Annotated in this window: 49 protein-coding genes and 1 tRNA gene (1 of these 50 running past the window's edge); 30 read left to right on the top strand and 20 right to left on the bottom strand. The window is 35.0% G+C overall.

What is annotated here, in order from left to right; translation table 11 throughout:
• From fusA to A9G10_RS11335, 4 genes are all read left to right on the top strand, one after another.
• Positions 1-735: the final stretch of an elongation factor G gene (fusA, locus tag A9G10_RS11350; RefSeq protein WP_065559622.1), read on the top strand. 1,371 nt of this gene lie to the left of the window's left edge; the window shows 735 of its 2,106 coding nt (coding positions 1,372-2,106); its start codon lies off the left edge, out of view; the stop codon is at positions 733-735.
• Between the two features lie 68 nt (positions 736-803).
• The gene (gene tuf / locus A9G10_RS11345) at positions 804-1,988 is read left to right on the top strand and encodes an elongation factor Tu (RefSeq protein ID WP_065558713.1); all 1,185 of its coding nucleotides are present in this window, start codon (positions 804-806) and stop codon (positions 1,986-1,988) included.
• Positions 1,989-2,371: 383 nt separating this feature from the next.
• Positions 2,372-4,414, top strand: coding sequence for an ATP-binding protein (locus tag A9G10_RS11340; RefSeq protein WP_065558004.1), 2,043 nt, complete (start codon positions 2,372-2,374; stop codon positions 4,412-4,414).
• A gap of 1 nt (position 4,415) precedes the next feature.
• Positions 4,416-5,624, top strand: coding sequence for a modification methylase (locus tag A9G10_RS11335; RefSeq protein ID WP_065558005.1), 1,209 nt, complete (start codon positions 4,416-4,418; stop codon positions 5,622-5,624).
• 5 nt (positions 5,625-5,629) lie between these two features.
• On the opposite strand, the gene A9G10_RS11330 is transcribed toward A9G10_RS11335, so the two are convergent.
• Positions 5,630-6,307 carry a JAB domain-containing protein gene (locus A9G10_RS11330; protein ID WP_065558006.1) on the bottom strand — a complete coding sequence of 226 codons (678 nt, stop codon included), beginning with the start codon at positions 6,305-6,307 and terminating at the stop codon, positions 5,630-5,632.
• A 634-nt stretch (positions 6,308-6,941) separates the two neighbouring features.
• Between A9G10_RS11330 and hsdR the strand changes: the two genes are divergently transcribed.
• The 4 genes from hsdR (at position 6,942) to A9G10_RS11310 (ending at position 14,368) form a co-directional block, all read left to right on the top strand.
• Positions 6,942-10,463, top strand: a complete 3,522-nt coding sequence (gene hsdR / locus A9G10_RS11325; RefSeq protein WP_065558007.1) for a type I restriction-modification system endonuclease — start codon at positions 6,942-6,944, stop codon at positions 10,461-10,463.
• A gap of 111 nt (positions 10,464-10,574) precedes the next feature.
• Positions 10,575-12,176: a class I SAM-dependent DNA methyltransferase gene (locus tag A9G10_RS11320; protein WP_065558008.1), complete on the top strand. Its 1,602-nt coding sequence runs from the start codon at positions 10,575-10,577 to the stop codon at positions 12,174-12,176.
• Positions 12,176-13,507, top strand: a complete 1,332-nt coding sequence (locus tag A9G10_RS11315) for a restriction endonuclease subunit S (RefSeq protein WP_065558009.1) — start codon at positions 12,176-12,178, stop codon at positions 13,505-13,507. The genes A9G10_RS11320 and A9G10_RS11315 overlap by 1 nt, the downstream gene beginning before the upstream one ends.
• Positions 13,508-13,510: 3 nt before the next feature.
• A complete protein-coding gene (locus tag A9G10_RS11310) occupies positions 13,511-14,368 on the top strand; it encodes a hypothetical protein (protein ID WP_065558010.1) in 858 nt (285 codons plus the stop codon).
• Here A9G10_RS11310 and rtcR read toward each other — a convergent pair.
• Positions 14,355-15,968 carry an RNA repair transcriptional activator RtcR gene (gene rtcR / locus A9G10_RS11305; RefSeq protein ID WP_065558011.1) on the bottom strand — a complete coding sequence of 538 codons (1,614 nt, stop codon included), beginning with the start codon at positions 15,966-15,968 and terminating at the stop codon, positions 14,355-14,357. The genes A9G10_RS11310 and rtcR overlap by 14 nt on opposite strands.
• Positions 15,969-16,286: 318 nt before the next feature.
• Between rtcR and A9G10_RS11300 the strand changes: the two genes are divergently transcribed.
• The 5 genes from A9G10_RS11300 to A9G10_RS11280 all read left to right on the top strand — a co-directional run bounded on the left by A9G10_RS11300 (position 16,287) and on the right by A9G10_RS11280 (position 21,154).
• Positions 16,287-16,359, top strand: a tRNA-Pro gene (locus A9G10_RS11300).
• A 720-nt stretch (positions 16,360-17,079) separates the two neighbouring features.
• Complete coding sequence (locus tag A9G10_RS11295) at positions 17,080-18,222, top strand: slipin family protein (RefSeq protein WP_442903214.1); 1,143 nt, start codon at positions 17,080-17,082, stop codon at positions 18,220-18,222.
• Between the two features lie 58 nt (positions 18,223-18,280).
• Positions 18,281-19,501 carry an RtcB family protein gene (locus A9G10_RS11290; RefSeq protein WP_065558012.1) on the top strand — a complete coding sequence of 407 codons (1,221 nt, stop codon included), beginning with the start codon at positions 18,281-18,283 and terminating at the stop codon, positions 19,499-19,501.
• Between the two features lie 44 nt (positions 19,502-19,545).
• Complete coding sequence (locus A9G10_RS11285; RefSeq protein WP_065558013.1) at positions 19,546-20,004, top strand: hypothetical protein; 459 nt, start codon at positions 19,546-19,548, stop codon at positions 20,002-20,004.
• Between the two features lie 142 nt (positions 20,005-20,146).
• Positions 20,147-21,154 carry a hypothetical protein gene (locus A9G10_RS11280; RefSeq protein ID WP_065558014.1) on the top strand — a complete coding sequence of 336 codons (1,008 nt, stop codon included), beginning with the start codon at positions 20,147-20,149 and terminating at the stop codon, positions 21,152-21,154.
• A 148-nt stretch (positions 21,155-21,302) separates the two neighbouring features.
• On the opposite strand, the gene A9G10_RS11275 is transcribed toward A9G10_RS11280, so the two are convergent.
• From A9G10_RS11275 to A9G10_RS11250, 6 genes are all read right to left on the bottom strand, one after another.
• Positions 21,303-23,084: a DUF2326 domain-containing protein gene (locus A9G10_RS11275; protein WP_065558015.1), complete on the bottom strand. Its 1,782-nt coding sequence runs from the start codon at positions 23,082-23,084 to the stop codon at positions 21,303-21,305.
• Complete coding sequence (locus A9G10_RS11270; protein WP_065558016.1) at positions 23,071-23,319, bottom strand: ABC-three component system middle component 8; 249 nt, start codon at positions 23,317-23,319, stop codon at positions 23,071-23,073. The genes A9G10_RS11275 and A9G10_RS11270 overlap by 14 nt, the downstream gene beginning before the upstream one ends.
• Entirely contained in the window at positions 23,303-24,277 is a 975-nt protein-coding gene (locus A9G10_RS11265) for an ABC-three component system protein (RefSeq protein ID WP_065558017.1), read from the bottom strand. Before A9G10_RS11265 ends, A9G10_RS11270 begins: the two co-directional genes overlap by 17 nt.
• Positions 24,278-24,386: 109 nt before the next feature.
• On the bottom strand, positions 24,387-25,106 hold the full coding sequence (locus A9G10_RS11260) for a JAB domain-containing protein (protein WP_065558018.1): 720 nt from the start codon (positions 25,104-25,106) through the stop codon (positions 24,387-24,389).
• Positions 25,107-25,396: 290 nt separating this feature from the next.
• A complete protein-coding gene (locus A9G10_RS11255; protein ID WP_065558019.1) occupies positions 25,397-25,840 on the bottom strand; it encodes a hypothetical protein in 444 nt (147 codons plus the stop codon).
• The gene (locus A9G10_RS11250; protein WP_065558020.1) at positions 25,827-26,180 is read right to left on the bottom strand and encodes a hypothetical protein; all 354 of its coding nucleotides are present in this window, start codon (positions 26,178-26,180) and stop codon (positions 25,827-25,829) included. Before A9G10_RS11250 ends, A9G10_RS11255 begins: the two co-directional genes overlap by 14 nt.
• A gap of 186 nt (positions 26,181-26,366) precedes the next feature.
• On the opposite strand from A9G10_RS11250, the gene A9G10_RS11245 reads away from it, so the two are divergent.
• Both A9G10_RS11245 and A9G10_RS11240 read left to right on the top strand, forming a co-directional pair.
• Positions 26,367-27,122: a nucleotidyltransferase domain-containing protein gene (locus tag A9G10_RS11245; protein WP_065558021.1), complete on the top strand. Its 756-nt coding sequence runs from the start codon at positions 26,367-26,369 to the stop codon at positions 27,120-27,122.
• Between the two features lie 15 nt (positions 27,123-27,137).
• The gene (locus A9G10_RS11240) at positions 27,138-28,199 is read left to right on the top strand and encodes a nucleotidyltransferase domain-containing protein (protein WP_065558022.1); all 1,062 of its coding nucleotides are present in this window, start codon (positions 27,138-27,140) and stop codon (positions 28,197-28,199) included.
• Positions 28,200-28,521: 322 nt separating this feature from the next.
• Here the strand turns inward: A9G10_RS11240 and A9G10_RS11235 are convergent, their stop codons facing one another.
• The 4 genes from A9G10_RS11235 to treR form a co-directional block, all read right to left on the bottom strand.
• Positions 28,522-29,073: a hypothetical protein gene (locus A9G10_RS11235; RefSeq protein WP_065558023.1), complete on the bottom strand. Its 552-nt coding sequence runs from the start codon at positions 29,071-29,073 to the stop codon at positions 28,522-28,524.
• A 567-nt stretch (positions 29,074-29,640) separates the two neighbouring features.
• Complete coding sequence (gene treC / locus A9G10_RS11230; RefSeq protein ID WP_065558024.1) at positions 29,641-31,314, bottom strand: alpha,alpha-phosphotrehalase; 1,674 nt, start codon at positions 31,312-31,314, stop codon at positions 29,641-29,643.
• 75 nt (positions 31,315-31,389) lie between these two features.
• Positions 31,390-32,817, bottom strand: a complete 1,428-nt coding sequence (treB, locus tag A9G10_RS11225; protein ID WP_065558025.1) for a PTS trehalose transporter subunit IIBC — start codon at positions 32,815-32,817, stop codon at positions 31,390-31,392.
• Positions 32,818-32,990: 173 nt separating this feature from the next.
• Entirely contained in the window at positions 32,991-33,959 is a 969-nt protein-coding gene (gene treR, locus A9G10_RS11220; protein WP_065558026.1) for a trehalose operon repressor TreR, read from the bottom strand.
• A 206-nt stretch (positions 33,960-34,165) separates the two neighbouring features.
• Between treR and A9G10_RS11215 the strand changes: the two genes are divergently transcribed.
• The gene (locus A9G10_RS11215) at positions 34,166-34,714 is read left to right on the top strand and encodes a hypothetical protein (protein WP_065558027.1); all 549 of its coding nucleotides are present in this window, start codon (positions 34,166-34,168) and stop codon (positions 34,712-34,714) included.
• A 176-nt stretch (positions 34,715-34,890) separates the two neighbouring features.
• Here A9G10_RS11215 and A9G10_RS11210 read toward each other — a convergent pair whose 3' ends face one another.
• From A9G10_RS11210 to A9G10_RS11200, 3 genes are all read right to left on the bottom strand, one after another.
• A complete protein-coding gene (locus tag A9G10_RS11210; RefSeq protein ID WP_081298967.1) occupies positions 34,891-35,982 on the bottom strand; it encodes a 5-methylcytosine restriction system specificity protein McrC in 1,092 nt (363 codons plus the stop codon).
• A 5-nt stretch (positions 35,983-35,987) separates the two neighbouring features.
• Positions 35,988-38,408 carry an McrB family protein gene (locus tag A9G10_RS11205; RefSeq protein ID WP_143425950.1) on the bottom strand — a complete coding sequence of 807 codons (2,421 nt, stop codon included), beginning with the start codon at positions 38,406-38,408 and terminating at the stop codon, positions 35,988-35,990.
• 198 nt (positions 38,409-38,606) lie between these two features.
• Positions 38,607-38,942 carry a winged helix-turn-helix transcriptional regulator gene (locus A9G10_RS11200; RefSeq protein WP_065558029.1) on the bottom strand — a complete coding sequence of 112 codons (336 nt, stop codon included), beginning with the start codon at positions 38,940-38,942 and terminating at the stop codon, positions 38,607-38,609.
• A gap of 187 nt (positions 38,943-39,129) precedes the next feature.
• Between A9G10_RS11200 and A9G10_RS11195 the strand changes: the two genes are divergently transcribed.
• Complete coding sequence (locus A9G10_RS11195; protein WP_065558030.1) at positions 39,130-39,765, top strand: NAD(P)-dependent oxidoreductase; 636 nt, start codon at positions 39,130-39,132, stop codon at positions 39,763-39,765.
• Between the two features lie 107 nt (positions 39,766-39,872).
• On the opposite strand, the gene flhA is transcribed toward A9G10_RS11195, so the two are convergent.
• The 5 genes from flhA to flgA form a co-directional block, all read right to left on the bottom strand.
• Positions 39,873-41,960, bottom strand: coding sequence for a flagellar biosynthesis protein FlhA (flhA, locus tag A9G10_RS11190; protein WP_065558031.1), 2,088 nt, complete (start codon positions 41,958-41,960; stop codon positions 39,873-39,875).
• Positions 41,961-41,968: 8 nt separating this feature from the next.
• Positions 41,969-43,108, bottom strand: a complete 1,140-nt coding sequence (gene flhB, locus A9G10_RS11185) for a flagellar biosynthesis protein FlhB (RefSeq protein ID WP_065558032.1) — start codon at positions 43,106-43,108, stop codon at positions 41,969-41,971.
• Between the two features lie 142 nt (positions 43,109-43,250).
• Positions 43,251-43,685, bottom strand: coding sequence for a flagella synthesis protein FlgN (locus tag A9G10_RS11180; RefSeq protein ID WP_065558033.1), 435 nt, complete (start codon positions 43,683-43,685; stop codon positions 43,251-43,253).
• 26 nt (positions 43,686-43,711) lie between these two features.
• The gene (gene flgM / locus A9G10_RS11175; RefSeq protein WP_065558034.1) at positions 43,712-44,008 is read right to left on the bottom strand and encodes a flagellar biosynthesis anti-sigma factor FlgM; all 297 of its coding nucleotides are present in this window, start codon (positions 44,006-44,008) and stop codon (positions 43,712-43,714) included.
• Between the two features lie 72 nt (positions 44,009-44,080).
• Positions 44,081-44,740, bottom strand: coding sequence for a flagellar basal body P-ring formation chaperone FlgA (gene flgA / locus A9G10_RS11170; RefSeq protein WP_081298968.1), 660 nt, complete (start codon positions 44,738-44,740; stop codon positions 44,081-44,083).
• A 153-nt stretch (positions 44,741-44,893) separates the two neighbouring features.
• Here flgA and flgB point away from each other — a divergent pair, with 153 nt between their 5' ends.
• The 13 genes from flgB to A9G10_RS11100 form a co-directional block, all read left to right on the top strand.
• Positions 44,894-45,304, top strand: a complete 411-nt coding sequence (gene flgB / locus A9G10_RS11165; RefSeq protein ID WP_065558036.1) for a flagellar basal body rod protein FlgB — start codon at positions 44,894-44,896, stop codon at positions 45,302-45,304.
• 5 nt (positions 45,305-45,309) lie between these two features.
• Positions 45,310-45,714 (top strand): flagellar basal body rod protein FlgC, encoded by a 405-nt coding sequence (flgC, locus tag A9G10_RS11160; RefSeq protein WP_065558037.1) that lies wholly within the window; start codon positions 45,310-45,312, stop codon positions 45,712-45,714.
• 13 nt (positions 45,715-45,727) lie between these two features.
• Positions 45,728-46,447, top strand: a complete 720-nt coding sequence (locus A9G10_RS11155) for a flagellar hook assembly protein FlgD (RefSeq protein ID WP_065558038.1) — start codon at positions 45,728-45,730, stop codon at positions 46,445-46,447.
• Between the two features lie 17 nt (positions 46,448-46,464).
• Positions 46,465-47,676, top strand: a complete 1,212-nt coding sequence (flgE, locus tag A9G10_RS11150) for a flagellar hook protein FlgE (RefSeq protein WP_065558039.1) — start codon at positions 46,465-46,467, stop codon at positions 47,674-47,676.
• Between the two features lie 14 nt (positions 47,677-47,690).
• On the top strand, positions 47,691-48,446 hold the full coding sequence (locus tag A9G10_RS11145) for a flagellar basal body rod protein FlgF (protein WP_065558040.1): 756 nt from the start codon (positions 47,691-47,693) through the stop codon (positions 48,444-48,446).
• A 15-nt stretch (positions 48,447-48,461) separates the two neighbouring features.
• The gene (gene flgG, locus A9G10_RS11140; protein WP_065558041.1) at positions 48,462-49,244 is read left to right on the top strand and encodes a flagellar basal-body rod protein FlgG; all 783 of its coding nucleotides are present in this window, start codon (positions 48,462-48,464) and stop codon (positions 49,242-49,244) included.
• 9 nt (positions 49,245-49,253) lie between these two features.
• Positions 49,254-49,946, top strand: coding sequence for a flagellar basal body L-ring protein FlgH (locus A9G10_RS11135; protein ID WP_065558042.1), 693 nt, complete (start codon positions 49,254-49,256; stop codon positions 49,944-49,946).
• A gap of 11 nt (positions 49,947-49,957) precedes the next feature.
• Positions 49,958-51,067, top strand: a complete 1,110-nt coding sequence (locus A9G10_RS11130) for a flagellar basal body P-ring protein FlgI (RefSeq protein WP_065558043.1) — start codon at positions 49,958-49,960, stop codon at positions 51,065-51,067.
• A 16-nt stretch (positions 51,068-51,083) separates the two neighbouring features.
• Positions 51,084-52,127, top strand: a complete 1,044-nt coding sequence (gene flgJ, locus A9G10_RS11125) for a flagellar assembly peptidoglycan hydrolase FlgJ (protein ID WP_065558044.1) — start codon at positions 51,084-51,086, stop codon at positions 52,125-52,127.
• A 678-nt stretch (positions 52,128-52,805) separates the two neighbouring features.
• The gene (locus A9G10_RS11115) at positions 52,806-55,376 is read left to right on the top strand and encodes a T6SS effector phospholipase Tle3 domain-containing protein (RefSeq protein ID WP_065558046.1); all 2,571 of its coding nucleotides are present in this window, start codon (positions 52,806-52,808) and stop codon (positions 55,374-55,376) included.
• Positions 55,373-56,128 (top strand): T6SS immunity protein Tli3 family protein, encoded by a 756-nt coding sequence (locus A9G10_RS11110; RefSeq protein WP_065558047.1) that lies wholly within the window; start codon positions 55,373-55,375, stop codon positions 56,126-56,128. The genes A9G10_RS11115 and A9G10_RS11110 overlap by 4 nt, the downstream gene beginning before the upstream one ends.
• Positions 56,125-56,994, top strand: coding sequence for a T6SS immunity protein Tli3 family protein (locus A9G10_RS11105; RefSeq protein WP_065558373.1), 870 nt, complete (start codon positions 56,125-56,127; stop codon positions 56,992-56,994). Before A9G10_RS11110 ends, A9G10_RS11105 begins: the two co-directional genes overlap by 4 nt.
• A 251-nt stretch (positions 56,995-57,245) precedes the next feature.
• On the top strand, positions 57,246-57,671 hold a 426-nt coding region (locus tag A9G10_RS11100; protein ID WP_218837352.1), incomplete at its 3' end, for a T6SS immunity protein Tli3 family protein.

Here is a 57,671-nt window from a genome sequence, read left to right as displayed (position 1 = left end):
GGTATGGGTGAATTACATCTTGAAATCATCGTAGACCGTATGAAACGTGAATTTAACGTTGAAGCGAATGTCGGTAAACCTCAAGTTGCTTACCGTGAAACAATTCGTACAACAGTTAAAGACATCGAAGGAAAACATGCAAAACAATCTGGTGGTCGTGGTCAATACGGTCATGTTGTTATCGACATGTATCCATTAGAAGCGGGTGGTGCTGGTTACGAATTTGTTAACGAAATCAAAGGTGGGGTAATTCCTGGTGAATTTATTCCTGCAGTAGATAAAGGTATCCAAGAGCAATTAAAATCAGGTCCTTTAGCTGGCTATCCTGTTGTGGATCTCGGTGTGCGTTTACATTTTGGTTCTTACCATGATGTCGACTCATCCGAAATTGCCTTTAAACTTGCCGCATCAATGGCATTTAAAGAAGGCTTCATGAAAGCTAAACCTGTGCTTTTAGAACCAATTATGAAAGTAGAAGTTGAAACCCCTGAAGATTATATGGGTGACGTTATCGGTGACTTAAACCGTCGTCGTGGTATGATCGAAGGCATGGATGATACTGCAACAGGTAAAACTGTTCGTGCGCAAGTACCTCTTTCAGAAATGTTTGGCTATGCGACAGACCTTCGTTCACAAACACAAGGTCGTGCTTCTTACTCTATGGAGTTCTTGAAGTATAACGAAGCACCTTCAAACATCGTAACAGCAATTATTGAAGCTCGTAAAGCGAAATAATTATTTATATAAATAAAGTAACACTTCCCTACAAAATGAGGGAAGTGATTTAATAAAGGAACATTAAGATGTCTAAAGAAAAATTTGAACGTACAAAACCCCACGTTAACGTTGGTACAATCGGTCACGTTGACCATGGTAAAACAACTTTAACTGCTGCAATTACTTCTGTTCTTGCTAAAAAATACGGCGGACAAGCTCGTGCATTCGATCAAATCGATAACGCACCAGAAGAAAAAGCTCGTGGTATTACCATCAATACTTCACACGTTGAATACGATACACCAACTCGTCACTACGCACACGTAGACTGCCCAGGCCATGCTGACTATGTTAAAAACATGATTACCGGTGCAGCACAAATGGACGGTGCTATCTTAGTAGTAGCAGCAACTGATGGTCCTATGCCACAAACTCGTGAGCACATCCTTTTAGGTCGTCAAGTAGGTGTTCCTTACATCATCGTATTCTTAAACAAATGTGATATGGTTGATGATGAAGAGTTATTAGAATTAGTTGAAATGGAAGTACGTGAACTTCTATCTCAATACGACTTCCCGGGTGATGATACACCAGTTATTCGTGGTTCAGCGTTAAAAGCGTTAGAAGGCGATGCTGCATGGGAAGACAAAATTGTTGAATTAGCGGAAGCGTTAGACACTTATATCCCAGAGCCACAACGTGATATCGACAAACCATTCCTATTACCAATTGAAGACGTGTTCTCAATTTCAGGTCGTGGTACAGTGGTAACAGGTCGTGTAGAAAGCGGTATTATCAAAGTTGGTGAAGATGTTGAAATCGTTGGTATCAAACCAACAGCAAAAACAACTTGTACTGGTGTTGAAATGTTCCGTAAATTACTAGACGAAGGTCGTGCTGGTGAAAACGTAGGTGTATTACTTCGTGGTACTAAACGTGAAGAAATCGAACGCGGTCAAGTATTAGCAAAACCAGGTTCAATCACGCCACATACAGATTTCGAATCAGAAGTGTATATCTTAAGTAAAGATGAAGGTGGTCGTCACACTCCATTCTTCAAAGGTTACCGTCCACAGTTCTACTTCCGTACAACTGACGTGACTGGTACAATCGAATTACCGGAAGGCGTAGAAATGGTAATGCCAGGCGATAACATCAAAATGTCAGTATCATTAATTCACCCAATCGCGATGGCAGAAGGTTTACGTTTTGCGATTCGTGAAGGTGGTCGTACTGTTGGTGCAGGTGTTGTTGCTAAGGTTATTAAATAATTTAAAACCTTCTATCGCATCACCGATGCAAACAAGTAAGAAAGGCGTACATTGTGCGCCTTTTTTATTGTGCTTTTTAAGCAACGTTAAAACAAATCTTGGTTTTAAATCAATTATATTCTTTTTATCCTTTCAATTAACCTAAAAACACATAGATTGATAGTTTACTTAAAAATTCATATATTCCCTCCAAATTCTTCGATTAACCATAATCAGTGCCGTATTTACTCATTTATATATTGATTGACATTAACAAATTATATTTAAAATAAAGATAAAAAAACATATTAAATACAGACTATTACTTTATTTTCAGAAAGATTTTATATATCATTTAAATTATCTTTACTAGATCTTTTCGCATAAAATAATGAGGAAAATGTATGAAACCAATTGGAATGAAAGTAGATGGTAATATAATTAGTGAACTTTCAGATAAAATACCTACCCATATAGTTGCTTTAAATGAACTTATCAAAAATGCCTATGATGCCTTTGCAACTGAAGTTATTATCACCCTTGATACAATTAATAAAAAACTGGTTATTAAAGATAATGGCTTAGGAATGGATGATAGAGGTATTAAGAAGCTTTTCCATATTTCCAATAGCGACAAAAAGTTTGGAAAACTTATCCGTAATAAGGAAAGCAAATTAAAAAGATATACACAGGGTTCCAAAGGATTAGGTTTTTTATCTGTTTTTAAATTTGGCGCTAATGTTATATGGGTAACAAATAAAAATAAAAAAAAGATAACATTTTCAGTCAATAAAGATGAATTAATTTCACTAAAAAATCTAGCTACCTATCGTGTAGAAACAAAGGAAGAAATATCTACTGAAATAGGTACGACTATTACAATTGATCTCTATCAAGACGATAATGATGATTTAGAGAAATATTTTTCACAAGACAAAAATATTAAAAAATTAGTTAATGCCTTTTATGATGATCAATTTAAAATAGTTTTAAAGACAAATCATGGTCAATATGAAAATGAAAGTCATGCTAATTTTGTAGATATAGATAAAGAAGATCAGCTTTTTTATATTACATATTCATCCGAAAAATCAAAAATTGAGTTTTTTTATAAAGGTGGAAAATATGATGAAATAAAGTATGACATTAATACTAATGATTACAAATTAGATATAGAGTTAATTGCATATTCTTTCAAATCAGGCGGTACGAAAAAAGTTTCACAATTATATTATCGAGAACATGATGATGCACTAATTCCATTAATTTATGTCAATAATAATTTATTTCATAATTATACTTTATTCGACCCAAGTATATTCAGAAAAAAGAGATCTGGGAATGTATTACCACAACTAATTGGTCATATTAAAATCATAAGTTCTCATCCTTTAATGGAGTTTAATTCTGATAGAACTAATTTTGTACAAAACAAATTAACATCTAACATCAAGGAAAAGTTAAAGGAATTAAACCAAAAGATTCAGGAGGATGGCTCTTTTTTTAGGAATAAAATTAAAGAAAAATTTGGAAATGTCGAAACTGGAGCTGCATATCCTTATGATATAAACAAATCTACATCAACAAATGGTAAAGAAAGAAATCTTTTACCTCAACCTGCTCAAATAACTTTACGACAAAAACTAAAAAGAATAACTATCCCTTCAGGACAAATAAATCTTTTAAAAGAAATTACGTTTGCTTGTAATAGTAGCGGGGAGCAGATAGATCTTGTTCAAGATATACAAATAGAAATTGATGGAGAAAAAGCTACCAAATTTATTTTACAAAGTCAGGATTCACCATGTGAAAAATCAATTAAATATATTTACAATGATTCAATAACTGGAAAGGTAGTTGAAAACTTAAAACTAATATTTGAATTACCGGAAGCTATGATCACAGCTAACAGTAAAAAAAGCTTATTTAATCTTCCTTTAACTAAAGACTATTCAATCAAGATTCCATATGTTTCGAAATTAATAGTTCAACTTGAAAAAATTTATAAACAAAAAGGAGAATATAATGAAACCATTGCTTGCGCATTGAGAAGTATCTTTGAGTTATGTAGTGATTATTTAAAAAATAAAGATCCTAATATTTTCCCAATTTCCTTAACTATAAATGAATTAGAATCTAGAGTTAAATATATTATTGAATTCATAGCATTAAATAATAAACTGAAGACTGAATTGAGTAAAACTATAGCTATAGATTATAAGTCTTTCAATAAGTTATTAGATAAAGAAGAATTTTTAAATATGGTGAAAAAAGCTCATTTAGGAGCTCATAAATCAATGCTTTATTTATCAGATTCAGAAATAAATGATATAGCAAAAAAAGCTGGGTTATTTGCTGTTCTTTCTGATGCCTTGTTATATAATGTTTCTGATAATATTATTTCTGAATGTAAAAAACCAGAACCACTAAACAGTAAAGGGAAATAAAATGTTAGGTGATATATCATTCCGTAATTATAAAAAAAATGATATACATGGTTTAGCGCTTTATCCTGCAACTATGATAGCGCCAGTTCAAAATCTTATTCTTCAAGAACTTTTAAAATCGGAAAATATTGAATCTGTTTTTGATCCTTTTTTTGGCTCAGGTACAGCACTTTACGAAGCATTGGAATTATGTCCTGATATTGAACTAGTTGGTTGTGATATCAATCCTCTAGCCCATTTAATAACAAAAGTGAAATTACAAGGAATAACAAAAAGTATAAAAATTGATATAGAAAAATTAAAAAATTATTTAAATAATGTTGAAATAGATGATTTTTCATTTCCGAATATGAATAAATGGTTTCGTTCAGATATTATTATTAGTCTAAAAAAAATTCGCCAATCTATTATTTTGATAAAAAGTAAAAGGAATAGACTCTATTTTTGGTCAATTTTAAGTACATTTATTCGCAAATATAGTAATACACGTAGTTCAACATATAAATTACACGTTAAAGACATTGAATGTATTCAACGTATGAAGAATAATTTAATAGATGATTTTCTTACTAGCGTTGAACAAAATATTTCAAAATTCACTATTTCATCGTCTAATTTGAAGTTATATAAAAACGATTCTTTAAAACAATTGGCTAAATTCAAAAAAAATTCAATAGATTTATCTATATCATCACCACCCTATGGGGATAATGCAACAACAGTACCCTATGGACAGTTTTCATCATTAGCACTCCATTGGATTGATAAAAAAGATTTGGCTTTTGATGGTTGGGAATTAGATAATTATTCAGCAATAGATCGAAAGAGTTTAGGTGGATTTTATAAAGGTCCAATTGAAAACGAGACAGGGAATTTATTATTACAACCGTATTTAGACGATATATCACTTTCAAAACAAAAAAAAGTAATTAGCTTTTTTAAAGATTATTTCTTATTTCTTGATGAACTATGCAGAGTTACCAAAAAATATATTGTGTTGACTTTGGGAAATCGTACTGTTGATGGAGTTAATATCAACCTAACATCAATCACTCAAGAATACTTAGAACATAAAAATTTCAGAAATATCTATGAATGCAACCGAGAGATTCCTAATAAACGAATACCAAAATTAACATCGAAAGTGAACAATAATTCTGTTTTTTCGATGAGTAAAGAGTTTGTTATTATTCATAGAAAAACTATCTAAGAGGGTTATTTTTTCACAACCCTCTCCACCGCCTTCACCGTTATCCCCAGAATTTTAGCAATATCCTCAACCGAAACACCTTTTTTCAACAATGCATTAATCAGTATTTTCTTTTCAGACTCTGCTTTTTCTCGACGTGCTTTTTCTATTTTTGTTTTATCCCTTTCAACCGCCAACTTCTCTTTAGCAATCAACTTTTCTTCCTTACGAATACGTTCAACCACTTGATAAGTTGGGACGTATTTTAGGCTTTGTTCTAACTCGTCCATAAGTTTAGTACTGCGGAAGCTGATATAGGATTTTGGGGTGATGATTAGGTGGTCGATTAGGTCGATATTTAAAATTCGTCCGACTTGGATTAGGCGATCGGTGATATCTTTATCTGCTTCGGACGGCGTCAGTGATCCTGACGGGTGGTTATGTACTAATATCACGCGTGAGGCGTTTTTCATTACCGCAACACGAAATACATTCATCGGTTCAACGTCGACCGATTTATAACTGCCAAGTGCAATCAGTTCGATATACAGGATATAACCAGCTTGATTCATCCCAATCATCCAAAGATGCTCTTTTTCTTGGTCGATTTGGTTATCACGCAATAACACACGTTGCATAATGCTGTAGACATCGTCTGTGCCTTCAATATAGCGTTTGTCATGCTTGGTTAGTTTTATATCCATTTTATCACCTTGTAAAATCAATTAAAAAATAATATAGCATATTTTTCTTAGACTTAGCAGTAGTTAATTAATCTTGGTCATACCTGTGATGATTATTTTATGCTTGCCTGATAGGTTCATCGTAAACTGCAATAAAAATCATTTAGCATTTTAGTTTGGATTCTAATTTTACTAATTTTTATTAGGAAACACCTAAAATAACAGCAGATAATTCAATATCAACAATCCAATCTAATGAGTTCAACAGTTTAAAATAGTTGGGCGTTTTTTTGACTAGTTCGGACAAATGATTATTGCTTCAAAGCAAGCTTACTTGATATTTTTTGTATCCCACCAATAAAATAATGACAGCATAATAATATTGCCGGGTAGATTATAAAATTGAGGGTTATCATTGATGTGATACCTAACATCCCCATAATAAAATCTAGATTAAAAATCGATTTATAATCATCTCCCATAATTAATATGAAGAAAATTGGTGACATTAAGGTAATGATAAAACCAATTGGCACTCCGCTTAAATAGCCTACCGAAGAAATGCTTTGAAAATAAAAAAATAGCTATAAAATTATACAAAATTTGAGATAATAAAAAAGGATAAAGGATATAACTTTAATGGAGATAGTGCTTAATGATAATAATTAAAGAGCAATCAAATTTTGGTTTTCTAGTTGAACACGATCCACTGTTTGTCGAATTAGCATGTACAGCCGAGCGAGCATTTAGCAGTGATCCTAATACCACATTAATAAAATTACGGCAATTAGCTGAAGCAATGGCACAACATATTGCTGCCAAGGCTGGTATTGAATTTAATGAACGCACTTCTCAGTCTGATTTGTTGTATAAGATTAGTAATGAACTCAAATTAGAACCCATTATCCGAAATCTTTTTCATACATTACGTATTGAAGGAAATAAAGCTACTCATCAATTTAAAACCAAGCACAAAGAAGCAAAAGATGGACTTTTAGTTGCTTACAAATTAGCAATATGGTTTCACCAATCTTTTAGTCAAGCTGGTGTGCTATTTAAACCAGGACCTTTTAAACCACTTGTTGACCCCAGCGAGCATTTGCGCAGTTTACAGTCAGAAATCAGTAAACTTAAAATAGAACTAGAACAAGCCAATATTGAACTCAATTCAAGTCAACAATTTAATGAATTACTCGCTAAAGAAAAGACTGAATTTGAAACCTTAGCTTTAAAAATGGATGAAGAGGCGCGATCCCTATCTCAACAGGCCCAAGAAAATGAGGCAATGTTACTCAAACAACAGAAAGAATATGAAATAAAGATTAAGGATTTACAACAAGCACTTGCTCTACAAGACGTAAAAGCTCAAAAAGTATCTCGTAATACAATAAGTAAGAAAGCTAAGAAAGCAAGTCAACAAATAGAATTAAGCGAAGAACTCACACGAATTTTAATTGATATGCAGCTTATTGAAGCGGGTTGGCAAGCTGACACCGAACAGTTAAATTATAAAAAGGGTACTCGCCCAGAAAAAAATAAATATTTAGCCATTGCCGAATGGCCGACAGAACATAAAGGCGAAAAAGGATGGGCTGATTATGTTTTATTTGCGGGATTAACACCAATTGCAGTTGTTGAAGCTAAGAAAAAGAATAAAAATGTTTCCGGAAAAATCGGTCAAGCTGAACGTTATAGTAAAGGCTTCCAAGTATTACCACCATTGATTGGTGCATGGGAACTTGAAAAAAGAACGATTGCTTGGCCTGATGAATCAGATTGCCACTACAAAATTCCTTTTGTTTATTCTTGTAATGGTCGTCCATACATTAAGCAATTAGCTGAACAGTCAGGAACATGGTTTCGTGATGTTCGTGATGGCGCCAATTTAAAGCGTCCTTTATTATCCTTTCATTCACCACAAGGACTCTTAGATCTACTTAATCGTAGTCGAGAAAACGCTGAACAACAACTAAAACAAGAACCATTTGCCTATTTGCAATTAAGGGATTATCAAGAGAAAGCAATTGTTGCGACAGAAAATACCCTTTCCAAAGGGATACGAACAGTTTTAATTGCGATGGCAACAGGAACAGGTAAAACTCGAACAATTATAGGTTTGATGTACCGCTTTTTAAAAACTGAACGATTTAAACGAATTCTATTTTTAGTTGATCGTACCGCTTTAGGAGAACAGGCAATAGATTCTTTTAATGAAGCCACGTTAGAACAAAATCTCACTTTATCTAAAATCTATAACTTAGCCGAGCTTGGTTCTATGGTGACTGAAGCTGAAACACGAATACAAGTGGCAACCGTGCAAGCAATGGTCAAACGCATTTTTAAGAGCGATAATCCACCCTTAATCGATCAGTTTGATTGCATCATAATTGACGAGGCGCATCGTGGTTATACATTAGATCAAGAAATGACAGAAGGTGAGATGGCAATACGTGACGCCACGCAATATTTATCAAGTTATCGTCGAGTATTAGATTATTTTGATGCGGTAAAAATTGCGCTAACGGCAACACCCGCAAAACATACTAGCGATATTTTTGGTAAGCCTGTTTATATTTATTCATATCGAGAAGCTGTTGCCGATGACTGGTTAATTGATCATGAACCGCCAATACGTTATCAAACTTTATTAACACAAAATGGTATTACGTTTACCAAAGGTGAAAAAGTAAGCTCCATCAATACGCAAACCGGTGAAATTGAAACTGCTGAATTAGAAGATGAGCTTAATTTTGAAGTAGATGCATTTAATCGTCGGGTAATAAATGAAAACTTTAACCGAGTAATTTGCGAACAATTGGTAAATGAACTCGATCCGTTTGGTGAAGAAAAAACATTAATTTTCTGTGCTACCGATCTGCATGCAGATATGGTTAAACGCTTATTAGATGATGCATTTAAGAATCTCTATAATGGTGAATATAATCAAGCTGCTGTCGCTAAGATTACCGGGCAGAGTGATAAAGTTGATCAATTAATCAAACAATATAAAAATGAACGCTATCCAAATATAGCTATCACTGTTGATTTATTAACAACCGGTATTGATGTGCCAAAAATTTGTAATTTAGTCTTTATGCGCCGAGTCAAATCCCGTATCTTATATGAACAAATGATTGGTCGTGCAACAAGACGATGTGATAACATAGGTAAAACGGTATTTCGAATATATGATCCGGTTGATATTTATGTCGCATTAAAAGACGTCAACACTATGCAACCGTTAGTTAAAGATCCTAATATCACCCTTGAGCAATTAATTGATGAACTAAGTGATCCTAAATTATTAACTAAAGCATTACAAACATCAGGTGATATGGCAGGTGAAACTTATGCTGATGTAATTTTAAATCAATTAAATCAAAAATTAATGCGAATCTTGCGTAAGGCTGAGCAAAAAGCGGAAAATAAGCCTGAATTAAGACAAAAGTTAGATGAATTACAAACTTTATGGGATGTTGAACCGAAAAAACTACATAATTATTTACATAAAATTGGTCCTGAATCTGCTGCGAATTTTATCAAACAACATCATGGGTTAATTAATCAATTAAATGAAGTCAATCGATTGCTAGGTAGTGAACGTTTACCACTCATTTCTCAACATGAAGATCATCTTCGTGAACGCTCGCAAAGTTATGGTTCTCACCAAAGACCCGAGGATTATTTAGACAGTTTTAATCATTTCATTCATAATCAATTAAATGAAAGTGCTGCGTTGTCTGTGGTTGTTAACCGCCCACGTGATTTAACCCGTGCGCAATTGAAAGAAGTTAAACTGTTATTGGATGGTGCAGGTTATTCCGAAGCTAATTTACGCACTGCCTTACGCAATCAAACTAATCAAGATATTGCAGCGAGTATTATTGGTTATATCCGACGTGCTGCTTTGGGCGAACCATTAATTCCTTTTGAACAACGCGTTAATCAAGCCATGCAACGAATCTACCAAAATCATAATTGGACACCGGCTCAACGCAATTGGTTAGATCGTTTAGCCAAACAAATTATCTTTGAGATCGTTATTGATAAAGAATTTATTAATCATCGCTTTACTGATAGTGGTGGCGCTAAGCAGCTTGATAAAATATTGGGCAATCAACTTGATACGGTATTAGATGAATTAAGCGAGGCTATTTGGCCAGCACTTACCGCATAATATAGCAAAGTCACTTGAAGTTACTAAAATATACATTTACTCTAATTCATAATGGCGATGAAAATACTAGTCTCGCCTATTAAGTATACGAGTATAAACTTGGGATAAAAAATGACTAATAACAATATAGTACAAAAACTATGGAATTTATGTGATGTATTGCGTGATGATGGTATTAACTATTCAGATTATGTAACTGAATTAGTACTTTTATTATTTATTAAAATGGTACACGAAAATACCGAAGCAGGGATTTTGCAAAAACATCCTTTACCTGTTGGTTGTCGTTGGACTAATCTCAATGATAAATCAGGTATTACCCTATTAAATGATTATAAAGCCATGTTATTAGCCTTATCAACAGGTAAGCGTCAAGAAATCGATCCTAAAAATCCAGAACAATACATTGAAGTGACAGTACATAATGACCCATTAATAAGCGCCATTTATGCCGATGCACAAACTCGATTACGAGAACCGCGCCACTTAGCAAAACTGATCAAAACATTAGATCAAATTGATTGGTTTAGTATTCAAAAGGATGGGTTGGGCGATCTTTATGAAGGATTATTAGAAAAAAATGCCAATGAAACAAAATCCGGTGCCGGTCAGTATTTTACGCCAAGACCACTAATTAATTGCATGGTGCGATGTATTAAACCACAAATAAAAAACATCATCCAAGATCCTGCTGCCGGAACGGCAGGATTTCTTGTCGCAGCAGATCAGTATTTACGGCAACAAACCAACGATTATTATGATCTTGATGCTAAAGAAGCTGATTTTCAAAAAAACGAAGCGTTTATTGGTGTTGAATTAGTGCCAAATACTCGTCGACTTGCCTTAATGAATTGTCTATTACACGGTATAGAGGGCGGTAATGACGGTGCAATTTTATTAGGTAATTCACTTGGTCAAGTTGGGCAAGACCTAAAACCTGCGGATATTATTCTCGCTAATCCACCATTTGGTACCAGTAAAGGTGGCGATGCCAGTATTACTCGTAAAGACTTAACTTATGAAACCACCAACAAGCAATTAGCTTTTTTACAACATATTTACCGTAATTTAAAACCCGGTGGTCGAGCTGCCGTGGTATTGCCTGATAATGTATTGTTTGAAGCGGGTAAAGGGACTGATATTCGTCGCGATTTAATGAATAAATGTAATTTACATACAATACTACGCTTACCGACCGGGATATTTTATGCCCAAGGTGTAAAAACCAATGTGCTATTTTTCACTAAGGGCTCAGTAACAGACAAACTGCAACAAGAAAACTGTACACAAAATGTTTGGGTTTATGATTTGCGTACTAATATGCCAAACTTTGGTAAACGTACACCATTTACTGAGCAATATTTGCAACCATTTGAAACTGTTTATGGTATCAATCCGGACGGCACCAGTCCAAGACAGGAAGGTGAATGGTCATTCAATCCAGATGATATCGAAGCAGACTCGTCAGCCAGTCAAGAAAACTTAGACGTTAATGTTCAACTAGCGCAATCAAGATGGCGCTGTTTTAGCCGCGATTGGATTGCTGACACAAAACAGGATTCACTCGATATCAGTTGGTTAAAAGATAAAAATAGTGTGGATGCAACCAAACTTCCAGAACCCGCCATACTTGCCAAGCAAGCTAAAGATGAGTTAATAGTTGCTTTGGATAAGTTGGAGAGTTTGTTGAGTGCTTTGGGAGAAACTGAATAATGAGCGATATTCTTCTTGTACCTGAAGGTTGGATTGTTACTAAATTTACTGATGTCTTGGATATACAAGGTGGTACTCAACCACCCAAATCTAATTTTCTAGATCAAGTAAAAGAAGGCTATATACGCCTTCTTCAAATTCGAGATTTTGGCGACAAACCTGTCCCAACATTTATACCAATAACATCTAAATTAAAATTATGTGATAAAGATGATGTATTAATAGGACGTTACGGGGCATCTTTAGGACGTATCTGTACTGGAATGAAAGGTGCTTATAATGTTGCTTTAGCTAAAGTATTATTTGGTAAATATTTAGATAGAAGATTTTTGAAAGCATACTTAGAATCAGAACTATTTCAAGGATCCTTAAGATTATTATCTCGTTCAGCTCAAAATGGATTTAATAAAGATGATCTAAATTCATTTGTATTTTTACTACCACCGTTCAATGAACAAAAAATCATAGCTGAAAAACTTGACTTATTACTAGCCCAAGTACAAGAAACAAAATCACGCCTTGAACAAATTCCCGAACTTCTAAAACAGTTTCGGCAGTCAGTGTTATCGGATGCCGTGAGTGGTAAGTTAACGGGAGAATGGCGAGAAAGTAAAAATCTAAATGATTGGAAAAATGGAAAACTTAAAGATTTTATTAAAAAACCTTCATATGGAACATCTACAAAATCTAAAAAAGTTGGTTCTGTTCCTGTTTTGAGAATGGGAAATCTTAAAAATGGGAATTTAGACTGGACTGATTTAGTTTATACATCTGATCAAACAGAGATAGATAAGTATGAATTAATAGCCGGAGATGTATTATTTAATAGAACAAATAGTCCAGAGTTAGTAGGTAAAACTTCTATTTATAGAGGTGAAAGAAAAGCTATTTATGCAGGTTATTTAATTAAAATTCAATGCTTAGATGATTTAATCCCTGAATATCTTAATTACAATTTGAATAGTCCAGAAGCAAAGCAATATTGTTATGAAGTCAAATCAGATGGAGTGAGTCAATCTAATATTAATGCTCAAAAACTTGGCGAATATCCAATTCAAATTCCTTCACTAGAAGAACAAAACGAAATCGTCCGTCGTGTAGAACAATTATTTGCCTATGCTGATAAAATTGAACAACAGGTTAATATAGCTTTAGAAAAAGTGAATCATTTACCGCAATCAATTTTAGCCAAAGCGTTTCGTGGTGAATTAACCGCCCAATGGCGCACTAAAAATCCTGATTTAATTACGGGTGAAAATTCAGCTGCATCCTTACTTGAAAAAATTCAAGTTGAACGCGAACAAAACAATAAAAACAAAAAGAAAAAATAATCAATGCGTCAAGAACAAATTGATTTGCTAGAAATAATCACCAATAAGCAAAATAGTAACCCTGAAATCAACGCATTGTTTAAAGGGTTATTATATTCACCTTGGCAATGCTCGAATAAATTAATCGATAAATATGTTAGTAAATCATTAGCTAAAATAGTAAAACGATATAAACAGTCTGTGTTACATTTTGTTTTTAATACAACTAAATTTAATTACTACCAAACTTATATTTGTGGAATTTATTTAGTGCTTAATGATAGCAACACAGGTGAAGAAGCAAATTTCTTAGCGCAATTAAATTTGTACAAAGAAATAATTTCGGAAGATCTCGAAAAAGCTAACCTTAACTTTGATGAATTATCATCACAAGGGCAAGATACATTAGTCGGTTTGTATATTTATGCGACCATCGCAGTATATGAGGTGGCGGGAATTATACAACCTATCGATAATTCAAAACATTTTCATCTCAAAATTAAAGAATGTTATTTAGATGCTTATTTAATAAAACAGTTTAGAACTTTTTGCAATCAACTTAGTCGTATATCAGATTATTCAACTCTCTATCATTTAACCACGAATTTCGGACTACCTCAATTACAGAAAAATAGTGAACCACTGAAAAATATTACTAACCATTTAATCGATAAAACCTTATCCATTCATATCAAATATCTTGATACGCCGCTTTCTTATTCATTCCAACAACTTTTTAATCGAGCCCAACTGTTAACTTTTTTATATTGCTATTTAGTTCATCATTGTTCAACACCAAATAAAATCGTATTAAAACAAGTCAAAATTCATAATATAGAAAAAAAGTTCTCTGATGCTATTCATTCAGTTATACCTGTTTAATCTCATCCCAACTCAGCCCAAACTTCGCCAAATATTTTTTCAGCCTGTCGGCATCATTACTCTTCTGTTTTTTGGTTCTCGAAACAGCAAAAAGCTTTCGACCAGCTTCTGATAGACTGGCACTTTTTTGACATATCTCGATAACTTTTTCTAATTGGTGGCGATCAAATTCATCTATTTCTTGTGGAATTAATGAATTATTTGGCTGATCGCCTTGCCAGTTTTGTTTTAAACGTTTAATCTCTTGTTCGACTTGCTCAATTGTAATATTACCTTGTGGTGCCAGCGTTGCCATACGCGTAATAGATGCGGTGAGTTCACGAAAGTTTCCTTTCCATAATGCTTCATTCGAAATTGCAAACTGTAAATAGGCACTGCGCGACTCACGATTAAAACGTGGCATCAAGCCATATTCTTTGGCGTAACGCGCCAGTTCATAATCAATATTCGGTTCGATATCCTCTTTACGCTCGGCTAGCCTTGGCAATGTATAAGTCCACAGATTAATACGGGCATACAGATCTTCGCGAAACTCACCTTGACTGATTGCCTGTTTAAGGTCTTTATTGGTGCCGGCAATCAGCTGAAAATCACTCTTAATTGGTTTATCACTACCAAATGGATAAAATTGCTTTTCTTCAATCGCTTTTAATAGCATTGCTTGCTCGTCTAACCCAAGCTCCCCGATCTCATCTAAAAACAGCAATCCTCCATCGGCACTTTTTAACAATCCAGTCCGCGCCAGATTTGCCCCCGTAAACGCGCCTTTGACATGACCAAATAAGGTAGATATAGCACTATCGCCACGTAAGGTGGCGCAGTTAATCTCAACAAATTGACCACTGATTTGATGGTTACTTTGTTTAAGTAAATAGATCTGTTTCGCTAAAAATGATTTTCCTGCACCAGTTGGCCCACATAATAACATAGGGGCATAAGAACGGCTGGCCACTTGTTCGATTTCAGCAATTAACTGGTTAAACAGTTGATTGCGTGTGGGGATTCCCGATTTTAAAAGCTCGGTAGCTTCACTGGCATATTGCTGAAAGCGGTTAAGAATTTGATCATAACGATTAAGATTCAAATCAATGGTGTTAGCTTTTCCTTTAGGACTATTGGCAATCAGTTCCGCCTCATTATTATAAATTCTTTCTTCAACTTTATTTGATTTTACTGGTGGTGACGTTTGCAATAACTTAGCTGGGTAGTAACGTGATTCAGCTAATAAGAACCAACAAATTTGCGCTACATGGGTTCCGGTTGTGATATGCAAATAGTAATCTTCTTTATCTGGATCAAAAGAATATCGTTTAGCAATATCAAATAAACAAGTATAAACCTGCTCAAAATCCCATGGATCAGCAATATTAATGACAATAGGTTTAATTTCGGTATTAGGGGATAGAATTTTTATATCATTAACAATATCACAAAGTAGCTGCTCATCATTGGCAAAATAAAGCAGTTCCAAACGAGAAATAGCTAAATCAGCTTGTCTGCACAAATCAATCGTTGGCCGCCAACGCGCCCAGCGTTTTTTACCTCTACCTCGGTTATCCAGCACATTACCCAAAAAACCAAATATCACATTCTTTTTCATGATTAAATTTATAATATTATATAAATAGCTAGATTAAATTATAAGACTTATAATCATTAAAATCTATTTGAATATCATATATATTATATGATATTTATTTTTTATGTTTATAAATCAAATAGTTAAAAAATATTTTTATTACTTTTTATTTTTTGGCACGCTTTTCGCAATATTAAATATACCTAAGCAAGCAAATGCTGTTTTTATCACAGCAAGGTACATCGCGAATCCTTTACGGGTTTATCTACGGGATAAAAGGACGGAAGATTATCAACATGTATTCCTTATTGTGTGATTAGGTGACTGTAGAAAAGTCAATTTTGAATAGTTCATCTGGTAGAACAATCGACTAGGGATCGATATGTAGTGGGTTCGAATCCCACTTCAAAAACCGTAAAACAAAAGTAGAAAAACAAACACAGTCAGTGATCGGCGTTAGATAAGCTAAGTGACAAAGCACCGTAACAAGCTTATCCGCAAAAAAAACCGGTTAACTTGTCAGGTCACCACGACTTTCAAGGTAAACAAACTGGATAATAGGCATAATGTTAAATACCAATAAGTGGCGCACTATTTTTCTTATTGCTTTTAACCTTCACCCTACTATTTCGTTACTTAGCCCGTTTCAATTGTGCAAACTCGGTTGCTGATTGTGCTAAAAAGGAAATGTAAAATGATAAAAACTATTAAAGTCAAAAAATATGAAATTGCAATTTTATTCAAAAACAATGAGATTGAAAAAGTATTAACTGCGGGGGTACACCGAATTTTTGATCCATTTAATATCTCCAGTTATCAATTGATTAATTTAGCTGAGACAAAAATTGCAGCCAACATAGCAGAACAGTTAATCAACTTCTATCCAAATATTATTAACCAACACAGTTATTTAGTGGATGTGGCTGAAAACGAAATTGCCTTACGTTATGAAGAGCAAAAATTGGTAGAAGTCATTTTACCAGCAAACAAAGCATTATATTGGAAAAGCTACAAAGCACATGCGATTAAAAAAGTGGCATTACAAGACGGTTATGCACTGCCAACCGATATCGCACAAGAATTGATTGAAGCTAAAAATAGCAATAACGCCATTGTGAATATCGAAAAACTAGTGCTACATCACTTTATTCATGAACAAATTGGGACTTTATTTGTTGATAACCAGCTAATACAGATTATTGCGCCAGAATCGATCGTCGGTTATTGCCAATTTAAACATACGATTGTACTGGGTAAATTTAACTTAAGGGACAACCGCATTGATGATCGTATCGCTGATGCCATAGAACAACGTACACCACAACAACTATCACAATACTGTATCGCAATGGAAGTCGGTGCAAATCAGGCTGGTTTGCGTTATGAAAACGATCTATTGGTTGAAATTTTATCCCCGGGTACTAAACGCCTATATTGGCAAAATAGCCATAAACAGCATATGGTGACAGTGGATTTAAACCAAAGGTATACCTTAAGTGATGAAATGGTACAGCAATTACTACAACCAAAGTTACGCCAAAAAGAAGTACTCGGTGATAACAGCGTATTAATTGCACAAGTGCCGGCTTATCATGTCGGGGTATTAAAAGTGAACGGTAAAATTGAGCAGTTATTAAAAGCTAGCATTACCGCTTATTGGCTTTTTAACCGGGAAATCTCGGTTGATATGGTGGATACTCGCCTGCAAGCCTTAGAAGTGGCAGGACAAGAGATTTTAACCAAAGATAAAGTCAATTTGCGGGTAAACTTAGTGGCTAACTGGCACTATACTGACGTATTAACCGCGTTTGAAAAAACTGCGCAGCCGGTTGATTTATTGTATCGTGAATTACAATTTGGATTACGCGAAGCGATTGGTATGCGTACGTTGGATGAGTTACTTGAGAACAAAAATATTATTGATGAAGTGGTAACCCAACATATCAAAATGCGTTTAGATGGCTATGGTTTACAAACTGTTTCACTAGGGGTAAAAGACATTATTTTACCAGGCGATATGAAAGCGATTCTATCACAAGTGGTCGAGGCGGAAAAAGTGGCGCAAGCCAATGTGATTCGTCGCCGCGAGGAAACATCAGCAACCCGTTCATTATTGAACACCGCCAAAGTAATGGAAAATAACCCAGTAGCCTTGCGGTTAAAAGAGATGGAAACTTTAGAACGCATTGCTGAACGTATCGATAAAATCTCGGTAGTAGGCGGACTTGACCAAGTGTTACATGGCTTGGTAAATATCCAACCTAAAAGTGCGTGATAAAAAGAAAATATTAAGCCGCCATGTACAATCGCAGGGCGGTGTAAGGAATAAAAAAATGACACAATATAATCTATTACAGACAGAAAACGCCAAGCCAATCAAAATGTGGACTAAAGGGGTACCGGTAGAACCCGAGGCTAAAGAACAACTAACTAAAACGGCAAAACTACCATTTATTTTTAAACATATCGCCGTGATGCCCGATGTGCATGTAGGCAAAGGCTCAACCATTGGCAGTGTAATTCCAACATTCGGCGCGATTATTCCTGCCGCAGTTGGGGTAGATATTGGCTGCGGTATGATTGCGGTACAAACCTCGTTGATGGCGGCTGATTTGCCAGATAATTTATTACCATTACGTACTGAAATTGAAAAAGCGGTGCCGCATGGAATTACCCCAAAACACCGAGGACGGGATTATGGTAGCTGGCATGACGCCCCTGCTATTGTCGAACAGTACTGGCAACAGCTAGCGCCAGGTTTTAATAAGCTGACGGAAAAATACCCGCGCTTTTTAAAAACCAATAACTACCGTCATTTAGGCACATTAGGTACCGGCAACCACTTTATCGAAATCTGTTTAGATGAGGCCGATCGTGTTTGGATTATGTTGCACAGTGGTTCACGTGGCGTGGGTAATGCCATTGGCAGTTTTTTTATTGAAATGGCTAAAAAAGACATGGAAGTGCATATCCAAAACTTACCGGATAAAGATTTAGCCTATTTGGAAGAAGGTACAGAGCACTTTCACGATTATGTCGAGGCTGTGCATTGGGCGCAAGAGTTTGCAAGGCTAAATCGAGAGGCAATGATGCATAATGTGATTTTGGCAATGCGGAAAATTATCACTAAACCATTTACTACCCATATGTCGGCAGTAAATTGTCACCATAACTATGTTCAAAAAGAACAACATTTTGGTGAAGAAATTTTTATCACACGTAAAGGCGCAGTATCCGCACGTAAAGGAGAATTAGGCATTATTCCCGGCTCAATGGGGGCTAAAAGCTATATTGTGCGAGGACTGGGAAATAAAGAAAGTTTTTGCTCGTGTTCGCATGGTGCCGGCCGCGTGATGAGCCGAACAGCGGCCAAAAAGCAATTTACCATTGAGGATCAAATCAAGGCCACGGCCCATGTCGAATGTCGTAAAGATGCCAACGTGATTGATGAAATCCCAATGGCATACAAAGATATTGATGCAGTGATGACCGCGCAAAATGAATTGGTTGAGATAGTGCATCAATTAAGGCAAGTGGTGTGTGTGAAGGGGTAAAAATTATCGAGGAGCGCTCTTCGATGTTAACGGAGATATAAAATATGGTGAATCTTGATTATATTAATGGTTATCTAAAAGCAATGGCTTGTTTAAATGCGGAACCTAATCACTATTGTGATTATACAGTTAAGTTACTTGATCATAAAGGCCATTTTACGGATACATTGGCCCATCATTTTCAATCAATTGCCGATGAGCACGGAAAATTTTTAGATGCTCAGTTATGGCATATAAAACCAAAACAGATCACCGTTGATGAATTTATACAGCAAATTAATAAATGGTTTTTTAAGCAAAGCTATTCACCAACCTTGCATAGAGAAAACGGAATGAGGGGAGTTTCAGGTTTTATCGATATATTGTCCCACCTAGAATTAAATAAATGTTATCTATATGAAATTGAAACAATGCCACCAATGTGGTATGCGATACAATGGTGTGATTTACTGTTGGTTTATCAAAATAACTATTATTTAATATATTTTTGTTTAGATGATTAATTTTTGGTGATTGAAATGTGTAATTTATTATGGAAAAAATCTATGCTTTTCACTTTCATTAAAAATTATTTTTAGTGTTTATCAAGATAATTTCATTATTCAGTTTTGCATATAGATAAAAGATAACAAAAAAGGAGTGGTAATGAAAAAACCATTATATAAATTAAAGAATTATATTTTAAAATATCCCGTTCTATTTTGGGTAGTAGCTCTAACTTACATTGTGAGCGTAATTATTCTTACTATGAATAAAAGAGAAGCAGTTACTTTCTATTTTATTATTTCTTATGTTGTTTTGGGGGTGGGGTATACAATTTATTATAAATTTTATACCAGTAAAGAGCAGAAGAAATTTACAAAGGATTGGCTTAAAATTGTATTTACATTACCAAAAAAGAAAATCAACAAAAAAAAACAAAAAAAACACTCCGAAAAAGTATTACATCTAATATTATTTTTATCTGGCTGGGGAGCTATATTTGGTTGTTTAGCTTTTCTTACATTCTTGTTTAAATGTTACTGGTTAATTAGTTTTCTTCTTTTTATATTACAATTTCTTTCAGCTATAACGATAATGATAACTTATATAATTAAAAGAGAATTTAATGAGTTAGAAAAAATTATAGGTGCTGCTTTATTAGCTCTTATCTATATAGTGCTTGATTTCATGGGGGAAAATCAAGGGAGAACATTTGTCACTGATATGATATCTGTTTATCCAGAACAACTATCAACTATAACAAAAGGATTATATTGGCTTAACTTTATTTTAATCGGAAGTAGTTTATTACAGATTTTTGCTATAATTGGGTTTGAGTTAGCAAAGAACCAAAAGCTTTCAAATAGATTACCAAGTATAACTTACTTTGTTGTTTTAATAAGCGCTGTATTACCCTGCTTATTAATTATTTTCAATATAAATAATATTACTAATACCTTAATTTCTGAAACATATAAAGCAGATACAATAAATTATTTTAAATGCAATAATAAGATTATAAAAAACGTGCCTAATGATACTGCTCGTTATTTGAAGGTTGATGAACTAGAATTTCGGGCGTTTTATTTTGAAAAAGATAAAAGTGATATTCGAATGACAACTTATCTTTGTAATGGCTCAGATTATACTAACGTAGACATTCATAAATAATATATTGATCATAAATACTGAAATATTAATAATTAATTTTCAGTATTTATGATTGTAATTTATCGGCAGTATCCCCTATGTGTAAAAAATAGTTTTATCTTTTAAATGATAGTCACATATCCATGATTTTATTTTTTTATTAATTTAATTACCAAGATGGTAATTTAAATAATCGTCCTTTTATCCCTTCATCATGTAATACCAATGCAATTTCATTTTTATCGAAGAAAATATCGGTATCAAGAGGAATATCTGAATCAATTACAGTAATAATTTGTTGAATACCTAAATTAGAATATTGTCTTATAACGTTAAGAAGATTTATCTTTTTTCTGTCGTCTAACGATTCAAATATTCCATCGTGATAAACAAAACGAGGAAAGTTATCTTTAAGATGAGCACGTAATATAGCTAAATCAAAAGCTACACATAGTAATTTTTTATAAGTATGACCATCATCAGCACTTGTTGAACGACCCGCTTCATCTAAAATATCAGCACTAAAGTCAAAATGGCCTTTTCGATTAATTTTGACATTAAGTAATGCCATTCTTGAAATAACATCTTCAACAATGCGACTAAAATACAACCTAATTTCTGAAAATAAACTTGTTTCTTGTGTATTTTGTATCTCTAAATCATTTTCCATATCAATTCTGACTTTTTGAGATTGCTCATCTAATAATCTAATTTCAGTCCTAAGCTCCTGCAATTTGTGAATAAATTCTTTTTGTCTTTCTAAAAAAGCAATATCAGTTTTTAAGGTAATTAAATCATTAGATATTTGTTTATATTTATTAAAAATATCTGTTTCACCTAAAAAAGATAAAGTCTGTGTTCTTTCTTCACCTAATTGCAATAAAGTTTGATTAATATTTGTTAGCTCTTTTTTTATTGATGATAGTTCTTCTTTTAAATATGTATGTCGTTCTTCTGTAATAGCGCGGTTAAACTGAATAAGTTGATTAAAATCTTTTTTTAATTGTTCTGGGAAAAGAATACCGGCTTCTTTGTACAAGCTTTCAGCCTCATCAGGATCAAATAATATTTGTTGTTTTTGTAAAGATAATTCTATCTTTTTTCGATTAAAATCCAATGAGTAGCGATTTTTATTCAATGTAGCTATTTGCAAATCTAATTCATCAATGAGTTTTTTGGTTTTTGCTTGATCCACTGAGTGAAAATCGAACTTATCCAACAGTCTTTGTCGCTCATTAACATCCTGCTGTTTTAATAATAAAAGCCCATCAATCCGACTAATATCTTCAATTGAACCACCTAACTCTTGTTTTACTATCGTTTCTCTATCTTGTGCATCTTTAAGTTTAGCTTCCAGTTCATAATGCTTTACAATTAAATCAGAATTAAAACCAAGAATATGAGCAAGAAAAGGTTTCCAATCTTTATGTTTAGAGGCAAACTTTCTTAATTGAAAAACATCACGGTAATCATCTTGAGAACGTAATAAATAACCTAAAATTTTGCGATATTGCCATGGTTTAATCAAATAAAAATTTAATATACTGTCTAAAATCTCTTTCGCTTTATCAAATGACACATTTTCATGATCCCAATGTGCTAATTGCGTAAAATCTTGGTGTGAATCGGTGTGTTTCTTTATACTGATACGTGTTGCATCTGTAACACAGCGACGAATAGTGAGGTAAGAACCATCTTCTAGTTCCAACTCTAAAAAAAACACAAATTGCTTAAATATTTGTTTATGCTTAAATAAAAAAAATTCTGATTTTTTTTTAGATAAAAAACAAAAATCAAGTAATTTGCCTAACGTCGATTTACCTAAATTATGGGTATCTTTTTTCTTATTTTCAGGCAAGCGAATTTCAGCTTGAATTACGTTCAAACCTGATGAAAAAATAATAGTTTCAAATAAATCTGGTTTATTTGAATATAATTTAGATAGTTTCATTTATCCCCACATATTCGATTGAGTCAGTTTTTGCATGATACTCAACTAACCCTAATAAAAAAAGAAGATTAAGTGCAGGTAGAAATAAAAATTGACCACCTTCAACCGACTTTTTAGCATATTCTAATAAACCATCATATTTTTCTAGTCTCTTTTTCTTAATATAATAAAGTAATAAAAAAGACATGTTAATAATGGTCTTATCCGGGTGAGTATGTTTATTGGGTCTTAGCATCTTCATTCTCACCTATATCACAACTCCAATACATAAAAAACAACATGACATTCACTAATCGTTTATGTTTAGCTTGCCTCAAAATTGGCTCTCTATCAACTAATAACTTTGATAAGTAATTCATTATGTGATCAAAAGTCTGATAATCTTTTCTTTTTGCAATAATATTTAAACAAAACTCTTCTGCTGCAAGCTCATAACGTTCACGTAGTGCAGTATTTTCAGCTAAAGATAGAAAAGATTCAATTTCATTAACGTCTTTTAAGTAACGCCGCTTAAGCTCATTAGCATAAGCCTCAGTCATATTATTTAGCTGATTTTTTCTAGCGTAAGTGGTTCGCTCAATATTGATATTGGTCAAACTTCTATCAAGAGTTCGCGCTTGATTTGCAAATGCCTGGATAACTTCTGCTAAATCGTCAGGACTAACAATTAACGGACTATCGATAGGATCTAGATCAGCGATTCTCATTATTTCAGGATATCGTTTAAGATAAAGTTCTATCTGATTAATATCTATGATCTTTACTGATGCTATATCGACTTCAATATAGTCTGAAATCGTTTTACATATTTCACTCTCTGCATTACCAGTTAAACGACGATTAGTAAACAAGACATAATTATCCAGCTCACCTTTATCTTTTAACTTTTTGATACGAAGCAGTTCAGCACCAATTACGGTATTGGGGTTAGTTTTCTTTTCTTTATTATAAAAATCAGATTCAGAGCAATTACGATTATAGCCATTAGTATGTTTGGCTTGAATAATTGTTGTTCCAACCCAAGGTGAACTTCTACTGGGAAATAATTCGGCAGTACCAATAAATTTAGCGTCTCTCCCACCATCAGGACCCTTAGCAAATCCTTGTGTAGAAATACCCATTATATGCTGGCAAATAATAACAACTAATCTTTCAAATTGTTCATCACTCATATCTTCATAAGCATATTTCATGATATATGTATTCCTTACTACTAAAAGTGCCAAACATTATAACTGTGTTTATATACATAACAATAATAAGTTTATTATTTTACGAGCAAGTTCGCATTTTTGATACTTATTACTTTTGAGCTTTTACCGTTTTCTTTCTAAGAATCTTCTGAACTTCTTTAGTATCAATTTCCATGATGATTGCAATTTGTTCAACCGATACTTCTTTTCGAGCTAAAGCTTGAACCAATCGTTCTTTTTGTTCTCTTTCTTTTTTCTCCGCCAATTTTGCTATTTTCGCCTTTTCTTCAGCCACTTTAACTTTGTCATTTGCTACCGCCAACTTCTCTTTAGCAATCAATTTTTCTTCCTTACGGATGCGTTCAACCACTTGATAAGTCGGGACGTATTTTAGGCTTTGTTCTAACTCGTCCATAAGTTTAGTACTGCGGAAGCTGATATAGGATTTAGGGGTGATAATTAGGTGGTCGATTAGGTCGATATTCAAAATACGGCCGACTTGGATTAGGCGATCAGTGATATCTTTATCGGCATCCGACGGCGTCAGCGATCCTGACGGGTGATTATGAACTAATATCACGCGTGAGGCGTTTTTCATTACCGCAACACGAAATACATTCATCGGTTCAACATCGACCGATTTATAACTGCCAAGCGCAATCAGTTCGATATACAGGATATAACCAGCTTGATTCATGCCAATCATCCAAAGATGTTCTTTTTCTTGGTCGATTTGGTTATCACGCAATAACACACGTTGCATAATGCTGTAGACATCGTCTGTGCCTTCAATATATCGTTTGTCATGCTTGGTTAGTTTTGTATCCATTTTATCACCTTGTAAAATCAATTAAAAAATAATATAGCATATTTTTCTTAGACTTAGCAGTAGTTAATTAATCTTGGTCATACCTGTGATGATTATTTTATGCTTGCCTGATAGGTTCATCATAAACTGCAATAAAAATCATTTAGCATTTTAGTTTGGATTCTAATTTTACTAATTTTTATTATAAAACGCCTAAAATAACAGCAGATAATTCAATATCAACAATCCAATCTAATAAGTCCAACAGTTTAAAATAGTTGGGCGTTTTTTTGACTAGTTCGGACAATTAATTATTGCTTCAAAGCAAGCTTACTTGATATTTTTTGTATCCCACCAATAAAATAATGACAGCATAATAATATTGCCGGATATATTATAAAATTGAGGGTTATCATTGATGTGATACCTAACATCCCCATAATAAAATCTAGATTAAAAGCAAATTTATTAGTATCTTCCATTACTAACATTTGGACAATAGGCGGCATTGCGGGAATTATAATACCAATTAGCACGCCGAAAATCACTAAAACCATCGGTCGTTTTATTTTATTTAAAAGAAAGATTGAAATCAGAATAAAACAGAAATAACACAAACCATAACATATCAAATAATATAATTCTGGTGGTAAACGATGATGTTTTCTTATAATTATTGAATAACACCATTGGTAACTTAGATAGGCACCGATAAAATTAAATAAAACGATAATGACTAAATTAATTATTTTCACTAGCTTGTCCTTTTTTATCTTCAATCTTTTTTACCGCTTTTTCCAAAGAGGCAGGTAACAAATAAAGTTCTTGTAGACCATATTCATCTAAAACAGATGAAACGGCACGCGCACAATAAAAACCAATAAAAGTCGCATAATTACCATTAATAATTCTTTTTTCAATATTCAGCGCTTGCTCTCGTGTTAATGTGATTTCACGTTGAGAAACATAATCACCATCTTTCGCATGGTATTTGATAAATTGTTCTATTGAAAAAGGGATGTCTCCATCATCATAAAAAGCTTCTGCTTGTCCTCGATATTGTCGCATGTAATCGCCATTAGGATCAAAAATCATGCATTGATAGCTAGTAGGGATTTTATATTAAATGTACAAATTTAATAAAAAAATGCTAAAGCTTATTTTTTGTTAATTTTTTCAGATTTGAAGGTTCTAATCATAAATTTTCATTTCTAAATAATTTGTTATCAATGATAATGAGTAAAATGCTTAAATTGTGTCAAAAGTTAAGGAATAATAAAAATGGAACAGCGAATAAAACAAAAACTTACCGAATTAGAACAACAATACCGTATCCATATTCTTTATGCCTGCGAATCGGGCAGTCGAGCGTGGGGGTTTCCTTCGCCAAATAGCGATTATGATGTACGTTTTATTTATGTTCATCCATTAGATAGATATTTAGCCATTGATAATCCTGAATCACATTTTACTTTTCCCATAGACGACGAACTGGATTTACAAGGTTGGGATTTGAAAAAGACCCTACAGTTAATCCGAAAATCCAATACTACGCCGTTTGAGTGGTTGCAATCTCCAATTATTTATCAGCAAAATCAATCAATTGCTCAGCAATTATGGCAATTGTGTGCAGACTTTTTTAATACACGTGGTAACATCTATCACTATTTAGGTATTGCTAAAAGCTCGCTGCAAACTATCGATGGCAAAGAGATTGGTGTTAAAAAATTGTTTTATGTGTTAAGACCTTTATTGTGTGCTAAATGGTGTTTAGAAAAACGGCAAATCGCTCCTATGGCAATAATGCCATTATTAACACTATTACCGGATAATTTAAGACAGCAAATAAATGATATTATTAGATTAAAAGCAACTATGGTGGAATCAGCATCGATAACTATTGCGCCAGAAATCTTATCGTTCATTGAACAATCCATGATTGATATCAGTGCAGAAGTTGAGTCTATCACTGAACAGCATTTTAAGGCAGATAAATTAGATCGCTTTTTTATACAAACGTTAATGAGCTTAAAATAAGGAAAGGAACACGACATGACAATTGATGATTTAAAAGCACAAAATCTCATTTTGTTTGAAGTGATTAGTGGTAGTCGTTCGTTCGGATTAGCTACCGAAACATCGGATACAGATATCAAAGGGGTGTTTTATTTACCTAAAGATAAATTTTATGGACTCGAGTATATTCCGCAAATTAGTAATGAAACCAATGATATCGTCTATTATGAATTAGGTCGTTTTGTAGAGCTTTTACTTAAAAATAACCCGAATATTTTAGAAGTATTGGCTTCTGCACCCGACTGTATTTTATATCAGCATCCAATTATGCAGCAGTTAACCCTTGATCTATTTTTATCCCAACAAACTAAACAAACCTTTGCTCACTATGCCATGTCACAAATTAAAAAAGCCAAGGGATTGAATAAAAAGATTAATAATCCAGTCGAGGTGAAGCGTAAAACGGTCCTTGATTTTTGTTATATTATTCAAGGTCAGCATGCTTATCCCCTCACCAATTGGTTAAATGAAAAGCGTTTTGATCAACACTTATGTGGTTTGGTGAATGTTCCACATAGTCGAGATTTATATGCCCTTTTTTATGATGCATCAGGGGATTGTGGTTATCATGGTATTATTCAACAGGATGATTCGACCGAGCTGTGCTTGTCTTCAATAAAAGTCGACACCCCAGTAATTGCTTACTTAAGTTTTAATCGTGATGGTTTTTCATCGCATTGTCGTGATTATAAGGCTTACTGGCAATGGGTTGCTAAACGTAATGAACAGCGTTATCGCAGTAATATTGAAAATGGTAATGATTTTGATGCTAAAAATATGATGCATACCATTCGCTTATTACAAGTTGCTCATGAAATTATGACCAAAGGCACCATTACCAATAAACGCACTAATCGAAACGAACTGCTCGCAATTAAAAATGGTCAATTAAGCTATGACGAAATTATGAATATGGCCAAATCATTATTTGATGACATTGAAACCGCAACACTAACCACAACCTTACCTGAAATGCCCGATTCAGATGAAATTATTGCTCGGTTAGTTAAAATGCGGGAGTGGTTATATAATCGATAGTAAGTAATAAAAAAAACAATCAGCTAACGAGTAAATTACGATAATTCTTCTTAATCTCTAAACAATAAAATTATAGATGTTTATTTTTAACAAACACGACTCTTTCAAACAGCATATTTATCACCCAAGCCATTCAATCCGAGAGGTTTATTTTGAATCATTCACTCTTTTTTGATACAGAAATAATAATAGATACCACTATAAAAAATTATGGAATATATACAATTGAGGAAAGAGAAATCAATTACCAAAATGTTTCAAATTATAAAAATGAAATATCCAAATCATTAAGGTTATATAGAAATAAATCCCTAAATTTTTACTAAACAGGAATATGTAAATTTTTGACTTCATAGCGAACACCTGACAAATTTAAATTACTAAAAAAGTAATCAATTTGGTCATGTGTGTATACCCCACTTATCACGCTTTTTTTTAGTTTTACTTTTTTATTTTTAAAAGTTATAAATAATATATATATAGGATGCCATTTCCCTATCCATCTTATCCTTTTCCATAGTATCCCTTTAGGTGGATACTTGAAATATTCGACCTTAATGATTTTAACTTCAAGATCTTGGCAAATTGGAATATAAATTTTTGGTCTAATTTTTCGTAAAATAATAATGCTTTTCTTTGTGATATGGAAAGTTGGAGTCATGCATAGCCATGCTAAAATAGTAGCAGGAAAAAACCACACACCGTGAATTGAAAATAATAATTCATCAACACCTATAAATAAATTTATAACAGCTAGAAAAATAAAAACTAATAACAAAAGAGACCAAAATAAAACACCAAAAGTCAGTGCTGTTGATATAATATCCATAAAAGATTTTTTTAATGGTTTATTTTGTTTTCTTTTTGTATTCATTTTTACTATGTTTTTTAACGATGATAAATCTATTATTTTCAATGGAATTATAATTTATTATTTTATAATAATTATTTTTAAATACCAAATTCTAAAAATCAAAATTATCCCAATGAATATGATTGAAAAATATTTTTTTAGTATAAAACGAATGTATTATTACTCTATTTCTAGACAGCTTTACTAATTAGGTCATTTATCATAATTTCTATAATACTTTATCTTAAGATAACCCAATATTGATATTCATCACTAATGCTAATTAATTACTGTTCAAGTGAGTATAGTTGACGTTCTGATAACCCGTTTTTTATAACAGGAAAGTTAGATTTACACATATTACCAATTATTTAACGTGATTTAGAATGTCTATTGATTAACTAACATAAAGGAATTGATGACCCATATGAACTATCCACAACTTTCGATGAACAACTTATTATGGCGTTTCAATCAAAAAACCAACACAAGTGTTGGCATTTTCTTACTACCTTATTCGCTCAACAATTTTTTAATTCAATAGAACAAAATGATTTAGTGTATATCCTTGTAACCTGATACAACCGTTTAACTATTTATATGCAACCAATACATAGCCTCATAAGGTTGTAACACCATTTCTGGCTTTAATATAGTTTGGTTTTCATAATTACCTAGCAATCTTTGCCAATGACGATTTTCAAACCCATTAGGTAATTGCCATTTAACCGTATTTTCGGTCAGATTGGCTATCACGAGTAACGTTTGATTATTCCAATGTCTGGCATAGCACCAACAATTAGCAACATCAGGCGTTAGATCTTGATAGTCACCGAAAATAAAGATCGGATACATTTTGCGTAATTTGATTAAGGTTTGATAGCAATAGAAGATTGAATTGGGATCGTCAAGCGCTGCCTTAACATTGATTTTTGAATAATTATTTGCCACCTCAATCCAAGGTTTACCTTGGCTAAATCCGGCATTGGCAGTATGATCCCATTGCATTGGCGTTCGGCTATTGTCGCGTGACTTACTGGCAAGAATCGCTAACATGTCAGACTCTGACATACCTTCGGCAATTTTTTCTTGGTAGATGTTAAGACTTTCCACATCTTTATATTGCGAAATATGAGTAAAATGGGGATTTGTCATCCCGATCTCTTCACCTTGATAAAGGTACGGTGTGCCTTGTAGTCCATAAAGAATCATCGCCAGCATTTTAGCTGATTCGCTGTGATATTGATCTTCATTACCTAAACGTGACACAATACGAGGTTGATCGTGATTACACCAGAAAATTGCATTCCACGCCTTACCGTGCATACCCTTTTGCCAATAGCCAAGTATTTTTTTGAGTTCAAGTAAATCGGGCTTAGCCAGCGTCCATTTTTCCCCATTTGGATAATCAATTTTTAAATGATGAAAATTAAACGTCATTGTCAACTCTTTACCATCCAATGCGGCATATTTTTGACAGTTTTCTAATGTAGTGGATGACATTTCGCCCACTGTTTTTAAACCATTAGGTAGGAAAACATCTCGGCTTATCTCTTGCAAAAATTCGTGTATTTTGGGGCCGTCTGTATAATATTTTCGACCGTCCCCTTGGACATCATCCGGAAAGTCTTGCTGTTTAGAGACCAAATTAATCACATCCAGCCTTAATGCATCGACGCCTTTATCCGCCCAAAATTGACACACATTTTTAATCTCTTGGCGTACGGTTGGATTTTCCCAATTGAGATCGGCTTGCTGTTTTGCGAACAGGTGTAAATAGTATTGTCCTGATTGCTCATGCCACTGCCAAGCGTTACCGCCAAATTTTGACCGCCAATTGTTGGGTTCTGAGCCGTCAGCTTTGGCATCTTTCCAAATATAAAACGATCGAAAAGGACTGGTTTTATCTAAGGCAGATTTAAACCATGGATGCTCTGTTGAAGTATGGTTAAATACCATATCCATCATAATACGGATATCACGTTCATGCGCTTGCTTAACCAATAATTCAAAGTCGTCCATCGTGCCATAAGCCGGATCAATATCATAATAATCCGATACATCATAACCATTATCAACTTGCGGAGAGGGATAAATTGGCGTTAACCAAATCGCACTAATGCCCAGATTTTTAAGATAATCCAATCGGCTTATAATGCCTAATAAATCTCCCGTTGAACCAGTACCACTGGCTTGAAAACTTTTGGGATAGATTTGATAAATAGTACCATTTTGCCACCAAGGGATTTCGTTCGTATTCATTGTTTGCTCTTAATTATTCATCTGTCATAAATTAACCGTTCCATAATTGAACGGTTAACGGTTATTGAATCGTGTTTAGCGAATATCTAACGTACCTTTTTTCAATTTTATTTTATAAACAACTGATGTTAAAACAATAGGTACGACAATTGCCACAATCATAGCTAATGCATAAATTCCCCAATAAATCGGTTTAATGGATAAAATACCAGGTAATCCACCCACACCTATACCATTAGATAATACACCATGTAAACCACAGATTAACCCAGCACTCGCCGCTCCAATCATGGCGCAGAACATTGGGAATTTATAGCGTAAGTTGATACCGTACATAGCTGGCTCAGTTACACCTAGGTAACCTGATATCGCAGCCGGTATGGAAACTTCACGCTCATTATGTTTTTTACTGATTAGAATGATGCCAACAACGGCTGAAGCTTGAGCAATATTGGATAAGGCAATAATTGGCCAAATCGGTGTACCACCCATACTATGTGTCATCTGCATATCGATAGCTAATGTAGTATGATGAATTCCTGTAATAACCAAAGGTGCATAGAAGAATCCAAAAATAGCCGAACCAATGAAGGCATAATCACCCGTCATTAGGTATTTAACCACATAAGCAATACCATTGCCCAACATTCGTCCGATTGGTCCTAAAAGAAAATGTGCAAGGACGACGGCTAATAGTATTGATACAATTGGTACAATCACTAAAGTTAGGTAATTAGGGACAATTCTACGTAATCGAGTTTCAATCCATCCTAACGCTAAACCGGCAAAAATAGATGGAATCACTTGTGCTTGATAGCCGACTTTTTGAATCGTAAACCAACCAAAATCCCACACTTCGGGAATCTTTTTCCCTAGATCATAAGCAGTCATCAGTTGTGGGGAAACCAATGTTATCCCTAAAACAATCCCTAACACAGGGGAACCGCCCATTTTTTTGACTGTAGACCAGCATATGGCTACTGGTAGAAAGTTGAAAATCGCTTCACAAGGTAACCAAAGAAAACTATGAATAGGTACCAACCAAGTATAAGTGTCAGTAAGTGGTTTATCATTTATAGTTGGCATGTCACCAATCACGTTACGTAAGCCGAGTAATAATCCCCCCGCAATCAGTGCGGGTAATAATGGCACAAAAATTTCAGCTAAATTTGAAATTAAGCGTTCAAACCATGACATATTTTTTTTAGCTGAGGCTTTTGTTTGCTCTTTAGTCGCTTCATCAATATTTAATCGATCAATCAATAATTTGTAATAACTATCAACATCCGTTCCAATAATAACTTGAAACTGCCCAGCATTATTAAAACACCCTTTTACAAAAGGTAATCCCTCTATGGCTTTTATATTGGCTAATTTGGGATCAGACAGTGCAAATCTTAATCGTGTTAAACAGTGAGTAACACTCGCAATATTTTCTTTTCCACCCACACAATCAATTAATGCGGTTATCGATTCTGAGGCGATATTAGGATCTTTAGCCATCTCCAAGTCTCCCTATCATAGATATTTAGCTGAATTAGCTATTAATACATTGGCTATGTTTGAATTAGGATTTAGCATAGATTGAAAAAGACAAACAATAAATGGGAACGTTCCCTATTTGTGATTGATCTCACATAAATAATAAAAACTATAATAATTTTAAATTGTTATCGCTATTTATTAACAGCCAGTTGGCAAGGGATAGTCACCGTTTTGAGTTCAACTTCATCGGTTAACATTCGGAGTAATTCATGAGCGGTATAAGTTCCAGCTTTATCAAAACCTAACTCCACAGATAACGTTTGTGGAAAAAGAAAACGGAGCAATTCACTCTGTCCGATACTCGCAACAATGGTATTATTAAGTTGCTTTTCATGAAGATATTTATGCAAACCTAACGCAAGCGTTTCAGTCGCACAAACAATAGCAGAAGGTGATGATTTAATGACTGTTTGAGCAAGATGATAGCCTGACAGGTAACTTAAGTTTCCTAAACAAGCATTAGGGGTGATTTGATGAAGCTGACAAAAATCCAGATAAGCTTGATAACGTAGCGCACCGGTAGTTTGGTCTTGTTGTTCAATACCAATAAAAGCAATATTACGCTGTTTTTGTTGATGATATAAATGCTCAAGTAAGTGAGTTACTGCACCGATATCATCGTAACAAACACACATATGATTAGGGAATGAACGAGCAATAACCACACTCTTATTTTGCCAGAAAGACAATACTCCCTTATCCAATCCTGTAAAGGCAAAAACCACGACACCGTCAGCCTGCTTATCTTTCAACATGGCTAAATGTTCTTCAACCTTTTCAACATTAAATTGGCTTTCCATAATAATCGGATCATAGCCATGTTGATAAAATATTGGCAGCATACTACTGACAGCTTGATTTTCAGACATCGACTCAAGACGAGTAACAATAATACCAATCACTTTATTACCATAACCTCGCATTGCTCTTGCAGATTTAGACGGCGTAAATTGATATTGTTCAATAATGGCATTGACTTTATTACGTGTTGCTTCTTTCACCATTGGGTCATGGTTAATTACTCTTGAAACCGTTGATTTGCTTACTCCGCTAAGTTTGGCAATATCCTTAATGGTTAAGTGGCTCGATGACTTGCTCATAATAATTTTGCTGAATAAAGATCAATAAAATTATAGTAATATAGTTTCAACAAAATTGCGATACGGTAGCTGTTTGGATGATATTAAAAATCATGAAATATTGGTATACCTAAATTAATGTCTAATGGTAGAATCAGGTTAAAATTTAACAGGTCATTAGTAGTACTGTTTAACTCAATATCTCACTTTACGACAAGCGATTAAACATGAAAAAATTATATTTACTGTTAGGTTATATCTTATTTTTTGTCAGTTTATCCGGACACGCATCAAGTAATGTCACCAAAATAGCTACCGTTAAAGAACAATTTAAAACTGCTCTATTATGTCAATCAAAGCCTTTTGCCATCGAAGATAAAAAAATCATTGCTGAACTTGAAAAACAAAAAATTACCATAAAAAACAAACAACAAGATAATATCACTGGAATCGAATACCATTTTAAGCAACCTATCAAAATCAAGAATGTATGGGTGAATATGATTCGTTATGAAAGCGATAATTTTGTCACATCTTTTTATGCTAAAGCCAAAGGGGATATGCACAAGTTCGCTAAATTGATTGGTGCTAACACTATATTGCGTAGCTGTGAAGAACCCATTCCTTTGAATGATACAGACATATACCGAAAAGATATTACCCCTATTACGGACAATAAACTTTACCCTGATACTATAATTATTGGTCAGGATAATGACTCAAAACCGAATGATTTTTATTTTATTTGTTCTAAAGTTGAGGCTAATGAGCCTTAATTTTTTGCTTAATGAATATTATCCTATTAATTTATTTATATTATGTTATGCACTTGTCTTAAACACTGAGCAACATTGGTAATGTGTGAATTTCATATTAGGTGGTACTTGGTTATAAACTTTTCGATTGAATGCATCAATTCATTCTAATGGTGTCGAATCTTGATGCAGATTGCTTATGTACTTTGAGCCAATAAAGATAGCAAACACTCTTTAATTCTCATGTTTGCTTGACTTAAATCAATCGTACAAAAAAATAGCTGATGATTTTGAATGGTAGTATATTCATTAATCGATTGATTTGTTGTTGGATATAACAGCATACCTGATGCAGAATAGGATAATCGGTCATCACTTCTTTCTTGACTTCTTACATAAGCATAAAGTTGGTACAAATGATCTGTCTTAAAAGAAAATTTGTTATGATTAAAAATTGAGGTACATTTAGTATCCACAATTAAGCGAGAATGAGTTTTGTTATTTTCTATAATTAAATCGGTGATCATTTCTGGCATAAACTGTCCAATGTTGTCCGTCGATTGGGTACATTGCCATTTAAACCTTTTTCCCGACTCGATTTGCCATTCATTTGGATCGAGATTAACCCGATAAAAACCAATTACCGCTTTCTCAAATAATGCTCTTAACCACTGATCAGTTTTCTCCAACGTATTAAGTGTTTCTTTACCGAATAATTCTGTTGGAATAGATAAACTATGAACCAATTTAGCCACCGAAACTAATAGATTATCATGAGGATTTGATCGATTGAACTGATCGATAACAGGGTTGTAATAGTTAGATTTACCGATTTTTAACTCTTTAAAACGATTGGTTATTTGTTTGCATTGCTTAATCAATTTATCATTATTTAATTGCCTTAATAAAACATGAGCAGCACCATGAATATATTGATTTTTGGGTGTATTATTTGTTAATCCATCATATCGACAATGGATTTTACCTTTTTCAAGTAATAATTTACGTGCGGTTATTAAATAATCAATTTTCCCTCTAACACGTGTTAAAACTTGCTTTTTAGGTTGATAACTGTTAGATAATGAATAACGCAATCCTTTGTGTACTGCCTTGCAATAAATCTCAGCAGCCAGCTCAACAATTTTTTCAGGATTTTCTTCAAAATTTATTCGCTGCTGTTTATCAAGCTCTTTATAATAATCTGATGCATACAATAAAAGTAACCATATGTTTTTAATAGGTATTTTATTTAATGTGGTATTTTGTCTTGTTGTCGATTCAGTATTCATTGAAATTATTTATATGCAATCTTAATAAGTTTCATTGCTTTGTTAAGTTTATCTTTTTCATCAAACCAATACTCTTCCAATAAAGGTTTAATTTCTGTATCAATAATATTTTGATACCAAACTAAACCTTCACTTTTCGGTATAGCTCTATGATGAGTTAAATAACTATGACCAATAGCAAAAGCACTTCCTAACATTCTATCTTGAGCAATGAATTCATTTAATTCATTCATTCTTTCTCTTATTTCTTCTAAAAGCTTACTATTGAGCCCTGTTTTTTTAATCATATAGCGTAACCATTTTTCTGAAAAATTAGGATCTAAAGTAAAAAACGCAAAACGTCGACGTAATGCAAAATCGACTAATGCTAAAGATCGATCCGCTATATTCATCGTACCAATGACATATAAGTTATCGGGAATATATATTCCGTTTTCTTGTTCACGGCGATAGGTCAATTCTAATGCTTCACTCGGTATTCGCTTATCAGCTTCAAGCAGCGTTAGCATTTCACCAAAAATCTGTGCCGGATTACCTCGATTAATTTCTTCAATAACCATAACATATTTAGATTGAGGATCATTTCTGGCTTGATGAATTATCTCCAAAAATGGACCATCGATCAGCGCTAACTTACCTTCACTGGTAGGGCGAAAACCACGAATAAAATCTTCATAAGATAGATTAGGATGAAATTGAATTGCTCGAATATTATTTGAATCTTTATAACCAATAATAATATTAGCTAACCTTTTAGCTAACCAAGTTTTACCTGTACCAGGCGGGCCTTGTAAAATGATATTTTTCTTTTTTGTTATACTGGATATCATTTGTTGCAATTGCTGTTTATCGATAAAACAGTCTTCTTGAATTAAATTTTTTAATGTATAAGGATGCCTAACAAATAATGGATCATCAATTAATGGTGCATCAATATCTGGTTCATTTTCCATGATTTCTCCTCTTTTTCCATCAATATTATGATTAAGTAACCGATATTTACCATTCCCCAAAAACTGAAAAAATTTTTTATCTTTCATTCGTTGTAAAGTGTAAGTTAACAAGTTACTTGTAACTCTATTATTTGGAAATTCCTCCTCAAGTTGTTGTCCGTATTTATCCAGCAACTCTTTACAATTAAAAACATTACTTCCGTTATCTTGGCAAAGCTCTTGGATGAATTGTAATAATATAATTTGCCATTGATTATTAGATGCTAAATTTTCATTAATTAATGTGCGATTTTCATATTTACGTAGTGCAGTGAAATAAAGCTCAGGAAAAGAGTGAATAGGAAAGTAATCTTCGTTAAATCTCATTGCTAAATCATCGAGCAATTTTAGGTAAACATTACCATTAAAATGCTCTTTAGATAATCGATCATCTTTTATCAACTCCAATTCATCAGTAAGATAAGTTTTTGAAGCCTTATCCAATACGACATAGGCGTGAGGACGAATCCAAAATAAACCACTTGTTAATTGCCATGGAAAATATGACTGCGACATGATCAAGTCAAATTTTTGTTCAAACTCATCTCGATAGTTTTCATCAGCATTAGAAAACTTCAGTGCAGTAGCATAAAATTCCCACAAATTATCAATCTCTTGTTGTTGATTTTCAGAGTTGGTAAAAAACCAAGACAATTGATTATTAAGTAATGGTATGCCCTCAAAAGAGTTAGGGACGGATTCTTCAATATTAAGAAATTCAGCCCACTTTTTTGCAATTTCTATTCTTGTCGTTTCTTTAATATGTCGATTAAATGTTCCTAATGCAGTAAATGGACAAATATCCTGTAAACCTTTATCGAGTAAATAAGAAAGCTTAAACTCGGTGGCCAGCTGATTGACAAATTCCATTAATATTGAACGTTTGCTTTTGTCTAGATAAATTAATAAATTATCTGCAATAGCTTCATAAAAACGTACCCAACTGAACAATTGGGTACGATTGGCAACATCACCATAACGTGATCGCCAATAAGGCGCATTCCGAAAATAGTCAATATCCTGTGGTTCATTATAGAAAGTAAAATTGATTAATTGTTTTGATAACCATTCATCATCTTTAACACTCCAAATAGTGGCTATATTGGTATAGAAAAACCATTTTTTATTTAGATTCCCTTTTTGCCAATTAACTTTTAATAACTTTCCATCACCATAATTTTTTGTCACAATGCCGGTTGCTTTAATCTCCATGACCGAAACAGCTTGACCTTTATTATCAAAAGGTAAATTCTTTTTTAAGTTATAAGTGGATTTAATCGCAACTCGATCACCAACTGAAATGGTACGTACGGTATTTAAGTATTTATTATCGTAACCATTTTCCCAAATACCTAATCTAACAAAACGTTCTGTTTGGTCTTCACCACCATTAAACTTAGCGCTTAAAAACCAATATGTTTTTATTGCTTCCAATATTTTTCCTTTCAAAAGTAGATAATCTATTGTAAAGATAAATTTTAGAAACGAAGTTTAACTTAAAACAAGATAAAAAAGTGAACAAATCTAATTAAATATGTGATACAGGTCAAATTTTCAAAAAAAATACTTAAATAACCATTAATATCATTAAATATAATTGACAAAAAATAGCTTTTTATTCATGTTAAAAACCTATTTCTTAACACACTGCCTTAACTTATAAGCACTTCCCCACTCTAACATGGCGTCATGCACTTGTTTTAAACTTTGTCCAACATCGGTTAAAGTATATTCCACTTTCGGTGGTACTTGGGCATAGACTTTGCGATGAATTAATCCGTTTTTTTCCATGGCACGTAGGTGCTGGGTTAACACTTTTTGCGATATTCCGTCTAAGGATTTTTTTAATTCTCCAAAGCGTTTTGTACCTGTTAATAAATCACGAACAATTAAGACTTTCCATTTATCGCCCATTAACATAAGCGTAGTTTCGACTGGACAAGGGGGTAAATTTTCATTGAGAGACATATTAAAAATCCTTTAAATTCAATTATAGTATTAATTTGGTAACTATATTACTGTTTAGTACCTACTTTACAATAGATACTTAGAATATTAATCTAAAAACATTCATTACTTAAAGATTTTTCTTAACATAACCTAAAACCAGAATCCAACAATATTATTAAATTGAAAAGAATAAAGGAGTAAAAAGATGAAAATAGCTGTTATTGGTGCAAGTGGTAAATCTGGCAGTCTGATAGTTAAAGAAGCAATTGCACGTGGGCATGATGTGACGGCAATTGTCCGTAATCCAAATTCTCATGTTAATCCTAATGCAAAAATCTTAGTTAAAGATCTGTTTGATCTGACTTATGAAGATTTGAAACCTTTTGATGTTATTGTCGATGCATTTGCAACATGGAGCCTTGAATCACTTCCTCAACATCAAACTAGTTTAAAACATTTAACCGATATTTTAAGCGGTAAACCTAACCGTTTATTAGTTGTTGGTGGTGCAGGTAGTTTATATGTCAATCCTGAACATACTGTTCGTTTAGTTGATACACCGGAATTTCCAGAAGAGTTTAAACCATTAGCTAATAATATGGCTAAAGCGCTCGATGAATTAAAAAAATGTCAGGATGTGAACTGGACTTACTTAAGCCCAGCTATTGAGTTCATTGCCGATGGCGCAAGAACAGGTCACTACAAAGCAGGCGGTGAACAGGTCTTATTCAACACTCAAGGAAAAAGCCAAATTAGCTATGCTGATTATGCCATAGCCATGGTTGATGAAGCAGAAAATGCCAAACACATTAAACAACGTTTTACAGTAGTGACAGAATAAGATAAAAATCTATTTTATATAGTGAACAGCTAATGCCTGTTCACTATATGATAGCGCTTTTTATTGCTGAATTTTCAATTTAAGCGTGATTAATCAAATTACTGGTACTATTCTACACCAATTTGACAAGTCATTTTGATTTCTCGATTATCCGTGATTTCTAAGTTTGACAATACCACAAGCTGTGGAAAATGGGGTCTTAAAAATTGTGAAAGCATCGGTCTTAATGTGTGGTTAACCAAAAGTACAGGCGGTGCACCAATGGCATCTTGCTGATTTAAAGCCTGCTTAACTTGTTGAATAATATGATCCGCTAATCCCGGCTCAACATTACTGGTATTTTGGAGTGCTTGTAACAACAATCGCTCCAAATTCACATTTAAACCAATGACATTAATTGCTCCATTGCCCGGAAACCATTGTTGTGTTATCACTCTTCCTAATGCTATTCGCACTAAGCTAAGTAATTGATAAGCATCGTTTTGATTTGGTGCATGTTCACTTATGGTTTCGATAATTGTGCGCATATCACGTATTGACACTTTTTCGGCAATTAAATTTTGGAGTATTTTATGAAAAGTCGTTAACGTAATAACGCCCGGTATAAAATCCTCCACCAATTTTGGAATATCTTGTTTAACATGATCCAGTAACTCTTGTGTTTCCACTCGTCCTAATAAATCACTGGCGAACTGTTGTAACAAATGATTAAAATGCGTCGCAATCATGGTGCTGGTATCAACAACGGTATAACCTAAGATTTGAGCATTTTCTTTATTGCTAGCATCTATCCATACCGCAGGCAAACCAAAAGCAGGCTCGGTAGTGGCTATTCCGTCAATGGTTTCTGCCACATTACCCGGATTAATCGCTAACCATTTGTTATTTACGATTTCACCTTTCCCTATTTCCCCCCCTTTTATAAACAACTTATATTGATAAGGGGCAAGAGATAAATTATCTCGAATATGAACTTGAGGTGGCAAAAAACCAAACGTTTGAGCAAACTTTTTCCGTAAACTGCGTATCCGACCCAATAATTCACCATTCTGAGTCTGATCTACCATAGGAATTAACCCATACCCCACTTCCATTGCTAAAATATCTTCAATACTGACATCCGACCAAGATGCTTCAATATTACTGGGTGTCGTCGCTTGCGTATCAACTTGCTTAGTGCTGGCAGTCGTATCATTTTTTTTCTGCTTGTTAATCCACCAAGAAAGCAAAATTAATATTGCAGTAAACAGTAAAAACACCAGATTTGGCATACCCGGAATCAAACCCAATAATCCAATGACAACCGCAGTCAAGATTAATACTTGTGGATTTTTAAACAACTGGTTTAGCATCTGTTCACTGATGTTTTCTTGTGATGTGACTCTTGTCACGATCACGCCAGCAGCCGTTGAAATAATTAAAGAAGGGATTTGAGCAACCAGACCATCACCAATAGTTAATAATACATACGTTTGCCCCGCATCCGCTAGTGCCATACCATGTTGTACGACCCCAACTAACAGCCCGCCGATAATGGTAATTGCCATTATCAATAAGCCAGCAATGGCATCACCCCGAACAAATTTACTTGCCCCGTCCATTGAACCATAAAAATCGGCTTCTTGGGTGACTTCGGCTCGGCGTGCTTTGGCTTCGTCTTCACCAATTAATCCAGCATTAAGATCCGCATCAATAGCCATTTGCTTACCGGGCATACCATCTAACGCAAAGCGAGCCCCGACTTCGGCTATTCGCCCGGCCCCTTTGGTGATAACCATAAAATTAATAATCACCAAAATGATAAAAACTACAATACCTATCGCAAAATTACCACCTACCAGAAAATGACCAAAGGCTTCAATCACCCGACCTGCGGCATTACTGCCAGTATGGCCTTTTAACAGAACAACCCGCGTTGAGGCAACATTTAATGACAAGCGTAATAAAGTCGCAAACAGTAACACAGTTGGAAAAGCCGCAAAATCAAGTACACGCTTAGTAAACAATGCCACAATCAAAATAATGATTGATAACGCAATATTGAAGGTAAAAAACAGGTCTAACATAAATGCAGGTAAAGGTAATACCATCATTGAAAGAATCAATAAAATCAGCAGTGGACCTGCTAAAATCTGATAATGCCCTTTTTTAAGCCCATTGGTTGATAAAAACGAAACTATTTTATTTTTAATCATGTGATTAATTACCGCCTTGGTTGATTTTCTGCTAATGATTCAGGTACTGGCAAATTGTTAGGTGTCATCGGTTTATCACCGCCATATTTATGCCACCGTTTTAATTGATAAACCCAAGCAAGAATTTGCGCAACAGCTGTATATAATTCGGTTGGAATGGTCTCGCCAATTTCGCCATAACGATACAAAGCCCTAGCTAGTGGTGGCGCTTCTAATTGTGGAATATGATGTTGATTGCCAATCTCCTTAATTCTTAAAGCAACCAAATTCGTTCCTTTTGCCAATACCTTAGGGGCGATCATGGTTTTTTCATCATAATGTAAAGCAACCGCATAATGCGTCGGGTTGGTTACAATGACATTTGCTTTAGCGACATCTTTCATCATGCGACGCCTTGCCATGGCTTGCTGCATCTGCCGAATACGGCCTTTTATTTGAGGATTTCCCTCTTGCTCTTTAAACTCATCTTTAATTTCCTGTTTTGACATCATCAGTTTTTTTAAATTACTCCAAATCTGATAAAAGATATCAAAGCCAACCATAGGAATAAGTGACAACACCATAAATAACCCACAAATTAAAATAAGATCTATCGCTTTAGTTAATGCGCTATTTAGGTACATTTTGGGAAGAGAAAGCAGGTTTGGAAACAAGTCTAATAATAACAATGAAGCAGCTAGGGTAATTAATATGACTTTTAGCATACTTTTAAATAATTCCGCTAAAATTCGTCGACTAAACATCCGACCAAAACCAGAAATCGGATTCAACTTTTTAAAATTGGGTTTAATTGATTGCCAACTAAATAACAAACCACCCACACAAAGCGGCGCCACAATAGCAAAGATAACCAATGCAAAAAACAGAGGAACAATAGCCCAAAAGCCTGCGGTCATCAACTCAATCAAATTTGTCAGAATACGAGATTCATCATTTACACGAAAAGAGACTTGCATCGCTGTTTTTATCATGATGATTAACTTTTGGACTAATGTAGAACCCATTAACCAAAATAGCATAATGCCCACCAACAAAATAATGACGGAAGTCAATTCTCGTGAACGGGGTATCTGTCCCTTCTCTTTAGCTTTTTTAAGTTTGCTATCGGTGGGGCGTTCGCTTTTATCTACATCACTTTCATTAGCCATGATGGGGGTTAATAGTATCTAACTGTCTAAATAGAAATAAAATAGTCACAGTATGAACTTAACACACTAAAGTTATTGGCTTGATTAAACGACAAATTAAGGTGTATTTAACGCGTTTGCAGTGAACACACCGCAATCATCATTAAACTTTTGCTCGTTTTGATGAGATTGTTTCGGTTTGTTGATAACCATTATTGGTATAAACAACCGGATTATGAATACTTTTTAAATGATCGATAGTTTGCTGAGTACGATGCATACGATTTTGAATAATCAAACCATTATCACGATTGATATTCGCTAATAACCGCGTAGTAGTTGTAATGGATTGCCATTGCTCTGCCAGTTCTGGATTTTCACTATAGGGGGAAGATAAATTGAGTTGTTTACTGGTATTAATTCGTTTTTCATCTAATAATTTTAATTCGATAAGTAATTGACTCTTTTTATTAATGATTTCATTAAGTTGATTGATAGAACTGTTTTCAATAAGCACTTGTTGCTCGGTCTGCAAAATGTCTGAAAGTGTTTGTAACATGACGGTTATTTTATTTAAGATGTCATTTAATTCTAACATTTTTATTTCCTTTCAAACTTTACTTACTATTCAATATTTTCAATCATCTGTTTGATAAGTTCATCAGCTATTTTTGTGGTGTTTATCACTAATTTACCTTCAGTAATAGCCTGTTTTATACTTTCAACTTTTTCCATGTCAATATCATTATGCGTAGACTGTAAAAGCGATAAAGTATTTTGACTTAATGTCACATTAGCACTGCTGGTCAGGCTATTTTTTGTCTGCTCAGATGATCGTGGGCTTTTTGGTTGCTCATTGATAACATCACGATTAAGTAATCCTGCTATTGTCGTTACCGATTTAGTCGCGTCTATACTCATAAAATACCTTTGATCAAAAATTTAATGATTTGTTTAGTCTAATTATCGGCAAAAATAAAAAAATCATTAATTTTATTTATCGAAAATTGTCACACCCGCTTGCGTAACAATACCTTCAACAATATTGCCAGAATTAAGTTTTACACTAATATGATCATCTAAGGCACCGTTATTAAGAGATTTACCTTTTGTCGCAATCACATACCCCTCTCCATTAATCAACACTTTCACCATTTGACCGGCCTTAATGTGCCAATTTTGTTGTAGCATTGAAGTTCGAATTGGCTCATCAAGATCGATGTTACGTAAAGCAATATGATTAATAATGTGCTGCTTATTTAAAATTACCGAATTGGCTAGAAGATCAAGTCGTCCCAACTTTGACCGTATCAATGCATCAGTAATGATAGTTCCTGCACTGATAGGTTTATCTGCGACAAAATAACGTCCCTCAGCACTGACTTTTATTTGCAAATACTGAGTTTTATTACCACATTTAACGCCAATGGTCATCGTACCCCACTGTTTTTTATTATTCAGTAGCGTAATTTTGGGCTCATCACACATTAACTGCGGTTTAGGCGAAATATAAGATATTGAAATATTATCGACAGGAACCGTTATATGTTTTGAAACTAAATCATTCACCGCTCTTTCAAATGAATCAGCCATCGCCATATTGGTCACCAATAATAGTGAAATAAGCTGTATTAATCTAAAAACCTTAATCATATTTGCTTGTTTTAAAATTATTTGTAAGCCGATTTTACTGTATGAACAATTTTATTGAATGTTGAAATAAAGACAATTTTTGTTGTTATTTATACGATGAATTTTTTTTGATTCACATAAAATTTTAAATATCAAACAAAGTGAGACGATTTTATGCTGAATAAATTAGACACCTTTATTAATTTTCATCAACAAGCATTAAATGTACGTGAAAAAAGACAAACTATCTTAGCATCAAATATTGCTAATAGTGATACACCGAATTATCAGGCTCGTGATATTGATTTTAATGCCGAATTAAAAAAAGCACTAACTCATCAGAATAATCGCCATCACCTACAACTTAATGTAACGTCGAATCAACATATACAGATCAATGCACCTGCTATGACAAATGTAAATATGCTTTATCGTATTCCTTATCAAGCATCCGCTGACGGTAATACAGTCGAAATGGATCAAGAACGCACAGCATTTATGGATAACAGTATCCACTATCAAAGCAATTTAACTTTTTTAGGTGAACAATTTAAAAATGTAATATCTGTATTACAGCAAGGATAATCAGTATGAGTTTTTCAATTTTTGCAATTTCTGGCTCGGCCTTAATGGCACAAACTCAGCGAATGAATGTCAGCGCCAGTAATTTAGCTAATGCTGACAGCATCACCAGCACCTCAGGAAAAGCATACCAAGCAAAACAAGTTATTTTTCAGGTGGATAATAACGGTGAACAAAATAGTATTGCTGGCGTTAAAGTCGCCCAAGTGATTGAAGACCCGGCACCCATGAACTTAGTTTATGAGCCACATCATCCATTAGCCGATGAGAAAGGTTACATCCAAAAACCCAATGTCGATGTTGTTGCCGAAATGGTCAACACCATATCTGCATCACGCAGCTATCAAGCCAATGTCGAAGTCATTAATACCGCCAAAAGCCTAATGTTAAAAACACTGACATTAGGTCAATAGTAAGGAGTGATAGATGGGTGTAACAAATGTGTCTGTATCCGAATCGGTAGGTGTAAACGGCATTCAAACCAAACAAAAAAGTACAACTGATGGAAATTCGAGTAAAGAATTACAAGATAACTTTTTAACGCTACTGATTGCCCAGATGAAGAATCAAGATCCAACCAACCCAATGGATAATAGTCAATTAACCTCGCAACTTGCTCAAATTAACACGTTAGCGGGGATTGAAAGATTAAATACTACGCTTGGTATGGTATCTGGGCAAATTGACGATAGCTTATCGGTCAATGCCAGCAACATGATTGGTAAAGGGGTAATGGTACCTGGCAATAAAATTTTAGTGGCGACCTCTGAGCTTGAAGGTAGTGATAACGAAACCGAAACCATTACCACACCATTTGGTTTTGAGCTAATGCGCGATGCGGATTCAGTCATCATTACGATTTTAGATGAAAATGGTAATGTCGTACGTGAAGTCGATTTAGGTTCGATTCCTGCTGGAGTTAGCTCCTTCACTTGGGACGGTCAGCTAAACGATGGCACCACCGCCCCAGATGGCAGTTATACCTTTTCGGTCAATGCCAGTTACGATGGACAAAAAGTATCTTCAACGTCACTTGGCTATTCGGTTGTCTATGGTGTGATAAACAGTAAAGTTAATAATAAAGTATTACTCGATTTAGGAATACTTGGTTCAATTAGTATTGACGAAGTACGTCAAATTCTTTAAAAGGGGATAAAATTCAAATGGGATTTTCTCAAGCAATTAGCGGCATGAATGCTGCATCAAAACAATTAGACGTCATTGGTAATAATATTGCCAATTCTGCAACCGTTGGCTTTAAAAGTGCGAGTATCTCATTTGCCGACATGTATGCCGGATCAAAAGTTGGTATGGGTGTGAAAGTTGCAGCCGTCATGCAAAATTTTGGTGACGGAACAACAACCGCCACTAACAATAGTTTAGATGTTGCTATTTCAGGCAATGGTTTTTTTCGCTTAGTGGATAGTAGTGGACAAATTTATTACAGCCGTAATGGTCAATTTCAATTAGATGCGGAGCGCAATATTATCTCGGCGGATGGTTTGCAACTCACTGGCTACTTAGCCACAGGAACACCGCCACAAATTGCACAAGGTGCAGCACCGGGACCGCTTAAAATTTCACAAGAAATGTTAAATGCTGCCGCCACGACAAAAGCATCATTACAAACTAACTTAAACTCAAATAGTACAGTACCTGAAAAACAGCCCATCAATGCACTTGATGCCGATACGTTCAACTACTCAACAACGCTGACAACTTACGATTCGCTCGGTAATCAACGTAATGTACAACTGTTTTATGTCAAAACAGCCGACAATCAATGGGATGTGCATTATCTTGACAGCAGCGATCCGAATGCAACATTACAAAAAATGGGGCAAATGGAATTTGATTCATCCGGTAAATTAATCAGTGATCCAGAAATGACCGTAAATATTAACGGTATTAATGGCTCGGCTGACAACACGTTTACACTATCACTGGCTAATAGCTCTCAACAAAATATGGGCAAAGAAGTAGGCAGTATCAAAACCCCTGTCGTTGATGGTTATGCACCGGGTGACTTAGTCGGGTACAACATCAATAATGACGGATCGATTTACGGTATCTATTCTAACCAACAAACCATGTTGTTAGGTCAAATTGCGATGGCGGATTTTGCCAATGTAAACGGACTAGAGTCAGCAGGCAATAACAATTGGCGTTCAACACTCCAATCAGGCGCTGAAGTATTAGGTATTGCAAACTCAGGTACGATGGGCGCATTAACCAGCGGTGCAGTGGAATCATCCAATGTGGATATGAGTCAAGAATTAGTCAACATGATTGTTGCCCAGCGCAATTATCAATCTAATTCGCAAACCATAAAAACGCAGGATCAGATACTCAACACATTGGTTAACTTGCGTTAATTGAGGAATAAATTATGGATCGCGTTATTTATACCGCCATGTCGGCAGCAAGTCAGACACTTCATCGGCAATCGATAACCAGTAATAACCTAGCCAATGTTTCAACATCGGGGTTTCGTGCCCAATTAGCCGCAATGAAAGCGGTGCCTATTGTTGGCAGCACTATGCCAACCCGAACAATGGTCACGGCAACCACTCCCACATTTGATGCCAGTATGGGGGCATTTAATTATACTGGTCGAGAATTAGATGTTGCTTTAGCCGAAGATAACTGGTTAGCAGTACAACTTGCCGATGGTAGTGAGGCTTATACCCGTAATGGTGCGATCCAAATTGATGAAGAAGGTACATTGCGTGTGCAAGGATATCCTTTAATGGGTGATGGCGGTGTACTAACCGTTCCGCAACAATCAAAAGTCAGTATCAGTTCAGACGGGACTTTATCAGCTTTAGGCGCAGGTGATAAACCGACCACCATAGCCCAAGTGGGTAAAATTAAAAAAGTCCAACTTAAACCCAACGAAATAATTCGGGGTGATAATGGCTTGTTTCAATTGACTGAACAAACACGCAATGCCCGTGGCGCCGTATTACCCGATAATCCCAATGCCAAATTGATGTCGGGCGTATTAGAAGGCAGTAATGTTAATCCCGTTGTCGCAATGGTTGATTTAATCAGCCACTCTCGCCATTTTGAAATGCAAATGAAAGGGATCACAACCGCTGATGAAAATGCCCAAAAAGCGAATCAAATATTATCACTGACTTAATTAGGAGTATCACCAATGATTAAATCACTCTGGATTGCCAAAACCGGTTTAACCGCACAACAAATGAATATGGATATTATTTCCAACAATTTAGCCAATGTCAGTACCAGTGGTTTTAAACGGCAAAGAGCGGTATTTGAAGATCTACTCTATCAAACTGTTCGCCAACCGGGTGCACAATCCTCAGAACAAACTACCTTACCGTCAGGCTTGCAAATCGGTACAGGGGTAAGACCGGTTGCTACCGAACGAATTCACAGCCAAGGTAATTTAGAATTAACCGACAACAGCAGTGATATTGCTATTAATGGACAAGGCTTTTTCCAAGTGCTATTACCCGACGGCACTCAAGCTTATACTCGTAGTGGCGCATTTCAAGTTAACCAAAATGGACAACTCGTCACCGCCAACGGTTATGAAATTCAACCGACCATTAATATTCCCGCAAATGCGATTAAAATGACGGTCGCGCGTGATGGTATTGTCAATGCCACCCTTGCTAATCAATCCTCGCAAGTGCAAGTAGGTCAACTGACATTACACACCTTTATTAATGATGCGGGGCTTGAAAGCATGGGAGAAAATCTTTACTTAGAAACCGAAAGTTCTGGTGCGCCAACTGAAAACACCCCCGGGCTAAATGGTGCAGGATTGCTATACCAAGGTTATACCGAAACATCGAATGTCAATGTTGCCGAAGAGCTGGTAAATATGATTCAAGTACAACGTGCTTATGAAATTAACAGTAAAGCGATTTCAGCATCCGATCAGATGCTACAACGATTAAATCAGTTATAAATTAATACCATGATAAACGTGATAAAATCCCTGTATATCGTGATCGCTACGCTGTGCTTAGTGAATTGCGCACAATTACCAAAAAAGCCATTAGTCAAAGGCGAAACAAGCATCGTTCCGCAAATGCCAGAAATTGTTAACACCAGCGGCTCTATCTATCAAGCAGCACAACCAAGTAATTTTGGTTATCAACCCATGTTTGAAGATCGCCGTCCACGCAATATTGGTGATGTGCTAACTATCGTGTTACAAGAAAACGTCAGCGCTAGCAAAAGCTCATCAATCAATGCCGGACGTAACAGTTCATTGAATTTAGGGGTAAAAGCTGTGCCCACTTTTTTAGATGGACTGGTTGGACGGGGAAAAGTCGAAACAGACATGTCTGGCGGTAATGATTTTAAAGGTTCTGGAGGAGCAAACGCTAAAAATACCTTTAGTGGTACTATTACTGTCACCGTACAAGATGTCATGATAAACGGCAATTTAAAAGTCATTGGTGAAAAACAAATTGCGATTAATCAAGGAACCGAATTTATACGATTTTCAGGTGTAGTTAACCCTCGAACAATTAGCGGCAATAATACCGTTATCTCAACACAAGTAGCCGATGCCCGTATTGAATACGTCGGAAATGGCTACATCGATGAAGCACAAACAATGGGTTGGCTACAGCGTTTATTTCTCAATCTTTCACCGTTTTAACGAGTTTTAGCATGATAAAAAAAATACCTACTCTTATCTGTTTTATCTTAATGATGATTTTAGCGATACCTTATAGTTACGCTGAACGCATCCGTGATCTAGTCACCATACAAGGGGTACGTGATAATGCATTAGTGGGTTATGGCATTGTGGTAGGACTTGATGGAACGGGCGACCAAACCTCACAAACACCGTTTACGATTCAAAGTATCACCAATATGTTGTCTCAATTAGGTATTACTGTTCCAACAGGCAGCAATATGCAACTTAAAAATGTTGCTGCGGTTATGGTTACGGCAAAATTACCTTCTTATGCACGTGTAGGACAACAAATAGATGTCGTGGTATCTTCACTTGGTAATGCCAAAAGTCTACGAGGGGGCACATTAATTATGACGCCGTTAAAAGGCGCAGATAACCAAGTTTATGCCATTGCTCAAGGTAATCTATTTTTGGGTGGCATGGGCGCAAGTAGTGGCGGAAGTAGCGTAAGTGTCAATCAATTAGCTGGTGCGACAATCCCAAATGGTGCAACGATTGAACGTGAATTAGCCATGCGATTAGATGAACAAGACATTATTCACTTACATCTGAATCAATTCGATTTTACTCGTGCCTTAAAAATCTCCGAAGCGATTAATAAATTACAAAAAAACAGTGCTGTGGCACTGGACGGTACGACGGTGACAGTCAAAATGCCTGTTACCAGTCAAGAACGGGTTAAATTATTATCACGAATACAAAATCTTGAAATTGGTGCTACGCCGATCTCAGCCAAAGTTGTCATTAATACTCGTACTGGGGTTGTGGTCATGAATCAAAAAGTCCAGCTGGATAACTGCGCTGTCGCGCATGGTAACTTATCGGTTGTCGTCAATAACAAACTCAAAGTTAACCAACCCAATACACCTTTAGCGGGTGGGGAAACAGCGGTCACACCTGAAACACAAATTGCGGTTGAAGAGCAAGGTGGTGCATTGCAAAAAGTCACTGCAGGGGTGAATTTAAATAGTGTGATTAAATCGCTCAACTTATTGGGTGCCAATCCGACCGAATTAATGTCAATCCTTGAAGCACTTAAAAAAGCCGGTTGCTTACATGCTTCGTTAGAAACCATTTAGATATAAAAAATAGAATATGAATAATCTGATTAATCAATCTGTTCACCGTTTTGCCTATGATGTAAATGGATTAAATCAATTAAAGCGCGATGTGGCAAAAGGGACTAATCAAAGTATTAAACAAGTTGCCGAACAATTTGAAACGCTATTTATTAATATGATGATGCAATCAATGCGTAAAGCAGTGCCGGACAGTGGATTATTCAATCAACCTGCAACCCAACTCTTTACATCGATGTTTGATCAGCAAATTGCTCAGCAAGCAGCGGGTAAAGGGTTGGGGCTTGCTAATATCATCACCAAGCAACTCACGCATGGCAAACCTTTGTCATCAAATATATCGTCATCGGGCACTATTCCTATTCAACCTCAAAAATCGTCGCAACAACCTAACCTTAAACTTGCACAATCTTTATTTAGCAACGCATCAGCGACAGTCACGCCCGAAGCATTAGGACAAATGCTTTATCATAGCCATAAAATCGATAATGCATCAAAAATAAATGCATCTGAACTCACATCGTTAAAACCTGCCGATAAGGCAAATCAAGATCATGTAACCGCATTTGTCAAAGAATGGATTGTTCCTGCTCAACAAGCTTCAAAAAGTTCAGGTATACCTTACGAAGTTATCATTGCACAAGCCGCATTAGAAACCGGTTGGGGACAAAAACTGATTAAAACCGCAGATAACCAATCAAGCCATAACTACTTTGGTATCAAAGCCACGCCAACATGGCAAGGTAATGCGACTCGATTAACAACACAAGAATTTATCAATGACCGAATGATAAAAATTCAAGATAATTTCAAAGTCTATACCAGTAAACAACATGCATTAACCGACTATATTAATCTATTAACCCAAAGCCCTCGCTACCAAGCGGTGGTCAAAGCACCCGATGCAAGAACCGCCGCCAAAGCATTACAAGCAGCAAAATACGCAACCGATCCCAACTACAGTGACAAACTCATACAAATTATTGCCCGTATAGAACAAATTGCTCAAACACACCCCACCACCCATGTAACAAGTTTTAAACGAATTATGTTTAATTGATTGACTAAAAAAACCAATCTAACGGATAACGTTTTACCATTAGCAACCTTTTTTAAAACACAATATGGGTTGTTTATAAATGCAATAACCGCATAGTCATAAATGCCTTATATTGTTAGTGATCGCCTTGATTGCTAACAAGCTACTCACCTTGTTTAAACACTTATCTCGATAATTTTAATCAAAAAAAAAGTTGCATTGTTGAAAAAAAAGACGTATTTTAACTAGACTAATTTTTATACTGATAGTTATCTAATTCGGTAAAAAATTATCACTATCGAACACCAAAGGAATGCACAATGAACACAAGGAAATCGACAATAAACAAGCAAAATTTTTTAATCAACGTTTTGTCGCTTAATCACAATTTGTTCACCATTGTTAATTTTAAGCAATTGTCGATTTTATTCATGTCTGTCATTAACCATAACAGGTTACCCCTAAAACTAACCACCTTTCGCGTTTTATCAATCAATCATGTTAAAACAACCCTTTTTAAAAATTGGTTGAAAAAACTCAATAAAAATACCAATAGTCTTAAACAATCCACTCAATGGCATTACGTATTTTATCAATGGTATAGAACATCAGCTCATGGATTAAATAGTGAAAAAATCAAAATTAACAATAACAAAAATAAATCAATTATAGTAAAAAGATTACCCAAGGAGTTAATTTATGACGGATAAAAATAGCTATGATGATGTCATTGCCTGTGTTGAAGGCGTAATAGGAGTACCGGAAAAATCGACTGATGTCATGAAAACCCACGTCGTTGATGTACCTGCACCATTGCCATGTATTGTTATTTTAATTCACGGCGTTAACGATGTAGGCGAAGCATTTCCTAATTTAGATAAAGGCATTTGTGCGGGGTTAAACAAACGTTTAGGACGTAACGATTTAAAACCCAATAAATGGAAGTGGACGCAAACCGACCATGAAAATTTTTCGCCCAGAATGCAAATGTTTACAGAATGGACAGAACCCAAGATAATTAAGGTGCCATTAAAACCGTGTGAGGAAAAACATAAAGGTAACTCGCCAATTATCCCTTTTTACTGGGGGTATCGACCGGTTGATATTGATAGTTATTACACTGAACAAAAAGCGTACGAAGAACGACTAAAAAAAGATAAAAAAGCCGAACTACCCTATGATGCTTATTGGGTTGAACGTGAAACCAAAGAACTAAAAGACATGTTTGGTTTTTCCAAATTAAGCAGTGATCAATTTGGTAACTGGATCGATCACCTTTTTACGCGTAATGGTGGACCGTTTTCTGACGCCACCACCTGCATACCCGATATGTACGGTCCCGGTTTAACGTCTATAACAAATTTCGTGGCTACATTAGGGTCACCAAAAGGGTCAAAAGCTTATGAAAATCCGCACCGAATTTATATGGTATTCGCTGCTTATCGATTAGCTAAATTAATAAAAGAGATTAGGGATGATGACAAATTAAAACATGCGCCAATTAATATTGTTGCCCACAGCCAAGGCACCATTATTACTATGTTAGCTAATCTAATGCTTAAAGACGAAAATTACTTACCGGCAGACTGCGTGATTATGGCTCACTCACCGTATGCGTTTGATGGCACATTTTTAGAAGGGCAATCAAAAGAACTGGGCATGGCGGTACAAACCAATAAAGCACGGGAACAAACCTTTATCAATTTTGTAGATGCTATCGAACAAGGACAGAATTTACGGGAAAAGATGTTTAAAGATCCTAAGGTATTAATCGAAAAATATGTGGCATCGCCCCCAATAAAACCCGATTTACTCAATCCTGCCACGCCTGATTACGATTTTACCAATCCGCTGTATTGGCGTGACAATTTCGGTAAAGTGTATAACTACTTTAGTCCTAATGATCAGGTCGTTTCGTTAAGAAGCATTCAAGGAATGGGTTGGCAAGGTATACCGAACTACGTTTTTAAACAGTGTGGGGACAAATTAAGGCAACGTGCCTTTGGGCATGGTTTTCCGGTGGGTGAAAATCCTGATAAGTTTATTTTTTTTAGACCCAGTGGAACATTCAAGATTGATTTGCCCACATATATTGATAGAAAAGCTTTGCACAACAGATATTTAGAAATTGTTAAAGGTAATAAAACTACAGTGAGAGTCTTTTTAACCCAAGATGAAATTTCGCTAATTAATCAACATAATCCGGTTAAAAATGGTCGTTACTATAACGGCTATTACGATATACTCAAAAGTAAACTCGTTATTCAATACAAAATAAATGACGAAGACTTAGAACGATTAAAACAAGATCAACAATCCGGGCTTTATTCGCCAACAGAAACAGGGGCAGATAGTGTTTTTGATGCTAACCTATACAGTAATGCTAGCTACGCAGTAGAGGAGCAGTTAAAAGTAAATGGCGAACAAGTACCTATCCCCATTACCTACACCGGCTGTGGAAAAAGCGCACAGACTGAGTTAGCCAAAGCAATTTATTATCATGATCAGTTTATCCAACAAGATAAATATAGACATTACGAAAATGATTATAAGAAATCGGAACATTATAAGCCTTACCCGAAATATACATTTGAATATCGGGGACCTAATCGCCCCAAAAAGCCATGGAGAGGATTGGCACCACATACCAATATTATCGATCTTCATTACCAATGGAAAAAAGATCGAGAAGCAGAGCACCCTGAATGGAAAAACGTTGCCCACTTCCGATTTACCGACGACCCTTATAAATTCGAAGTTTGGTGTTTTCCTGATGAAGACGAAATCAGACAAAGGATTTATGAAGACGTAAAAACCCAAGCATCTACACCCGTGGATAGCAGCCACCACTCTGGCATAACCCTACACGAACAGGTACCATCGCATATTATGGCGTATGACCTTGCCCTTGGCGAAGTCAGTATTGCAAGTAAAGCCAATCAGCGAACTTGGCATCGGCTAATTAATAATGCCGACTGGCGGTCGCGTCAAAATGAAGAGAAAGAAACAATAATCTACCAAATTTCGGGTATTTTACCTGATGGAATTAAGAAGAGTATGAATCTTTTAAAAGGCACTGTACCTAAGAGCGTAGTGAATGAATTTAGGTTTGTTGGTTCGTTAGAAGGGACTTACTCGCTAATGAAAGATACTTTCACCAGCTCACCAACTAAAATCCCTGATATTCTTAAAAAACACTACCCATATATGTTTGATGAAGATATACAATGGCCAATGCCTGAACCTATCACCAAAAGGAGAAATAAATGATTATTCTAGCAATATTGCTTACCTTAATTGGAGGAATAAGCTTTTCTTGGTTATCCATTAAGCGACATCATTTGGGCTGGCAAGTACTCAGCTATCTTATCTATATTTTTAGCATACTCGCTATTTCACCCATTACCGATTTGCAAGAGCAAAAATATGTTAGTCCTTCGCAAATTGTCTATCGGTTTGACGAAAACCGTTATCTGTTATTAACCGGCTACCGTTGTAATGGACAAGTCTATTTTATTGATGATAAAGAGCAAGTCTATTATCGTTTAGCGGCTCACTCACAACGAATTTATACCGAACCCTATCGTCACCCCGCTAAAAACTATATTTCTGTTCCTTTATCAGATCTGTCGGCTATTGATATTTCTATTGACGGTGGGCGTTCCTTTAGAAGCATTCATTTAGCGAATAGGTACTGGTTAGGCAATCATGATTCTCCCCAATACGATGTAGTTAATGACCAAGCCTTTATTTTAGCTAAAGATGGCAATGTACATGCCTCGGAACGCCCTTTTGGCACGAAAGCGCCACATATGTTATCTAAATGGGATCAACATAAAAAAATATTAGGTCGCAGTCAAATCATTCCCGACACCATTCCCCCGATTCCCGATGATTACACCGGATGGGACAAAATGCAGTGCGATTTTGATGCCGATGAAGTTAAATTACCCAATAATCTGTCTTTATTGACGGTCTTTCAACAATGGCTAGGCACTGCCAAATCAGGAACTTATCAATGAAACAGACATTCGTTAAATTATGTATTATGTTATTTGCTGTGCCAGTTGTACTGATTGGTATTTTATCAATCATTGCCCCTTTTCCAAGTTCAGAGCCAATGCCTCTGCGGCCACCTAAACCCGAACCGCGCGACGGGTATCAACTTTTTTATAGCATTGCCCGAAACGATGAAGTGCTGAAAAAATCATTCTATTATGTCAGCACCAAACGGCAGGTGATTTACCGCTATGATGCTGACCGCTACCTTGAACTGCAAGGCGAAAATTGCAGCGGGCATATTTGGTTTCATGACGATAAAAATAATATTCATACCTTAATTCAAAAACGGTTTTATACCGCCTATGACTTACCTAAATATCACTATTACAATCCCGGCAAGCAGTATATTGCCATTCCTACTCAAAATTTAACCGATTTTGCCGTTTCGGTTGATGGTGGGCGGCATTTTATTATTGCCGTGGTATCCCCCATGGCAGCGGTACCCGGTGATGAAGTCGATTTCTTTATTGGTGTGGATGATTCGCCTATTCAAGGAATTTATGACAAACCAGGAAACTACAATACTCCTATTACCATTTCGGGCAATACCGGCTATTTTGTGTTAAAAAATGGCGAGGTAATATTTGGTGCATCCTATGATTATCAGTATATTAATTATGGGCAAGGTTTAAGATATAACCAATTTTATTATCCTTCCGCCGCTTTTTCTGATGAACGGATTAGAGACGGCTCTAATTTTGGTGCTTATAAAAGACTTCTATATAATCAAGAATATAAAAATCGGGTTGAGTCAATGAAACATATCCAACCCAAACCTTACCAAGGGTGGGATAAAATTCGTTGCGAAGTCGGGGCGGAAAAATAGTCATGTTAAGTATTGCCCTTATGTCCCCCCTTACAGGGGGCTGGATTTTTGCTAACACCCTGTTTAAACCACGTCTTAAACTTGTGCAAGCAACACGTATTGGCTGTTGTTATTGGGCATATAAACAATTTTACCGGTGAATAAAGAATGCAGTGCGATTTTGATGCCGATGAAGTTAAATTACCCAATAATCTGTCTTTATTGACGGTCTTTCAACAATGGCTAGGTACTGCCAAATCAGGAACTTATCAATGAAACAGACATTCGTTAAATTATGTATTATGTTATTTGCTGTGCCAGTTGTACTGATTGGTATTTTATCAATCATTGCCCCTTTTCCAAGTTCAGAGCCGATGCCACTGCGGCCACCTAAACCCGAACCGCGCGACGGGTATCAACTTTTTTATAGCATTGCCCGAAACGATGAAGTGCTGGATAATTCATTCTATTATGTCAGCACCAAACGGCAGGTGATTTACCGCTATGATGCTGACCGCTACCTTGAACTGCAAGGCGAAAATTGCAGCGGGCATATTTGGTTTCATGACGATAAAAATAATATTCATACCTTAATTCAAAAACGGTTTTATACCGCCTATGACTTACCTAAATATCACTATTACAATCCCGGCAAGCAGTATATTGCCATTCCTACTCAAAATTTAACCGATTTTGCC

Origin of the sequence: Gilliamella sp. wkB308, assembly GCF_001690185.1 — a bacterium.
Taxonomy (GTDB): Bacteria; Pseudomonadota; Gammaproteobacteria; order Enterobacterales; family Orbaceae; genus Gilliamella; species Gilliamella apicola_I.
The sequence above is the reverse complement of the archived record's forward strand: the minus strand, read 5'-3'. Positions and strand labels throughout refer to the sequence as shown.

Bases quoted from the DNA above. Each gene is read 5' to 3' on its own strand.
- tuf (WP_065558713.1), top strand. From the start codon at position 804: ATGTCTAAAGAAAAATTTGAACGTACAAAACCCCACGTTAACGTTGGT.
- A9G10_RS11340 (WP_065558004.1), top strand. From the start codon at position 2,372: ATGAAACCAATTGGAATGAAAGTAGATGGTAATATAATTAGTGAACTT.
- A9G10_RS11335 (WP_065558005.1), top strand. From the start codon at position 4,416: ATGTTAGGTGATATATCATTCCGTAATTATAAAAAAAATGATATACAT.
- A9G10_RS11330 (WP_065558006.1), bottom strand. From the start codon at position 6,307: ATGGATATAAAACTAACCAAGCATGACAAACGCTATATTGAAGGCACA.
- hsdR (WP_065558007.1), top strand. From the start codon at position 6,942: ATGATAATAATTAAAGAGCAATCAAATTTTGGTTTTCTAGTTGAACAC.
- A9G10_RS11320 (WP_065558008.1), top strand. From the start codon at position 10,575: ATGACTAATAACAATATAGTACAAAAACTATGGAATTTATGTGATGTA.
- A9G10_RS11315 (WP_065558009.1), top strand. From the start codon at position 12,176: ATGAGCGATATTCTTCTTGTACCTGAAGGTTGGATTGTTACTAAATTT.
- A9G10_RS11310 (WP_065558010.1), top strand. From the start codon at position 13,511: ATGCGTCAAGAACAAATTGATTTGCTAGAAATAATCACCAATAAGCAA.
- rtcR (WP_065558011.1), bottom strand. From the start codon at position 15,968: ATGAAAAAGAATGTGATATTTGGTTTTTTGGGTAATGTGCTGGATAAC.
- A9G10_RS11290 (WP_065558012.1), top strand. From the start codon at position 18,281: ATGACACAATATAATCTATTACAGACAGAAAACGCCAAGCCAATCAAA.
- A9G10_RS11285 (WP_065558013.1), top strand. From the start codon at position 19,546: ATGGTGAATCTTGATTATATTAATGGTTATCTAAAAGCAATGGCTTGT.
- A9G10_RS11280 (WP_065558014.1), top strand. From the start codon at position 20,147: ATGAAAAAACCATTATATAAATTAAAGAATTATATTTTAAAATATCCC.
- A9G10_RS11275 (WP_065558015.1), bottom strand. From the start codon at position 23,084: ATGAAACTATCTAAATTATATTCAAATAAACCAGATTTATTTGAAACT.
- A9G10_RS11270 (WP_065558016.1), bottom strand. From the start codon at position 23,319: ATGCTAAGACCCAATAAACATACTCACCCGGATAAGACCATTATTAAC.
- A9G10_RS11265 (WP_065558017.1), bottom strand. From the start codon at position 24,277: ATGAAATATGCTTATGAAGATATGAGTGATGAACAATTTGAAAGATTA.
- A9G10_RS11260 (WP_065558018.1), bottom strand. From the start codon at position 25,106: ATGGATACAAAACTAACCAAGCATGACAAACGATATATTGAAGGCACA.
- A9G10_RS11250 (WP_065558020.1), bottom strand. From the start codon at position 26,180: ATGATTTTTGATCCTAATGGCGATTACATGCGACAATATCGAGGACAA.
- A9G10_RS11245 (WP_065558021.1), top strand. From the start codon at position 26,367: ATGGAACAGCGAATAAAACAAAAACTTACCGAATTAGAACAACAATAC.
- A9G10_RS11240 (WP_065558022.1), top strand. From the start codon at position 27,138: ATGACAATTGATGATTTAAAAGCACAAAATCTCATTTTGTTTGAAGTG.
- A9G10_RS11235 (WP_065558023.1), bottom strand. From the start codon at position 29,073: ATGAATACAAAAAGAAAACAAAATAAACCATTAAAAAAATCTTTTATG.
- treC (WP_065558024.1), bottom strand. From the start codon at position 31,314: ATGAATACGAACGAAATCCCTTGGTGGCAAAATGGTACTATTTATCAA.
- treB (WP_065558025.1), bottom strand. From the start codon at position 32,817: ATGGCTAAAGATCCTAATATCGCCTCAGAATCGATAACCGCATTAATT.
- treR (WP_065558026.1), bottom strand. From the start codon at position 33,959: ATGAGCAAGTCATCGAGCCACTTAACCATTAAGGATATTGCCAAACTT.
- A9G10_RS11215 (WP_065558027.1), top strand. From the start codon at position 34,166: ATGAAAAAATTATATTTACTGTTAGGTTATATCTTATTTTTTGTCAGT.
- A9G10_RS11210 (WP_081298967.1), bottom strand. From the start codon at position 35,982: ATGAATACTGAATCGACAACAAGACAAAATACCACATTAAATAAAATA.
- A9G10_RS11200 (WP_065558029.1), bottom strand. From the start codon at position 38,942: ATGTCTCTCAATGAAAATTTACCCCCTTGTCCAGTCGAAACTACGCTT.
- A9G10_RS11195 (WP_065558030.1), top strand. From the start codon at position 39,130: ATGAAAATAGCTGTTATTGGTGCAAGTGGTAAATCTGGCAGTCTGATA.
- flhA (WP_065558031.1), bottom strand. From the start codon at position 41,960: ATGATTAAAAATAAAATAGTTTCGTTTTTATCAACCAATGGGCTTAAA.
- flhB (WP_065558032.1), bottom strand. From the start codon at position 43,108: ATGGCTAATGAAAGTGATGTAGATAAAAGCGAACGCCCCACCGATAGC.
- A9G10_RS11180 (WP_065558033.1), bottom strand. From the start codon at position 43,685: ATGTTAGAATTAAATGACATCTTAAATAAAATAACCGTCATGTTACAA.
- flgM (WP_065558034.1), bottom strand. From the start codon at position 44,008: ATGAGTATAGACGCGACTAAATCGGTAACGACAATAGCAGGATTACTT.
- flgA (WP_081298968.1), bottom strand. From the start codon at position 44,740: ATGATTAAGGTTTTTAGATTAATACAGCTTATTTCACTATTATTGGTG.
- flgB (WP_065558036.1), top strand. From the start codon at position 44,894: ATGCTGAATAAATTAGACACCTTTATTAATTTTCATCAACAAGCATTA.
- flgC (WP_065558037.1), top strand. From the start codon at position 45,310: ATGAGTTTTTCAATTTTTGCAATTTCTGGCTCGGCCTTAATGGCACAA.
- A9G10_RS11155 (WP_065558038.1), top strand. From the start codon at position 45,728: ATGGGTGTAACAAATGTGTCTGTATCCGAATCGGTAGGTGTAAACGGC.
- flgE (WP_065558039.1), top strand. From the start codon at position 46,465: ATGGGATTTTCTCAAGCAATTAGCGGCATGAATGCTGCATCAAAACAA.
- A9G10_RS11145 (WP_065558040.1), top strand. From the start codon at position 47,691: ATGGATCGCGTTATTTATACCGCCATGTCGGCAGCAAGTCAGACACTT.
- flgG (WP_065558041.1), top strand. From the start codon at position 48,462: ATGATTAAATCACTCTGGATTGCCAAAACCGGTTTAACCGCACAACAA.
- A9G10_RS11135 (WP_065558042.1), top strand. From the start codon at position 49,254: ATGATAAACGTGATAAAATCCCTGTATATCGTGATCGCTACGCTGTGC.
- A9G10_RS11130 (WP_065558043.1), top strand. From the start codon at position 49,958: ATGATAAAAAAAATACCTACTCTTATCTGTTTTATCTTAATGATGATT.
- flgJ (WP_065558044.1), top strand. From the start codon at position 51,084: ATGAATAATCTGATTAATCAATCTGTTCACCGTTTTGCCTATGATGTA.
- A9G10_RS11115 (WP_065558046.1), top strand. From the start codon at position 52,806: ATGACGGATAAAAATAGCTATGATGATGTCATTGCCTGTGTTGAAGGC.
- A9G10_RS11110 (WP_065558047.1), top strand. From the start codon at position 55,373: ATGATTATTCTAGCAATATTGCTTACCTTAATTGGAGGAATAAGCTTT.
- A9G10_RS11105 (WP_065558373.1), top strand. From the start codon at position 56,125: ATGAAACAGACATTCGTTAAATTATGTATTATGTTATTTGCTGTGCCA.